The sequence below is a fragment of the Cryobacterium sp. BB307 genome (assembly GCF_012274275.1).
In the GTDB taxonomy this organism is placed as follows: domain Bacteria; phylum Actinomycetota; class Actinomycetes; order Actinomycetales; family Microbacteriaceae; genus Terrimesophilobacter.
In genome coordinates this window covers 1,015,533-1,073,203 of the sequence record NZ_JAANZA010000001.1, presented here as the reverse complement: position 1 = coordinate 1,073,203, position 57,671 = coordinate 1,015,533, and the positions used below count along the sequence as shown (strand labels likewise).

Genomic DNA, 57,671 nt, shown 5'->3' with positions numbered 1-57,671 from the left:
GATTCGATCAACCTCACCTACTCCTTGTAGCGGTGGTCCAAAAAGGTCCCCGACGTAATAGTCGGTGTAGGGACTATCGCGCACGAACACCTGGCAACCCATGGCAAGGGCCTCGAAAAGAACGGTACTCGCCGTTCCCACGACCGCTCTTGCAGTAGAGAGCGATTCGTAGACATCGGCGTTGTCATCGACATGGAGCCCGGGCTCAGCCAGCATCCGCCCATACCGAGACGACAGAACCGCGCGCTCTGAAGGATGCGGACGAAAGCGCACCACCCATTCGGGAGGCAATGCTCGACGCAACGAACGGGCGAACTCGATCGTCTCTTCAGGGAACGAAACGCTGGAAACCAAGAGCACCTCCGAGGGGCGTTCGTTCCATTGTTCAGCTTTGGCGGCCATCGATTCCAGATGAGGCTTCCCGATTGCGATCGCGCGACCGGGGTGCCGAATACCGCTGCTCCAGTATTCGCCGAAGGTCAGGACTTCGTCCGGCAGCGTGACGAGGAGTTGGGGATCGCGCATTGCAGCGCCGAAATTGTAGGCGCCGTGAGTCGGTCCGATCCAGCCATGCTGCGGCTCCACGACGAGTATTCCCCTCGCCTTAAGCATCGCAATGAGTGCCGCCCTGCCCCCGTATGAGGCGTCTTCCATAATGACTATTCGGGGTCGCACGCGATCAAGAAGCTTCGAGAACTCTGCTTCGAAGTACGGCGCGATCGAGGCAGAATAAGTCGCGCTGGCAGCTATCGCCACTAGTTGGTCGTCGGTGATCTGTCCCTCCAGCCGCGCGGCAAACTCCCGCACTAACCGTCTCACGAGCGCCGAATCCACTCTCTTGCGAGATAGTCGTGCGTAGCCGCCGGAACGCGCTGCCATGGGGTCCAGCGACCGCGTCATGGTAAAGGCCGGCGGCGGAGAACTGATCGCGTGCCACTGCACAACTGCCGATAATTCAGGGAACAGATCGAGATAGTCACCGATGAGCCAATTCCGTAGACCCGCCGACACGCTGTGGGTCGTCCCGCCGCCAACTATGTACAGGATCGGGCGCTCGGATCGGAGTTGCCGTGCGTCCCACTGTGAAGGCAGCAGGGAACGCAACAACCGTTGCCACGCACGCACTTGCGATGAAGCGGCTGGTTCTGAGGGGGCCGAGCCGTAGTCTCGGTGTTGCATGGCCGTCATGAATGCAGTACGCACATCGGGCCATAGCGGAGAAGTAGCTCCCGGAATTCGCTCGAACAGGATGTCGGGCGCCGCATCCTCAAGGTCCAGAAGCGCCTGCGTGCCTGGAGCCGTCTTGAGCTTCATGAGCGGTCCGCCAGAGATCTCAATTGAGCGGGAGCGGGGTAGGAGATGAGCACCGCGCGGTGCTTGCCGTTGAGCACGAACATGCTGCCTGCCGCGACCGCGGATGCTCCCTTGTCGAGCGCAGCCCTGAAGTCGTCGAACCCTGACGCCCCACCCAGCGCGATCACGGGCACACTAACCGCGGCCGCGACAGACTCGACGAGTGGCAGGTCGTAGCCGGTGAACGTACTCTCGCGGTCGATCGAGGACACGAGGATTTCCCCAGCTCCGAGCTCCTGCGCGCGACGAGCGGCTTCGCTCGGCGACAGGCCCGTGCGCTTCGAGCCACGGCGGACGTAGGTATCCCATCCGCCTGTCAGCTTCTTCTTGGAATCAATGCTCACCACAGTGCTGGACGAACCTAAGTCCTCTGAGATCTCAGTGACACTCTCTGGCCGCATCACAAACGCGGTGTTCAGCACAATTTTCTCGATCCCGATGCCGACGACGCGCTTCGCGTCCTCGGCCGACGTGACTCCGCCTCCATAGGCCACCGGCATAAAAGCCTCGCTGGCGATCTCCTCGATAAGCGTGAAATTCACTCCGGTGCCCTTGACAGATGCGTCAATGTCGCACACTACAAGCTCGTCAACCTGCTTTTCGTTGAAGATGCGGACAGCGTTAATGGGATCGCCAATGTACTTCCCGCCCCGGAACTTGACAGGCTTGACCAAATATCCGTCGCTGACGAGCAGCACCGGGATCACTCGAGGGAATGAGTTCATAGGTTCGCGAAGTTGCTCAGGATACGCATGCCGAAGGCATGGCTCTTCTCCGGGTGGAATTGAGCACCCATGACGTTGTTCGATCTGATCATCGACACAAACGGACCCCCGTAGCTAGTGACACCCAGCACGTCTTGATCTCTGATGGGTGAGACCCTGTATGAGTGCACAAAGTAGAACCGACTCTCGGGATCGAGTCCAGAAATTAGAGGGTCATCGCGTGCGGGCGCCATTGTGTTCCAGCCCATATGGGGCACGCGGAGTCCAGGAACTTCCGGGAATCTCGTGCTCGTGCCGGGAATCAGTCCCAGTCCCGGCGCCTCGCCCTCTTCGCTTCCATCGAGCAAGAGCTGCATGCCCAAGCAGATCCCAAGCAATGGCTTACCTGAAGCGGCGAACTCCCGTACAGCAGTGTCTAGCCCCTGGTCACTGAGGAGTTGACTCCCCGTGTCGAAAGCTCCAACCCCTGGCAGAAGCAGCCGGTCGCTCGCGGTGATCTGTTCCGGCGCGCTGACCAACCGCCACTCGGCTCCTACACGCTTGAGCATGTTGGCGACCGAGCCGAGGTTGCCTAAGCCGTAGTCGACGAGCGAGACGCTCATCGGAGGATGCGCAACTTTCTCAACACGCTTCCGAGCGCTGCAGTGAAGGCGAAGAGACGGTCAGTGGACGCTTTGGCGTTTGGGTATTGCGAGTAGTGCACTGGAGGTTGTTCGAAGATCGACTCGAGTTCAGAAGGGGTCACGCCGAGCTTCTTCGCGATGAACTCGTGATCCTGCCGCCGCAGATCGTCTGGGTAATTGGTGGTCTCCATCAGCGCGAGCGCTTCGTCTCGCGTCATCTGGTCGGACACAATGAGCGATGAGTAGTGCGCGAGACGCTTGTCGAATCCGAACTTGTGGGGCAGGTAGTAGCCCTGGAAGTATCGTGTGAACACGGACTCATAGTGCTTGCCGCCATAGTCGCGCCACGAGAGCTCGTCGGCGATTTCTTGCTTCGCATCCTTGTAGATGTACGGCATGTAGTTCAGTAGCGGGACCGTACGGATGCGCCTGACTTCGGGGTACCACAGGTTCCGCTTTGCTAGACCCATCAGTGGATACGTCTTGAGCTTTACCGTGCCGAACTGCTTCTGGATTGCCTTCACGTGTCTGGCGTCCGAGGAGTCGTAACCCCAAGCTGGCGGCAGGATCGACTCGCTCGCGAAGTTTGCGCCGGAGAGTATGTACTTGATCCCGTACTTCATCGCCTGCGAGTAGGCGACCCAGCTGAAAGCATGATCGGTAGGCGTATCCGCGTTGGCGACCGAAGCCTTAAAGAACGACAGCTGAAGGTCCTTCATCTCGCGCCAGTCGACCACGTGCGTGTATAGATCGAGGCCAAGCTTTGAAACGAGGTTGTGAATGTTGTCGACAGCGAGTTCGCTGTTCCATCCGCTGTCGAAATGTACGGCCAGCGGGCGAAGACCCAACCTCACGGCCTGGAGAGCTACGTAGGAGCTATCGACCCCACCGGAGATACCGATTATGCAGTCGTAGGGCTTTCCCTCGCCAGACTTTTTAATCTCGGCGACGAGAGCGTCGAGCTCCGAGATCCGCTCCCCCGCTTGCGCCCTTCGCAATTCCGGAGCAAACGCTGACTCGAAGCGCAGCACGTGGGACGACACGCCGCGTTCATCGAACCATATGTCGGGATCGGATGTGTCCATGATGGTGCGGGTACATCGCTGGTAAGGCCGAACCTCAGTCGACCGGGACACTGCTCTCGACTCTTTCATTACACAAAGCCTAAGCGAGACCAGCGAGCTGAGCCTGCTCTGCGAAATCTGGGAACTGCGTCACGAGCTGCTCGAATGTTCCCGCACCCGCCAACTCGCCGTGGCGCAAGAAGAATATTCGATCCGAGTGTTTGATAGTCGCGAGGCGGTGCGCAACCACGATGACGGTGACATCTCCTCCAAGGTTTGCGATCGACTCAGTGACTGCGGCCTCCGTCTTGCTGTCGAGTGCGCTCGTCGCCTCGTCCATGACAAGCACCAGCGGGTCGGTGTAGAGAGCTCTCGCAATTCCGAGCCGCTGTCGTTGACCCCCGGATAGCGCTATTCCACGTTCGCCGATCGGCGCATCGATTCCCCCATCACGATTGCCCACTACATCCCAGAGCTGCGCGCGCTCCAGTGCACTTCGCACGCGGTGACGATCAGCGTCGTCGGACCAAGTGAGCGCAACGTTCTGCGCGATGGTCGCATCGAAAAGTGCTACCTCTTGCGGGACATACGCCACTCGCTCACGCCACGCCCGACGAATATCGGAGAGCCTAACGTCGTCCACGAAGACATCACCGTGAGTCGGCTCGATGAGACCAAGCACTAGGTCCACCAACGTTGACTTGCCAGAGCCGGATTCTCCGACAAACGCGACCGTGGTGCCGAGATCTATGTCTAGCGAAAGGTTTGAGATCGCGGGCTCCGCGTCGTCGGCATAGCGGAACGTTACATCGCTGAGCCGAATGCGCGTGGCATTCTCTGGCACGGCCAGAGCCGACTCCGGTGCCGCGGTCTGAGCCGCAAGCTCCGTTTCTGCCATCTCCTCTAGCAGGCGTCGCGAGTAAGACATGTTTGCCAGCATTCCCGAGACCACGGACTGGACTCGTACCACTGATGGGGCGATCCGGAAGCCGGCTAGCCCAAACAAGGCGACGGCAGACAGTGCCAGTTCGGGACCCCGTTCTGGTCCGCCGAGAATGAAAGCCATCGCGCCGACAAGAAGGAAGCCTCCAACCAGGCCGGCCTCCAGCACATAACGCGGGATTGTTGCCAGGAAGATCATTGCAGCGCGGGCGGTCGCCGTGCCTGTTCGACTCGTCTTGACGACCCCCGCAACCTCGGATTCCTTGTTACGAAGCGCGACCTCCTTCATCGCGCCAACGATCTCAAGGACCAGTCTCCCCGTGCGAATCGCAAACTTCACATAGTTCTCGCCGACCGCCCGCGATCGTTTCCCGATCCACGCATGCAAGACAAGGCCGATCGCCAGCATATAAACCAAGGTGACAAGCGCCAGCAGCGGCTGCACCACCGCAAGCGTTGCGATAACAGCAACCAGACTCACAACCTCGCCAATGAGGGAGGCACCGGGAATGATAAAGGCGTTCACGGCCGCGTCGACTCCGCTGTCACTGAACCGGAGCATGTCCGCTGAATTGCGACGAAGGCGAGTCATCCAGGGGGCGTTTATGTAGGCACGAAATAGGCGGTCACCGATGGCAACCTCATACCGTGCAATCCGGTAGACACCCCAGCGGGTGATCACGATTGAGAAGAAACCTTTCGAGATCATCAATGCGCACATGATCACGATCGCCCCGATTACACCGGTCGTCGTCAGTTCGCCGATGACAGGCAGAGTCACGGGCTGCCCGGATGCGAGTGGTCCAATGATGACGGCGAGAAGCCCAAGCGCCGCCACGTCAAGAATCGAGAGTGACGCGAGGAGCCACGAGTAGCCGAGAACGAATCGCCGGCCGCCCGGCGGAAAGACCGCGAGAACATCCCGAAACAGGGAGTACAACTCTCTCAACCGTGACTCCATACCCTCGTTGCTCACTGAACCCAGATCAGCGAGTGTAATTTTTTCTCTTGTCGAGCCGCACACCCGACGTCGTGTCAAGCACTTGAGGACGCGACTTACTTAGCGGTGAGACGTCCAGCAGTCAGCTTCGTGATGAGTTCCTCCCAGACTGTAGCTTGCGATTCACTCGATAGTGCATCAGCGTGTGCCGCCGAAGCTGTCTTCCACTTCGCCACGGTCTCCGATGTGATCGACTCCAGAGCCCGCGCCAACGAGGACGGCTCAAAATCGTGGAGCACCAAGCCGATCCCATATTCGTCGACGAACCTCGACATCTCTGGTGACGGACCCACGATCACACCCAGCCGTGCCTGCACGAAATCAAAGAACTTATTTGGCAGGCACCACGCCAGATTGAACGTTGTCGGTGGGAAGATGCTGAGCCCAAGGTCGTACTCATTGAGAGTCGGAACGAGCTCGTCATACGGCACCGGTTCCCGGAATCGGATGCGAGCGTCGCCGGCGGCGAGCTCCTTCAACTGCCGCATGAGAGCGGAATCCCCTCCCACCAGGTAGAGGTCAAGAGTCACGTTCGCCGACGACTCGCGCACTCCGGTGATCATGAGATCAAGGCGACGCTGCACCGCGATACCGCCACTGTGCACTAAGCGCAATGGCGCGCTTACAGGCCGAGCATTCAGCTCGTAGTACGGCGTGGCATTGACTACGAGGGTTGACTCGAAACCGAATTCGCGCTCGTACTCATCCGCGATGCCCTGACTCACCGTGACAACGGCGGACGCGCGCGGGACCTTGGTGCGGCAGAGCCACCGGAAGTAGGGAGCGATCAGCAGCCGCCACAGCAACGAGTGCTCTTCCTGTCGCGGCGCGTACTCATGAAGGTCAAGGAGGACGCCGTGGCGAGGTTTAAGTCTGAGTGCCGCTTCGATGGTCTTCACGTCGTGTGCGATGACAATGTCCCAGTCGCCGCTTCCGACGAGGCGCGAGGTCACCCTGTCTAGCGCGTTGATACGAGTAAGTGGCCAGTACCAACGCAACACGAGCAGGATGGCCGCCAAGAGGCGTCCGATAAGGCCCCAGCGCTGAGGCGGGAGCGCGGGAATCTCGACGTGGGGCACCTCGGAGAAGGGAGAGGGACCGAACCCTGCCGTCGTCACATCGTGTCTGTCACGCAGGAAGCGCACTTGCTTCAACGCCCGTGGCTCCTGCGCAAACGGCGTGTATGTGAGCACGAGAATTCGGGCTCGAGCGGTCACTTGAGAAGCCCCGTTCTTCGGGCAAGTCGACCGACGGGCGCGCCGAGCCGACGCACCGCCGACCAGAATGCGGCAGAGTTCGGATACGCCGTGTAGTCGACCGGTGGGCGCACAATGAGTCCCTCAAGTTCCGCCGTCGTGATTCCGAGCTTCTTCGCAATGAACTCGTGGTCCTGCTCGCGCAACGACTCCGGGTAGTTCGACGATTCCATTTGCGAAAGCGCCTCCTCACGAGTCAGCTGACCGGAGAGGATCAGGGAGGAATAGTGCGCTAACCGTTTGTCGAATCCGAATTTGTGCGGCAGGTAGTAGCCCTGGAAGTAACGGGTGAAGACGGACTCGTAGTGCTTGCCGCCGTAGTCGCGCCAGCCGACGTTGTCAATGATGTCTTGCTTGGCATCCGTGTAAACGTAAGGCATGTAGTTGAGAGGTCGGACCGTCTCGATCCTTCGCACGAGCGGATACCAGACATGCCGCTTGAACATTCCCATCACTGGGTACGTCTTCAGGTTCACCGTCCCGAATCTCGCGTGCACCGCCTTGAGGTGACGCGCATCATCGGAGTTGTAACCCCAGGCCTCCGGGAGGATCGACTCGGTCGCATAGTTGGAACCGGAAAGGATGTACTTGATTCCGTATTTGCGCGCTTGCTGGTAGGCGACCCAACCGAAGGCGTGATCGGTTGGGACATCGCAGTTGGCTAGTGACGCTTTGAAGTAGGAGAGTTGGAGATCCTTCATCTCCCGCCAGTCGATGACATGGGTGTGGAGGTCAAGCCCGAGCGTCGTCACCAGATTATGGATGTTGCCAACCGCGAGCTCGGAATTCCAGCCGCTGTCGAAGTGCACAGCAAGCGGACGCAGCCCCAGCCGAACTGCCTGCAGCATTAGGTAGGTACTGTCCACCCCGCCGGAGACACCGATCACACAGTCGTATGGTTTGCCCTTACCGGCAGCCTTGATCGTATCGACGAGCTTCTCAAGCTCGCCGAGGAGTTCACCGCGCTGTGCCGGGACGAGGACCGGCGCGAAGTCTTCATCGAACCGGATGGCATGCGAAGAGACGCCGTGCTCGTCGAACCAGATATCCGGGTCGGTGGTGTCCATAATGGTGCGGGTGCACCGCTGGTACAGTCGCGCCTCAGCCGACATTGCCCTGCCTCCATAAGTGCTTCGGCATTCAGCCCAAATTTAGCGAGCCACCAAGGCTTGACCGGGCGGCACAGAGCGCCCGGACCGGGCACCCACCGAGCATAGTCGATCGCGAGATGGCATTCTGTGAGCGCTCACCCTATTGAATTCAAGCCGAGACGGTGGGACGTTGAGCGACGGCCGGCGGGCCCGAACGCAGCCAATAGACTTGACAATATGCGTCGCCTGCTTTCGAGAAGATCTGGTTGAGGAAACCATTGCAGCCAAAACGAATCCTCTGTGTCTCCTTCTCCCCCATCCACGCTGATTCCCGAGTGTTGCGCCAACTTGAAGTGTTGAGCCAACACGGCGAAGTGACGACGGTGGGTTACGGCCCGGCACCGGACGGCGTCGTGCAGCACATCGAAGTGCCGAATAAGGCGTCGTCCCTGCCCGAGACACCGCTGGGCGTCGCCAAATTGGCACTTCATCTGCACAATGCGGTCGAACTCACCGCGCCAGGAGAGAAGGCGGTGCGACAGCAGGCGATCGACTCCGGCCCCTACGACCTCGTCGTCGCCAACGACGCTCGAGCGCTACCCCTCGCCTTCGCCGCCGCCGGCGGGGCGCCGGTACTGGCCGACATGCACGAATGGGCCCCGGAAGAGAGGGCAACGGTTCTGGTTTGGCGCCTGCTCGTAGGTCCATACATGAAGCACCTGTGCAAGAAGTACCTGCCCAAGGTCGCCGCGGTCACCAGTGTCAGCAAGGGCCTCGCCGGCCTCTACAGCGAACGGTACGGGGTCACCACCGAGATCGTCCGTAACGCCGCTGACTTGAGGGACCTCACACCGACTCCAGTCGACCCAAATACGATCCGCCTCGTGCACAGCGGGACCGCCGACGCGGAGCGCAACATCGTGGAAGTTATTGACGCGGTGGAGCAGCTCGGTGACCGCTTCACGTTGGATCTCTACCTGCTCGAAGTGCCCGGCGGACACCTCAATGTCATCCGCAAGAAGGCCGCCTCGGCCGCAAGGGTCACCGTACATCCACCCGTGCCGCCGGAAACGCTGCCAACCGTACTCAACCAGTACGACCTTGGAGTATTCCTCTACCCGCTCAAGACACTGAGCCACCTGTATCACCTGCCGAACAAATTCTTCGACTTTGTGCAGGCTCGGCTGGGGCTCGTGTTCTCTCCCGCCCCAGAGATCGATGCCCACATCGCGGAGTATGGACTGGGCATCATCACCGCCGACACAACCACGGATGCGCTCGTTGATGCACTACGCGGCATCAGCGCAGACGACGTGACCCGCTACAAGGAGGCCGCGGATCGGTCCGCCCGGGCGCTTTCCAGCGAACCGGATCGTGCAACGCAAAGCGCGCTGGTTGGACGACTTCTCGCTGGGACGCGATGAGAGTAGTTATTGCCACTCGGATCTTCGGGCCGGAAATATCGGCAGCATCCGGGATTCTGCGCACCTGGGCGGAAGAATTCCGGGACCGCGGCTGCGAGGTCACGGTCCTGACTGCGAAACCGCCGCGAGGTGCCGTCATCGACGACCCCTCAGGCATCAAGGTGCGTCGGGCGCGGGTCAAACGCGACCGTCAGCAGTACGTTCGCGGGTACCTCAGCTACATGAGTTTCGACATCCCGCTCGCCTTCCGGCTCCTGTTCTCCCGGAAGGCCGATCTCTACGTCGTCGAGCCTCCGCCGACGACCGTCGCGGTGGTCCGCGTGATCGCGGCTCTTCGCCGCACCCCGTATGTCGTGCGCGCCGCCGACTACTGGTCGGAAGCCGCCGAGCTTGTGACGAGTTCCCGACTCATCCTGGGTATGCTGCGCCGCGTCGAGGCATGGGGGTTGAACGGCGCGAAGATGCTCTTCTCCGCACACCAGCCGCTGACGGACCGCTTCCGCACGGCCGGGATCACGACCCCGGCCGTGCCGATCGGTTTCGGAGCTGACACCAAAGACTTCCGTTACGACGGTCAGGCGCCACCGGAGCCACCGGTGTTCATCTACGCCGGCACGCACTCTGAATGGCATGGCGCAGGAATCTTCGTCGAGGCGATGCATCAGGTGCTGCAACAGCATCCCGGTGCCCGCCTCGAGTACTACGGCAACGGCGAAGACCGTGAAGAGATGCAAACCCGAGCGCGCGAGCTCGGGATTGAGAAGTCCGTAGAGTTCTACGCACCGATTCCACCGGCGGCGCTCTCGACCATCCTCGCCGCAGCCACCGCCACCGTCGCCAGCCTGGCGCCCGTACCGGCGAATGAGTATGCCCTCGCTACCAAGGTGTACTCGTCGCTGGCCGCCGGCTGCCCCGTCATATTCGCCGGACCAGGCCCAACCGTGGAGTTCCTGCGCGACGCGGGCCATCCCCGCGCCGGCGTGGCCGTCGGCTACGACATCGACGAGACCGCAGCAGCGATGAACGCGATGGCCGCTGCACCACTGCAACCGACCGCCCGCGCTGAACTGGCAAAATGGTCAGCAGGCCAGTTCTCACTGAATGCGATCGCAGAGCGAGTCGTCGACGAGAGCCTCGTCATCATCCGCACGAGGCAAGCAACCGGTGGAACTTCACCGACAACTGCGACAAAGGCTTCTGCGGAAGCAGACCGTCCAGACTAGACACCAGCCGCGTCCAGCCGCCCTACAGCTAGCAAGTGAGCTAATTGGAGGAGCGGGGTGACGGAGTGGCGCTCACGCCACTCCGAAACGTCGAGTTCTCGCTGGGGACAAATGAGAGTAGTCATTGCCACTCGGATCTTCGGGCCGGAAATCTCGGCGGCATCGGGGATTCTGCGCACTTGGGCGGAAGAATTCCGGGAGCGCGGCTGTGACGTCACAATCCTGACCGCGAAACCGCCACGGGGCGCGGTCATTGATGACCCCCGGGGCATCGAGGTGCGCAGGGCGCCCGTCAAGCGCGATCGGCAGCAGTACGTGCGCGGATATCTCAGCTACTTGAGTTTCGACATCCCGCTCGCCTTCCGGCTGCTGTTCTCCCGAAGAGCTGATCTCTACGTCGTCGAGCCTCCGCCGACGACCGTCGCGGTGGTCCGCGTGGTCGCCGCTCTTCGCCGCACCCCGTATGTCGTGCGCGCCGCCGACTACTGGTCGGAGGCGGCCGAGATGGTGACGAGTTCCCGCCTGATTCTGGGTGTGCTGCGCCGTGTCGAGGCATGGGGTCTGAGCGGCGCAATGATGCTCTTCTCCGCGCACCAACCGTTGACTGACCGCTTCCGCATCGCCGGGATCATGACACCCGCCGTGCCGATCGGTTTCGGCGCCGAGACCAAAGACTTCCGATACGACGGCCAGGCGCCGCCCGAGCCGCCGGTGTTCATCTACGCCGGGACACACTCGGAATGGCATGGCGCAGGAATCTTCGTCGAAGCGATGCACCAGGTGCTGCACCAGCACCCCGGTGCCCGCCTCGAGTACTACGGCAACGGCGAAGACCGTGAAGAGATGCAAGCCAAAGCGCGCGGGCTCGGGATTGAGAAGTCTGTGGAGTTCTACGCACCGATTCCACCGGCGGCGCTCTCGACCATCCTCGCCGCAGCCACCGCCACCGTCGCCAGCCTGGCGCCCGTCCCGAGGAACAACTATGCCCTCGCCACCAAGGTATACGCGTCGCTCGCGGCCGGATGCCCTGTCATTTTCGCCGGCCCAGGCCCAACCGTGGAGTTTCTGCGCCAAGCGGACCATCCCTACGCCGGCGTGGCCGTCGGGTACGACGTTGACGAGGCTGCGACGGCGATGAACGCTGCTGCGGCGGCACCACTGCCACCGCCTGACCGCGCGGAACTGGCAAAGTGGTCATCAGGCCAGTTCTCCCTGAGTGCGATCGCAGAGCGTGTTGTCGACGAGAGCCTCGCAATTATCCGCACGTAGCATTGAACCAGCATGCCAACCCCGTCAAACTACTCAACCCCTGGAGAGACTCTTTGAAGATCGCCGTCATCGCCCTCGGCAAGATCGGGCTTCCGCTCGCTGTCCAGTTCGCCAGCAAGGGCCATGACGTGGTCGGCGTTGACGTTTCCCAACGCACAGTTGACCTCGTCAACCAGGGCATCGAGCCGTTCCCCAACGAGGCACACCTTCAAGAAATGCTTTCCGAGCTCGTTCCAGCCGGCAAGCTCCGCGCCACCACCGACTACTCCGAGGCCGTGCCCGGAGCCGACGCCGTCGTGCTTGTCGTGCCGCTCTTTGTCGACGAGGTCACCGCTGAGCCGGACTTCGGATGGATGGATGCCGCAACCAGGTCTCTGGGCGAGGTGTTGACCCCCGGCACCCTTGTGTCCTACGAGACGACTCTCCCAGTTGGTACTACGCGCACAAGATGGAAGCCACTTCTCGAAGAAGCATCCGGACTGAAGGAGGGGGTCGACTTCGACCTCGTCTTCTCCCCGGAGCGCGTGCTCACCGGTCGGGTGTTCGAGGACCTCCGCAAGTACCCCAAGCTCGTTGGCGGACTCTCGGAGCGCGGTGCTCAGCGCGCAGTCGAGTTCTACCGCGCCGTGCTCGACTTCGATGATCGCCCCGACCTGCCCCGCGGGAACGGGGTCTGGGACCTCGGCAGTGCCGAGGCATCTGAGCTCGCGAAACTCGCGGAAACGACCTACCGTGATGTGAACATCGGGCTCGCGAACCAGTTCGCGCGGTTCGCCGCGACTGCGGGAATCGATGTCTACCAGGTGATCGAGGCGTCGAACTCACAGCCGTACAGTCACATCCATCAGCCCGGTATCGCCGTCGGCGGTCACTGCATCCCGGTGTACCCGCGGCTGTACCTGTGGACTGACCCTGAGGCCACCGTCGTATCCGCGGCCCGCGCCGCGAATGCCGGCATGCCCGAGTACACCATTGGCTTGCTGGAGGGGGCTTACGGAGACCTCACCGGTGCGAGAGTTGCTGTCCTCGGAGCCGCCTACCGCGGCGGGGTGAAAGAAACTGCATTCTCCGGGGTCTTCGGCGCCGTAGAGGCGCTGAAGGCGCGCGGCGCAGTGCCGCTCGTGCACGACCCGCTCTTTGACGATGAAGAACTCGTTCGCCTCGGATTCGCGCCATACCATTTGGGCGAGTCCGTCGACGCCGCAGTGGTTCAGGCCGACCACGACGAATATCGCGCGCTCAAAGCTGATGACCTGCCAGGCATCAAGGCATTCATCGACGGACGACGGGTTTCGTCCGCCGAGCAGTGGCCGGGTGTCGCCTACCGGGTCATCGGAAAGCTGGCCGCTTGAGGATCAGTCCCCTGAGAATTAGCCTTAGCCGGTTCCGAACTCAGGCCAACCGCAGCCAGGAACCGCGGGCCCTCTCCCCGACTTGAGAAGTGTCACAAGGGAGCAAGGATGCCTATAACGCAACCTCGCAGGTCCCAATAATGACCCCAAGAGTGGAGGCTATGCACCGACGTGGGACAGAAATTTCGGCCCTTCGCCCCTTGTTGAGAGGTCCGAAGCCGCCAGAGAAGCTGCCGTCTTCATGGCAACTATCTCCTCGGTCGACAATCTGTTGATTGCCGCCGCCAAGTCAGAAGCCTCCCAACCCGTAACGATGATGCCCAAGCCGTAGTCCCGAACGAAGCCGACCATCTCCTGACTCTCCCCGATCACGATCCCGAGACGTGCCTGAACTGCCTCGAAGAACTTGTTCGGCAACGCGTAGACGTTGTTGAGGAAGCGGGGCGGGAGGAACATCACCCCGAGGTCGCAGTCGTTCAGCGCCGACGCAACTTCTGTGACAGGCACAGGAGAACGAAATTCAACTCTGCCTGCTACAACCGCTGGATGCCGACGCAGCGGAGCAAGCGAACGCCGATTCCCGAGCACCATGAGCACGAAGACAAATCGGGGCTCGAGTTCAAGCACGGCATCGAGCATGACGTCAATGCCACGCGCGGTCGCGGCATAGCCGTGATGCACGAGCACGATCCTCTCTGGATCGACAGGGGACGGTTCAAGTTCTTGATATGGAGCCACATTCTTGATCACATCGGGCCGAGGTATGCCGTACCTGTCTCGGTAGTAATCCGCGATGCCCTCGGCGACCGTAAGTCGCTTGGTGAAAACGGGGGAAGGCACAAACGTCAAGAGCCAACTGTCGTATCGGCCGTGGAGAAATCTGAAGAGTGGGCCGGAAACGGTGCCGGAATACACTTCGTGCAGGTCGAGCGTCACCGGCCCTTTGGAAAGATCGCTGGCAACTTCCACAACCCAGGGCAGCAAATGGAGGTCGTTCACGACCATGAGATCGTATTTGTGACCCGCAAGGTCCGATATCGGCAGTCTTCGCCCCACGAGTCGATGGAAGCGAGCGCGCGGAGAAAGAAAAACGTAGATGGCAAGTCTTACGAGAAGATTCGGATAGCCGATCCGAAGAAATCGGCCCGTCGCACCAGGGGCCTCGGGGCCGCGACTGAGGACATCAACGCGGTAACCAGCAGACTCGAGCCAGCCGATCTGTTTCGTAACCCGAGCGTCGCGGGTCACTGGTGAATAGGAGACAACAAGCGCTCTTTTGACTGACGTGAATTGCGGGCGAGACACGTCGAAAGCGTAACGAGGGCACCCTTCGCTTATCCTGCGAGAAGCAACCGAGCGAAGCTTCTGGATTGCGCCGGATCGCGCATGCAGCGCTTGGTCAAGTCCAACGTGGCATAATTGAACGGCTCTTTGCCTCTTGGCCTTGGCCTGCTGGCCTTAGCAGCATGATGTCGGCTGCAAACCCCTCCTCGGAATCGGAGAAATCATACGTGTGCGGAATCTTTGGCTTTGTCGGCCCAGACAGCCTCGACTCCGGGTCGGTGAAGACACTGGTCAAGCACGCACAGCAGCGTGGTCGCGATTCGAGCGGCATGGTGGTTCGGGGCAAGGACGCCTACAACGCCTACCGTGCAGACCTCCCGATTGACCGCCTCCTGAAGCGCATCCCTTCGGTTGGGGCCCTCTTCTTCGGTCACAGCCGGCTCGTGACCAACGGCACCGCAGACAACCAGCCGGTGATGCGGGAGCAGATCGTGGTGCTGCACAACGGCATCGTTGTCAATCACACGGAAGTGTGGCCGCTGATCAGCAAGACCCCTGAGCTGGAGATCGACACCGAGGTGATTCCGGCCATCATCGCCACGCACCTTGAAGAAGGCGGAACAGTCGAAACCGCGGCTGAGCGCGTGCTCGAGCTCACCGAGGGAGTGGTCGCGTGCGCCGCCCTCATCCCCCGGCTCGGGAAGTTGCTGCTTTTCTCCAACAACGGCAGCCTCTTCCTCGGCGACAAGTCCAACGGTGTCGCCTTCTCTTCTGAGAGCTATCCGCTCGAGCAACTCGGCGCCGAGAACATCCGCCAGGTTCGCGACGCCGTCATCCTGGAAGTTCCGGCGCAAGAGGACGAGGTCGCCATCGTCGAGTGGGCGAACCGTTCGATCGACCTCGTCCCCGGGCTCGGCTACTCCGCGAAAGAGGAGAGCCTCCTCCAGTACCCCACCCACAATCTCCGCCGGTGCACGCGATGCATTCTGCCCGAGACCATGCCGTACATCGCCTTCGACGAAGACGGCGTGTGCAACTACTGCCTCAACTACAAGCCGCGCAATCACCCCCGGCCTAAGGAAGAGCTTTTCGAACTGATCGAGCCCTACCGACGCTCGCACGGCGACGAAGTGGTCGTGCCCTTCTCCGGTGGTCGCGACAGTTCGTACGGCCTGCACCTCATCATCCATGAGCTCAAACTGCGCCCCATCACGTACACGTACGACTGGGGCATGGTCACCGATCTCGGCCGCCGAAACGTCAGCCGCATGTCTGCCCAGCTGGGCGTGGAAAACATCATCGTGGCCCCCGACATCACGAAGAAGCGAGACTACATTCGGCGCAACCTCACGGCCTGGCTCAAGTCACCCCACCTCGGAATGCTCAGCGTGCTCACCGCGGGTGACAAGCACTTCTTCCGTCACGTCGAAACGATCAAGCGGCAGACCGGGATCAGCCTCAACCTGTGGGGCATAAACCCGCTCGAAGTCACCCACTTCAAGTCGGGCTTTCTCGGCGTGCCTCCCGACTTCGCTGAAGAGCGTGTCTACAGCCACGGTGCGATGAAGCAGTTGCGCTACCAGTCGCTTAGGGGTCGCGCCATGCTGAAGAGCCCCGGTTATTTCAACCGCTCACTGTGGGACACCCTCTCGGGCGAGTATTACCGCAGCTTCACGAAGAAGAGTGACTACTTCCACATCTTCGACTACTGGCGGTGGGACGAGAAGCAGATCGAAGACACACTCGACGGCGAGTACGATTGGGAGCGCGCCCCCGACACCCAGACCACGTGGCGCATCGGCGACGGAACGGCGGCGTTCTACAACTACGCGTATTACACGATCGCCGGCTTCACTGAGCATGACACTTTCCGCAGCAACCAGGTGCGCGAGGGCGACCTTACTCGCGACGAAGCCCTGCGTCTCGTGCAAGAAGAGAACACGCCGCGCTACCCGAACCTCAAGTGGTATCTCGACATCGTCGGCGTCGACTTCACGCACGCCATCAACACCATCAACCGCACACCGCGGCTGTATGAAGGCGCGACGCTGCCGACGCTCACAACGCCCAGCGATTGAACCTTCCGTGGACGAGGCTGGACTCCAGGGGTTCAGGAAGCACTGGGGTCACTCGACTCAACTGTGGCCAGAGCACGGCCAGCAACCCTGCATAAGCCAGCGAGCCAACCACCCACACTGCCGTCGGACCGACCGGGAAGCCTGCCCACCACCACTCGGCGCCTGAGTCGAGGTTCAGACCCTGCTGGTCTGCCCCGGTGACGTAGCGACGGATGTTGACCTGCAACGAGACGAGGTTCGCGAGCGCAACCGCGCCGAGGATCACGAACGTCTGCACCCTGGTGAATCGGAGGCGGGCACCCGCGGGCTCGAAGACCAGCAGGAACACGAGCAGCACGATAAGCGGGAGCAGGTAGCGAGGCTGCAGATTCGCCCCTACCTTGTCGCCCCCCGCCGTCAGCACGTGCACCGGAAGCGCAATCAGGACGAACAGCACGCCACCTGTCGCAATGGCTTTTCGCCAGGTGAGCAAGCCGATCCCTGCGAATCCGAAGACGACAAATGCTGCCGTTGCCGCCCACTGCACGATCGCCGGCAGCTGGGTGTCGAGCCAGCCCAGACTCCATGATCCCCACACTCCCGTCCAAAGGAACGGAAGCATGAGCAGGTTGTAGGCAGCGAGCCCGAAGCCAGCGAGCGGCGCCTCCACTCCGGTCTGATCCGAGGAGATGGGAATGGTCGCACCCCCTCCTCCGCTGAAACCTGCCGCGAAGACACCGGCTTGCCCGGATGTCGAGAAGAAAAGGACCGCGATGATAAAGCCAGCCAGGGGCAGAATGGCGTGCAGGGCCCACTGACGTTGCCGCGCCGCCGTAAGGATCAACACCGTGACCGTCGCTCCAGCGGCGTAGACCGCAGCATCTCCCCGCGCGCCCGCCGCCATCAGAACGCCGACAAGATAGAGGGCGCCGAGCGCCCACCGCCTTCGTCCGTGTGTCTCAAACCACCCAAGCAGGGCGAGGAACGCGGTCCCCACCCCGGTGATCGCCCATCCACTCGGATTATTGGACGGGATCAGAAACATCCCCAGTGGCACAAGGACAACCACCCAGCCCCACAGGAGAGTACGGCGACGCTGTGCTGGAAGCAGCCACGCCAGCGCCGTCGCAAGCCCCACGAACAGTGCTGCGTTGATGAGCCTCATTACCAGCGCACTGGTTTGGATGTCTCCGCCGGCAAGGATTCGCATGGATGAGTAATAGACGTGCGGATACTCCCCGACGAAGTTTCCGCGCTCGCTCAAGGCGCGCTGTTCCATCAGCGTCGACCACACTTCGTTTTGGCACCCAGCGCTGCGACTTGCGTCCTGCGCGTAGCACGCGACACCCGGAAGCGCTTGTGTAACCGTCCTGTTGTTCCACTCAGCTCCCGGCGTACACTCCGCGCTCCCGCCGTTTGCACACCAGACGCTCACCAGGTGATAGTCATCGTCGGGCCCGGCGCCGATAGGTGAAGCAAATGCCCAGGCACTGAGCGCGACAAGCGCGAGCACCGGCGCCAGGTGAATCAGGCGAATCGACCGAAGAAAGGCACCGAAGGAACGGGGACGGGGTAAAGCGTCAAGCGTCGTCATGCGGACGCCTTTCGATATCGAGGGCGAGCTTCTGAACCACCTTGCGGAGTTCGTCTCGCGTGCGGGCTAACTCGAGACTAACTTGCATGAGAAGCAGCAGCACGACAAAGAAGCCGCCGACGAAGAGCAGGTTGATCGGTTGCCCGATTCCCAGGAATCGCGCAACCGTGTCCAGGAGACCTGGCCACGCGGAGAGAATGATGGCCGAGACTGCAGCAACGAGCCATATCACTGCGTACTTCTCGGGCAGAACGTAGGACCGAAGAAGCAAGATGACCACGATGAGCAGGACGACCGCAAGCACGATCGCGACGAGTTGAGGTGTCACGCCCCCGCCTCTTGTTCTCGCAATTTCAACGCCTTTATCTGCGGAGGCACGCTTCGAATGGTCGCGAGTCCAAGGATGAAGAGAATTCGACCTGTATAGAGAGTGGCTCGAAACACTGACTGAGAAGGAACGCCCCCAGCCCGTTCGTTCATGACCACGGGGATCTCCGAAACGCTGAGCCCCTGCCGGGTCGCGAGGACGATCGACTCAACGGTGTCGCCAAGCCACTCGACCGGGTAATGTTCTGCAAACACTTGGAGCGCCCGGGGGCCGGCAATCCGGAATCCGCTCGTCGCGTCGGTGAGTCGCGTGCGAGCAAACGCCGACGTAACCCACGCGATGAATCGTTGAACGTTTCGTCTCGTGGCGGACGATTTGAACGACCCGCCATTCGCAAAGCGACTTCCGATGACGATGTCGGAGTGTTCGGCGGCCGCAATGAGCTCTGAGATTTGTTCCGCCCGATGCTGACCATCCCCGTCGAATTGGATGACCGCGTCGTAGCCGTTCAGGACCGCGTACTTGAATGCGGTTCCCATGGCCGCACCGACCCCGAGATTGATCGCGTGTGAAAGGACGTGGGCGCCCGCCGCTCGCGCAATGCGTGCGGTATTGTCACGCGATCCATCGTCGATGACGACGACATCTCTGAGCGGGTGGGCTACCGAAAGGGATGCGAGCACGTCAGCGATTACCGTCGCCTCGTTGAGCGCGGGGATCGCAACGAGAACTCTCATGGAGTCACAGTCTACTGGGCGACGAACGCACCCCGCACTTCGTCGCGGACTACCGAATCGTTGGTGCTGCGAGAGTGTCAGTCGGCTGGTCCAAATGGGCCGAAGCGGAAGCGACAGCTAAGGAGGGCCAGGCCACTGCTCTCAGAACGATCGCAAGCAAGCCCGCGTAAGCAACGGCCCCCACCACAAACACGAACATGGGCGAGGGCACACCGTCCCACCACCATTCGATCCCCAGATCGAGGTTCGAACCCGGATGGTCCATGCCCTTGATGTAACGCCGCATGTTCACATGCAACGCCACGAGGTTCGCGACGGAGAGTGTAGCCACGACAAGTATCACCTGCAGCCGGCTGAACGAAAGAGTTTCGCCCACCCGGGTCACCACCAGCAACCCCGCGAAGAGCACAATCAACGGAAGCACATAGCGAGGCTGCACAGCCACACCCACAATTTGTCCACCCTGAGTCAGTACGTACAGCGGCACCGCCCACAGGGCAAAGCCGGCTCCCGCGACGACGAAAAGCTTGCGGCCCCAAAGTCGAGATAGCGCAACGAAGCCGATCGCCATAAAACAAGCCATTGTGCTGAACGTGACAATGCTCGGCGTTGGTGTGTCGAGCCATCCGAGTCCCCATTCACCGAAGTTTCCGGCCCACAGGAATGGAATGTTTAGGAAGTTGTACGCGAATCGACCGAAGCCTTCCAACCGTTCGGCCGGATCGGCGTCCTCGGGGAGTGGTCCCCCTGATGGAGAACCAGAAGTGAAGCCAGAAACACCGGAACTGGACTGGCTGGACAGGGCGAAAAAGAGGAAGCAGACTCCTACGAGAACCACCGGAAGGATCGCGTCTCGAGCAAATTTCGACCAGTGTTCTTTGGCTCGAGGGAAGGTAAGCACGAAGACAGCGCCAATGCCCAAGATTGTGTAGATGGCCGCATCACCGCGTGACCCCGCTGCCATCAGTGTTCCTACCGCCGCTATCCCGCCGAGAACCCATCGTCGCCAACCAGTGGTTTCCAGATATCCCAGGAGGGCGAGCCACGTCGTTCCCACCCCGACGATCGCCCAACCGCTTGGATTATTGGATGCGATCAGGAACATCCCCAGTGGAACTGTCGTGATCGTCCACATCAAGATCAGCGTTTGACGCCGAGCAATCGGGAGCAACCAGAACAGTGCGCTAGTAAGGCCAACAAAGAGCAGCACGTTGACAAGCCGCATGATGACGACCGACGTACCGATGTCGTTGCCGACGAAGGCGTGCATTACCCAGTAGTAGACCGGCGGATAGGAGCCGACGAAGTTGCCGCGATCCGTGAGCTCCATATCGGTGCCCGTCAGGTCAAAGTCCTCCTGACATGCGGCACTCTGGTCGGGTTCCCCCGCAAAGCATGGTGACTCCAGAATCGTCTCTGGCACAATCCGTGTGTCCGCCGAAACCCCGGGCTCGCAATTCGTTCCATCCACGACCGCGCACCACGTGCTCACCAAGTGGAAATCATCGTCGGGTCCGGCGCCTATCGGCGAGGCAAGTGCCCAAGCGAAGAGGCTGATCACTGCGAGAAGCGGAGCCAGGTAGATCAACTTCAGCTTTCGCAACAGTCTGTGCCTTCCAATTTGGTCGCCCAAGACTCCAACACCTCTACGCATGCGAAACGGTCACCTTGCCTGAGTCAGATGCCTCCTGTGGCTCGGTGACGGGCAAGCGTCTCATTCGATGCAGCACGATGAAGATCAGCGCTGAATAGGCAATCGAACCGATAACCCAAACCGTCATGGGCGAAAGCGAAATGTCCCACCACCAGTCGATGTGGTCATCAATATTTGCACTCTGATTCGAGATTCCGGCTACATATCGCTGCATATGGATGTGCAGCGAAAGGAGTTGAGTGCTCGAAAGTGCGGTCGCAACCAGAATCCACTGAGCTGCTGTCAACCGGTTGGGCCGCCAGCCGGATGAAAGCGTCATGATGCCTGCAAACACAACCACCAGAGGCAAGAGGTAGCGCGGCTGCAGGTTGGTTCCCACGTCGGAGCCTGCCGCCGACAGCAGCACTGCCGGCATGAGGGCCAGAACCAGTGCTCCGGCTACCAAAACCAGGAATCGACGTATCGACATCCCCTTCATGCCCACAAACCCGACCCCGATGAAGCACAGCAGGCCGAGGACCCAGACGGCGGCCGGCATGGAAGTATCAAGCCACCCCAACCCCCAATCTTTACCCAGGATCCCCAACCACAGCGACGGCACATGCAGGAGGTTGTTGGCGACCGTCACAAAGAAGTTGCTCGTCGAGTCGGAGGTGACGCCGCCTGTCACACTCTCGATGGGCCTCGAGAATCGGTACATCATCACGCACATCACCGCGACCGCAAGCGGCAGGATTGCCTTCAGCAGAAAGCGTTTCGAACGCGAGAAAGCCAGAATGCCCACTGCGACAATGGCCAGAATTGAATAGAGCGCACCGTCACCGCGCGAACCCGCCGCCATGAATGCACACAGCGCAAATATGGCGCCCAGCGCGACCTTCCGTCCGAGTCCAGCCTGCTTCGCGTCAGTCTCGAAGTAGCCGAGCAACGCAATCCAGCCGAAACCGACCCCCATGATCGTCCACGAACTCGGGTTGTTGGAGGTGAGCATGAATAGACCGAGGGGCACGGTGGTGAGAACCCAACTCCATACGAGCGCTGGTCGCCGTGCAACTGGCAAGAGAAGGTAGAGAGCGGTAACGAGTGCGGTGAAAAGCACGACGTTGATGAAGCGCATGACCAGTACTGACGCCTCGACATCGGCGCCGGCAAAGAGGTTCACGAAGGCGTAGTAGACCGGGGGATAGCCGCCGACTGTGTTGGCGCGATTGGTCAACTCTGTGGTGGACAGGTCCCAGTCCTCGGACTGACATGCAGCGCTGACCTCGGGCTCGTATGCGTAGCAAGCCGAGTCGAGCAGGGACGTTGGTGCCTCGATCAAACCGCGGTCGCTGATGGGGCCACAGTATTCATTAGGCGCATCCGCGCACCAGGTGCTCGCAAGGTGGAAGTCGTCGTCCGGACTCGCACCCACCGGCGATGACATTGCCCATGCACCGAGGGTCAGGAAGACAAGAAGTGGCGCCAGCAGGATGAGCGGGAATCGGCGCAGACGTCGACCAAGCTCCCCACCTACGACCTTCACCGATTCAGGCTAGGAAGCGGCGCCTGAGAGTCTCCTGAAAATCAGGTGAATTCTCACCTCTTGGGGATCAGCCGGTTGCGCAGCTTGGTGAACGTTGTCCGGAGACCCGAGTGTCGCAGGTGGTGCCAGGCCATCCGCACGTCATGGCGCAGCCCATAGGGCTTCCGGCCGCTGCCGACGGCCGCATTGCCCAGCGTGCGCTGGCCTGTGAAATCTGCAGCGTGCCGCGGCTCGCGTGCGAAACGGACAAGCGGTTCCAGCGTCCGGTCCCAGAAATACTGCTCCCGCACGCGACGGACATTCTCCCGAGCCTCGGTCGCGAACTCGTCATCGAACAGAACCCGCGCGAGAGCATCGCGCAGTGCGCAGACATCCTGGGCGGGCACCACGACCCCGAGCCCCTCGTCCGCCACCAGCTCGGCGAAGCTGTCCCCCTCGGTGACCACCATCGGGAGGCCAGCCCACAGGTAGTCGAGGATCCTCGTGCGGAACGAGAACGTCGTCTCGACGTGCGACATGTGGGTGCTGACACCGGCATCCGCCTCGGTCAGGTAATTCTGCCGCTCGGCGTAATCGACCCAGTCCTCGTTGAAGAACACATTGCTGCCGAGCACGCCCAGCTCGCGGGCCAACTCGAATGACTCCCGCACGATACCCATTTCCTCGACGCCCGGATGCCGGGTACCGAGGAAGTACAGCTTCACCCGCGGCTCGGTCTGTGCGAGCGCCGCCACCGCGCTGATGAGGGACTTGGGGTCGAACCAGTTGTAGAGCCCACCGCCCCAGATCAGCAGCTTGTCGTCGGCGCCGATACCGGGGATGACGCCCTTGAGCACCGCACGCTCGTGCTTCGGTGGTGTCGCGTCGAGCCCGAAGGGCGCGACATCGAGCAACCCGCGCAAGTGCGGGTCGCTCTCGTACGTTGCCGGGTTGATGCGTCCGAGCGCGGCCAGTTGGCCGAGGTAGAAGAGCCGCTGGCGCTCGGAGGCACATAGGAAGAAATCGCCGAGCGCCAACTGCTCGTTGAGCACGTGGGTCGCGGTGCTGACCCGCAGCTCCCAGGTCGCGCGCGCCAGCTCCCTGCCCTGCTCGAGCATCTCCAGGTGCATCGGGTCATAGATGTCGACGACGACGACCTTCGACGTGGTCTTCAGCACCTCGAACTGGTTCATCGCGTGGCCCTGGAACACGATCATGTCCGCCCAGCGCTCGAGCTCGTTGAACTCTGCGTTCTCGCCGGGTCGGATGCGACGCAGCCCGAACGGCGCATCCACCCGCTCAAGGTTGGTGGTGGTGACCAGCGTCACTTCATTCTCGCGAGCGAGCGCGGTCGCCATGTTCCAGGATCGGATGGCCGGACCCGCCATGCGCGCGCCGATCGGGTCGCCCGTGATGATCAGGACCTTGCTCACGCCCGATCCGCCAGCAGGTCGTTCAGGTAGCTGCCGTATCCGCTCTTCACGAGCGGTTCGGCGAGCGCAGTGAGCTGGCCATCGTCGATCCAGCCGGCACGCCAGGCGACCTCCTCGATGCAGCCGATCTTGTAGCCCTGCCGATGCTCGATCACCTTCACGAATTCGGTGGCCTGAATCATCGAGTCGAACGTTCCGGTGTCCAGCCACGCGGTGCCGCGGTCGAGCACCTGCACCTGCAGCTTGCCCTGCCCGAGATAGCGCTCGTTGACCGTGGAGATCTCAAGCTCGCCGCGAGCACTCGGCGTGATCGACTTCGCGACCTCGACGACGGTGTTGTCGTAGAAGTAGAGGCCGGGAACTGCGTACCGGCTCTTCGGCCGGGCCGGCTTCTCCTCGATCGAGATGGCGGTGAAGCTGTCGTCGAACTCGACCACGCCGTATGCGGTCGGGTCGGCCACCTGGTAGGCGAAGATCAGGGCGCCGTCGATGTCGGTGTGCCCGCGCAGGCTGGAGCCGAGTCCCTCACCGTGGAAGATGTTGTCGCCGAGCACGAGCGCGACCTTTTCGTCGCCGATGAACTCCTCACCGATGATGAACGCCTGGGCAAGCCCCTCCGGCCGGGGTTGGACCGCATACTCGAGCCGGATGCCCAGTTCGCTTCCGTCGCCCAGGAGCCGCTGGAACTGTTCCTGGTCATCGGGCGTCGTGATGATCAGCACCTCGCGGATGCCTGCGCTCATCAGCGTCGACAGCGGGTAATAGATCATCGGCTTGTCGTAGATGGGCATCAACTGCTTCGAAATGCCCTTGGTGATCGGCCAGAGGCGTGTTCCTGAGCCGCCGGCGAGAATGATGCCGCGCATCTATGCCCCGCTTCCGTAGTTCAGTGATCGGTAGAAGTCGTTCGCCGCGTCCCAGGTCGGCAGCAGCCCGCGGTCGCTCGCCTCGAGGAGACCGGGCGCATCCGTGTCCTTCGGAGACAGGATCAGGTCGCCCGCCGCATCCGGGAACACCAGACCCACGTCGGGGTCGAGAGGGTTGATGCCGTGCTCGCGCTCAGGACGGTAGACGTCGCTGACGAGGTAGCTCACGGTCGCGTCGTCGGTCAGCGCCACGAACGCATGGCCGAGCCCCTCGGCGAGGTAGATCGCGCGCCGGTCGGTGTCATCGAGCAGCACCGAGTCCCACTGCCCGAAGGTCGGCGAGCCGACCCGGATGTCGACGACGAAGTCCAGGACCGCCCCGCGCAGCGCGGTGACGTACTTGGCCTGCCCGATGGGAATGTCGGCGTAGTGGATGCCGCGCACAACGCCGCGGCGGGACACCGAGGTGTTCGCCTGGCGCAGCGTCAGCGGGTGCCCGACCTGCTCGGCGAGAAGGTCGTGGCGGTACCACTCCATGAAGACGCCGCGATCGTCGCCCCGCTGCACGGGAGTGATCTCCAGGGCATGAGGAACCTTAAGCTCTCGGAACTGCACGGGCCGAGTCTACCGGCGAGCGCCTAGCGGTCCGGCTGGATGAGGTCCCGGATGAGGTCGTAGCGCGGCCTGCCGAAGCGGCTGTACCTTCCGCGGATGGCCGCGGCGATCACCGGAACGATGCGGAGAGCGCGGGCGCGTGGGAGGGCCGACCGGTGCTTCTCGTGTTCGACCTTGCGCGCGGCCGCGTCGATCGCTTTCTCCGGGGCGTCTGCTTCGGTGAGTCGATCGTGCAGCGCCTCCGCGCGCGAAAGCAGTCGCCGGTTGCGTTCGCTCCGCGGCTCCTGCAGGCGCGCCAGCTTGCCGCGGGCATCCAGCTTCTGAGCGCCGATCTGGTTGGCGCCGTGCTGCCTGTAGTCGACGAGCGCATCCGGGAGGAAGTCGACCGTGCCGAACACGGACGCGACCATCGCGAGCCACTCGTCGTGCACCCAGTCGTCGACGAAGGGCAGGGCGCGCTCGAGCAGGTCACGCCGGAACATGGTCGTCGCGCCGGTGACTACGTTGCGCTTCAGCAGGAGCTCGAATGCCCGCCCCTCGCGTTCGAGCTGCTGCTCCTGTGGGGTGAACTCGATCGCGTCGAACAGCCGCGACGCGAGCGGCTTGGCGTCGCCGTCGACGAGCCGGGCGTCAGTGTGGAGGAGGGTCAGCTCTGGCCGCCGCTCGAACTCGGCCACCATCCGCTCCAGCCGGTCGGGCACCCACAGGTCGTCCTGGTCGCTCAGCGCGATCAGGTCACCGGTGCACGCCGCGACGGCACCCTCGAAGTTGCGGACGACACCGAGCGCCGGCCTGTTCTCGATGATCGTCACGCTGATGCCGGAGTCCGGACGTTCCGCGCGGAAGCGCGCGATCACCTTGTTGACCGTCTCGACGGTGGCATCGGTCGAGTCGTCGTCCGACAAGACAAGCTGAGCTGGTGGCCGGGTCTGGTGCAGGATGCTGCGAACCTGCTCGGCGACGTACGGCATCCCGTTGTGAGTGCACAGCGCGACGGAGACGGTGAGTGGGTACGTTGCTGGCACGATCCGAGTCTAGGCAGGCGTTCAGGTGCCCGAAGTGCCCCGAACTAGGATTGTCGTCATCATGACTGAGGTGGATGGCGCGCGCACGGGCCGTGTCGGCATCGTCACAGTCAGTTACGGCTCGGAGGCGGTGCTGGGCGCGTTCCTCGAATCGTTGCCCGCCGCATCCGCTCATCCGATGACCGTGGTCATCGCCGACAACAAGCCGGAACCGGGTGGCCCGGTGCAGGAGCTGGCGGAGAAGCACGGCGCGATCTGGCTGCCGATGGACGACAACGTCGGTTACGGCGGGGGCATGAACGCCGGTGTGGAACGGCTGCCGGCCGACACCGAGTGGGTGCTCGTCAGCAATCCGGATGTCGCCCTCGCTCCCGGCAGCATCGACAGCCTGTTGGAGACCGCGGATGAGGACCCGGCGATCGGCGCCATCGGGCCGGCCGTGTACAACTCGGACGGCACGCTCTACCCGTCGGCGCGTGCGGTGCCGTCGCTGCGCACAGGGGTCGGGCACGCGATGTTCTTCAACCTGTGGCCCGGCAATCCGTGGAGCCGCAGGTACCGCAACGACTGGGACGGCGCGCAGTCAAGGCGCGACGCGGGATGGTTGTCGGGGTCGTGCCAGCTCGTGCGCAAGTCGGCCTTCGACGAGGTGGGCGGCTTCGACCCGGACTACTTCATGTATTTCGAGGATGTCGATCTCGGCTACCGACTCGGCAAGGCCGGCTACCGCAACGTGTACCAGCCGGGGGCGAGCGTCACCCACACCGGGGCTCACTCGACGACGACGGAGTCGGCACGGATGATCTCGGTGCACCACGACAGTGCGCGCACCTTCCTGAACAAGAAGTACTCGGGGCCGCTCATGTGGCCAGTGCGCGTGACCCTGACCATGGGGCTGTCGCTGCGGTCGGCGCTGATTCGCCGAAGGCTGAACAAGCAGGGAGACTGAAGACGTGAGAATCCTCGTCACCGGCGGTGCCGGCTTCATCGGCTCTAACTTCGTGCACCATCTGATCGACAACACCGACCACTCCGTAGTCGTGCTCGACAAGCTGACCTACGCCGGTAACCTGCGCTCGCTCGATGGTCTGCCCGACGATCGGTACGAGTTCGTCAAGGGCGACATCGCCGACGCGGCATTGGTCGATGAGTTGTTCGGCCGAGTCGATGCCGTTGTGCACTACGCCGCTGAGAGCCACAACGACAACTCGCTGCACGACCCGCGACCGTTCCTCGACACCAATATCGTCGGAAGCTATGTGCTGCTGGAGGCGGCGCGGAAGCACAACATCCGGTTCCACCACATCTCCACCGACGAGGTGTACGGCGATCTGGAGTTGGACGACCCGGAGCGCTTCACCGAGGAGACGCCGTACAACCCGTCGAGCCCGTACTCGTCAACCAAGGCCGGGAGCGACATGCTGGTGCGCGCCTGGGTGCGGTCGTTCGGGGTGCAGGCGACAATCTCGAACTGCTCGAACAACTATGGGCCGTACCAGCACGTGGAGAAGTTCATCCCGCGTCAGATCACCAATGTGCTGCGCGGTGAGCGCCCGAAGCTCTACGGAACCGGTGAGAACGTGCGCGACTGGATTCACGCCGACGATCACTCGTCGGCGGTGCTCACGATTCTCGAGAAGGGTCGGATCGGTGAGACCTACCTCATCGGCGCCGACGGCGAGAAGGACAACAAGTCGGTCGTCGAGCTCATCCTGACCCAGTTGGGCCAGTCGGCCGATGCCTACGACCTGGTGAACGACCGTCCGGGGCACGACCTCCGGTACGCGATCGAGTGGTCCAAGCTGCGGGAGGAACTGCGTTGGACGCCACGATACGCCGACTTCGAAGCGGGTCTAGCGGCGACCATCGAGTGGTACCGCGACCACGAGGACTGGTGGGCGCCGCAGAAGGACGCCACCGAAGCCCGCTACAAGGAGCAGGGTCAGTAGCTTCTCGGTGATCGAGCTTGTCGAGATCCGGTGGACGGTGATCGAGCTTGTCGAGATCCGAAAGTAGGGGATCGCGAAGCGCTCGTCTCAAAATCACCCGGTCAGCGGCAATCCGACTCCACCTTATTCACATTCGACGGAACCGCGATGCTAAGCAGTAATCCTTCATACACGGTGGCGACCGCCCCGTAATACAGGGGTGGTTCGCCTTCTAAACCCGCCACCCCGATTGGGTCGTAGACGAGGTCCCAGTGCTGGTACACATCCCCTCCCATGCCCCGGTCCGCTTTGAGTTCGGGAGGGGTGGAGGCGACAAGAGCGGTCGCGTCCTCGCCGACGCTGACGCCGCTCGGGGTTCGATTCGTATGCCATTGAGTTCGGGGATTTTTACCAGGACCTCGATCGACGAACCTTCCCGTTCCGAAGAAACGTACAAAGCGCGGTCGTATGCCAGAGGCGAGCACATGCCCGAGTCGAAAGACTCGTCGGCTGCGCCGAAGTGCGTCGCGAACTTCGAAAGGAACGCGGCTGTCTCGCTGTCGAAGCTGATGCTGTCCACAACTACGTCGGCCGTGTTCCTCCACTCGATGTGCGTGCCCAAAATCACCGCTGTTGTGACCACCGAGTCGACTGTTGGTTCTGGCGTCGGCTCGCTCGAGGACCGGGCCGTAGGAATCGCAGCCTCCACTTCAGCGGTGACCGCTGTGGCGCATCCATTGAGCAGGAGGAGCATGGTCAGTCCGGCTGCAAACCTCAAAGTCATCATGACACGCACGCTAGCCGGGACCGCCTCTGCCCGAGCACGGGTTCTGCTCACGATTTGACCACGTTGTGCAAGATTGCATGTCCGGGGTCGTCAGCAGTAGTCCACTGCGGGCCCAACGACGGTATGGCCGAATCCATCGACCAACATGTGAAGCACCGCCGCTCCGGCGCCGTATGGCTTCGGCTCCGGAAAGTCCTCAGCCACCGTCCCGGTCTGGTCGTACAAAAGCGTCCATCTCCCATCGAAGTCAAGGCCGCTCCATTCCGGTTTGCCGTGGGTGCTCCAATCAAACCTATGGTGGGTGGGAGTAGCTTCGAAGAGTTCGGTCGCGTCGTCGCCAACGCTGATTGCGTTCGGCGTTTGGAATTTGATGCCGTTGACCTCAGGCGCAGACACCCAGACCTCGATCAGTCCCCAATCAGTCACCGTGAGCGCTTCATCGTACGCGTAGGCCGTGCACATGGGTTGGATCGGATCGGGCTGACCGAGATGCCGTTCCAAGTTCAACCTGAAGGCCTCACTGCCAACATCGAAGCGAACTGTATCTACAACCGCGCCTGCGGTATTGCGCCACTCGATGCGATCGCCGAAGATCACGGCCGTATGGACCGTCAGATCGACGGTCGGCTCTGGCGTTGGCTCGGGCGCCGGCTGGCGGGAAGGCGCGGCCGTCGGCGTAGGCGCCACACCCTCGGTGATTGCGTCGGGAGCGCACCCACTTATCAGCAGGACCGCGACAAGTCCGGCGGCGAGCCTCGGAGCCCTCATACGGAGGAGGCTACCGAGAGCCACGAGTGCCCGACTATGGATTCTCCTCACGATTTGACTACGTTTACCCGAGGTTGATGAAGTGCGGCAGAAGGATGCCACAGAGGCCCGCCGTTGGGAGCAGGGGCGGCGTAGCCGATTACTGATCGAGCTTGTCGAGATCCCGTGGCTCGGTGATCGAGCTTGTCGAGATCCGACGGTTGAGCCGTCGTCTCGAAACCACTCAGTCAGCAGCTCGTGTGCATCGTGCCAACGCCGGCAGGTACCATGATGCGGGTCAACACTCCGTCGTCCACCCAGGCTTTTGCACCGTATTGATAAGCCAAAGGTGTATCCAGGCCCCACCAGCCCACCACGTCATATAGGAGCGACCAAGATCGACCATCGCCATCGAAGTCAGCTTTGAATTCAGGCGCGACAGAGTCGACAAGGCCGGTCCCATCCTCTCCGATACTCACTCCGCTCGGTATCTCGACGCGGATCCCGTTGACCTCTGATGCGATGACGATGAGTTCGGCGCTGTAGCTGCCGTCGGACTGGTAGGGGACGACGTATCCATCTCCGTAAGTTTTGTACGCGCACACTCCGTCGTCGTACGTTGTGTCAGGTGCGCCGAAGTGCTCCGTCATCTTTGAAAGAAATTCTGTCGGCGCACTATCGAAGCTGGCGCTGTCGATTACGCCCCCCGCTGCGTTCCGAAACTCTACGCGGGTACCGAAGACGACGGCGGTGGTCACGTTCGCATCAAAGGTCGGCTCAGGCGTTGGTTCAGGCGCCGGCTGGCTCCAGGACGGGGCCGTCGGGGTCGGAGCCGCCACTTCAGTGGCGACCTCCGGGACGCATCCAGTCAGCAGCAGGAGTGTGGCTAGTCCGGCGGCGAGTCGCAAAGCCCTCATGCGAAGGACGCTACCCAGAGCCGCGTCAGTCCGGCTATGGGCTCTCCTCACGATTTGGCTACGTTCGTCCGGAGCCAACGGTCAACGTCGTGATCGAGTTGGCGGGTCCTCCCGGGTTTCGAGACGATCGCTACGCTCCAGCAGCTCGGTGCCGCTGTGACACCCCAGCTGCGCGGCCAACCCATCACCGCCCAGCGTCTTCCGGGAGCGGTGCTCCACCTTAGCGGCGATCGCCACCCGGGACGCTTCCACCAGCCGGCCGTAGTCCTCCTCCAGTGTGCAGGCGGCAGCCACCAACGCCGCATCACCCAGGTCGCGGACCCCGGCGACAGCACCGGGAGCCAGGGGGTCGAAACGGGTCGGGTTCGTCATATTTCGATGGTGACACCACCACCCGACATTCGTGACTACATCGGGCTCACGATTCCGGTGAGATAGAACCGTTCTCAGATTCGCGGTTGCGAGCACTCCTCCGCGACGGGGTCTCCCGCATGGCAACTTGGGCCGGGAGCACCCCAGAGGCTATCCCAGAACGCGCCGAGTTCTTCGACGCGAGCCCGCCACGAGTACGTCTCGTTCCAGCCGGGGGCGACCTGGTCGAGATACGCCCGACGGTCTTGGCTGAGCGCCGTCGCCCTCCTTCGGGGAAACGTGACACGTGACGCTGAGTTGCGAGCCAATGGGCGAGAAGACGTGCGTCTCACGTGGTCTTCTGGCTCGGTCAAGTCTGCTCCTTCTCCCAGAACACAGCGAGTTCATCAGCGCGTGCGCGCCACTCGCTGTCCAGCGCGTCCTTCCGACGCTGAGCCGCAAAAGGGTGGCGGGTCGGGCGCCGGTCGACGTGGTCTTCTCGTGCGTCATGCCCTGTCTCTGCGGGAGGGCGAAACGCGGCTGGGTCATGCGGCGAATATGTTGCCCGACCATGTTGAACATCCCGTGTGGAATATCTCGGGATTTTTATGCGTTTGTATAGATAGCGCCCGCAGCAGCGGGCGAGTAATGGACCAAGGTCGATCTATTGGCCTTGGAGAAGGAGTTAGACCATGCAGTTCGAAGGCAAGAAGATCATCGTCACCGGTGGGTCGCAGGGGATCGGCGAAGCGGCCGTCCGGGAGTTCGCGGCTCGGGGAGCTTTGGTCACATCCATCGACCTCAACGAGGAAACCGGGAACGCTGTCGCGGAGTCCGCCACGGCGGAAGGGCCGGGCAAGGTCACCTTCATCCGCGGTGACGTCACTGACCGCGCAGGGATCGACAAGGCCTTCGACACCGCGGCGCAGCAGATGGGCGGGCTCGACGCGCTCATCAATATCGCGGGGATCCAGCAGTCGTCGTTCGCCGCTGAAATCACCGACGAGCTGTTCGACAAGATCTACCGCGTGAACGTCTTGGGCACGATCATCTCAAACCAGGCGGCGTACCGGTTGATGAAGCCAAACAAGTCCGGCTCAATCGTCAACGTCGGGTCGATGGCGGGCTTCGTCCCCGAGCTCACGAACGCCGCCTACGGGTCGTCCAAGGCTGCCGTTCACGCTTGGGTGCGCGGCGTCTCCCGCGAATGGGGCGGCGACAACATCCGCGTAAACGCGGTGCTCCCGTACGTGAACACTCCGATGTTCGACAAGTACCGCAGCTCCCTGAGCCCAGACGAGCTCGTGGCCTACGACAAGTCGGTAGCGGACGCCATCCCGCTCGGCCACGTCGGCAACGCACGGGAAGACCTCGCGCCGGCCATCGCGTTCCTTGCCAGCGACGACGCCCGTTTCATCACCGGGCAGCTTCTGCCCGTTGACGGCGGACTCGCCAACGTGCGGTAAGCGCGATCACCTTCTCACGGCTGAGATGAGAACGGGGCCGGGCAGCGATTGGTCTGCCCGGCCCCTGCCTTTCCTAGTCGCCTACGCGGCGTCAGCGTCCCCGCCCAAGACCGCTTCGCGGTCCCCGGCGATCACCGGGGGCTCGATCACTAGGAGGGCTCAATCACCGAGGTGGGTAAAGCTACGCGGTGCTACACTCTGCTACATGGGTGAGGTGCCAGTGCGCGAACTTCGCAACAACACCGCTTCGGTGATTGAGCGAGCGCGCCAAGGCGAAGAGATCACCATCACGGTGAACGGTGTCCCCACCGCGAAACTCACGGCTATTGAAGCTCCGCGACGCGAATTCCTCACCGTGGCCGAGCTCATGTCGCTGCGGCCGAAGCGCCCGATAGCGGAACCGCACCCCCACGACCTATGGGACGACACGACCGACGATCTGGGCCCGATCCAGTGAGAGCGAAGCTCCCGCACCGGACCGGACTCCTCGACACGAGTGTCTTTGTCGCGATCGAGCAGGGCCGCGAACTCGACTTCGGAGCGCTCCCCACTGAGCAATACGTCAGCACGATCACACGCGGTGAACTTGTCGCGGGCATCCACGCGGCAAAAGACTCCCACGTTCGTGCCGACCGTCTCGCAACGATGGAGGCACTGGCTGGTCTCACCATGCTCACCATTGACTCGGCCGCGGCTTCGCACTGGGGCCGACTAAGGCACGCCATAACGGCGGCAGGCAAACGACCCAACGTCAACGATTTGTGGATCGCATCCATCGCACTCGCCAACGACCTTCCCGTTGTCACGCAGGACCGCGACTTCGAGCTGCTGTCCGACCTCGGCGGGCCCCCCATCATCTACGTTTGAACTGATGCGATACCTCATTACCGGAGCCGGCGGCATGCTCGGCCAGGACCTCCAGGAAGTACTCGCCGGGCACGACTTCACCGCGCTGACCCGCGCCGACCTCGACGTGACCGATCCGGATGCCGTCGCCGAGGCAGTCGCGGGATACGACGTCATCCTCAACGCCGCCGCCTACACCAAGGTTGACGACGCCGAGTCCAACGAGGACGCCGCCTACGCGGTGAACGCAACCGGCGCCGGCAACCTCGCGGCCGCAGTTGCCGCCACCGGTGCGACGCTCGTGCAGCTGTCCACCGACTACGTCTTCGACGGCACCGCAACCAGCCCCTACCCCGAGGATGCCGCGGTGAATCCGGTCTCCGCCTACGGCCGCACTAAGGCCGCCGGCGAGCGCCTCGCCCTGCAGAACAACCCCACCCGCACCATCATCGTGCGCACCGCCTGGCTATACGGCGCGGGCGGCCCCAACTTCGCCAAGACCATGCTCCGACTGGCCCAAACCCACGACACCGTCAGCGTCGTCACCGACCAGCTCGGTCAGCCGACCTGGACCTTCGACCTCGCCCGAGGCATCGTCTCCCTGCTCGACGCGGGCGTCACATCCGGAGTCTTCCACGGCACCAACTCAGGAGCCGCGACCTGGTTCGACTTCGCCAAAGCGGTGTTCGAGGAGGCCGGTCTGGACCCTGATAGGGTCAAGCCGACCGACAGCGCCCAGTTCGTCCGGCCAGCCCCACGGCCCGCTTACTCGGTGCTCGGGCACGACGCGTGGCGCCGGGTCGGTCTTGAGCCCTTGCGTGACTGGAGAGAAGCCCTGGCCTCCGCAGCGGCCCGAGGAGTACTGGAGCAGTAGTTGGTTACCCTGCGAGTGATCGTCGACCAGATCGTCGCACCCGTGCCCGGTGGCATCGGCCGCTACACCGAGGAACTCACCCGCGAACTCATCAGCACCGCCCCGCGCGGTGCCGACGTCGTCGGCCTGGTGTCCGCGTCGCCGCAGGAGGACTACGACCGACTCGAGATGCTGCTGCCGGGGCTTGCCGGACTGGAGAAGTTCAAGCTGCAGCGCCGAGAGCTGCGCCGCGCCTGGGCCGCCGGGCTGGGACGCGTCCAGGGTCGCGGCATGGTGCACGCCACCAGCCTGCTCGCGCCGCTGAGCAAGCACGACCGGGTGCAGAATGTCTCGGACCAGATCGTCGTCACCATCCACGACACGATGGCGTGGTCGCATCCCGAAGTGTTCAGCAAGGAGCGCATCGCCTGGAACAAGACCATGGCCAAGCGCGCCCACAAGTATGCCGACGCGGTCGTCGTCCCCAGCTTCGCGGTCGCTTCGCAGCTGAGCGAGCTGTACGACTTCGGTGACCGCATCCGGGTGATCGGCGGTGCGGTCAGCTCGAAGCTCAAGCTGCCTGTGGACCCGGATGCGCGGGCCGCGCGCATGGGCCTTCCCGAGCGCTACATCCTCAGCGCCGGCACGCTCGAGCCGCGCAAGGGCATCGAGCCGCTCATCCGGTCGTTGGCGCATCCGGATGCCACGGATCTGCCTCTCCTCATTGCAGGGCCTTCAGGGGCAGGCGGCGTGGACATCCAGGCGATCGCCGCGGACGCAGGACTGCCGCCAGATCGAGTGCGCAGCCTTGGCTTCATCGCCGACGCCGACCTCGCGGTCGCGATCGCCAAGGCGGACGTGTTCGTGGTGCCGAGCCTCGCCGAGGGGTTCGGGCTGGCTGTGATCGAGGCGTTCAGCCTGGGCACCCCGGTGGTGCACTCGGATGCGCCGGCACTGCTCGAGGTGTCCGCGGAGGCCGGGTTGGCGGTGCCGCGCGAACCGGCCGCGCAGTACCCGGAACGACTCGCGCAGGCGGTGTCGCGGGTGCTCGCCGACGTGGAGCTCGCCCAGCAGCTGCGCTTCAGCGGCCCCGACCGCGCCCGCGCCTTCAGCTGGCGGGACTCGGCACAGCGCGTCTGGCAGCTGCACGCCGACCTCTGACGCCCTCATGTCCAGCCGGCTCGTCATCGTCTCCGACACTCATCTGCCCGGGCGGGCTCGGGACCTGCCGGCAGCACTGTGGGAGGCGATTGAGGCCGCCGACATCGTGTTCCACGCGGGCGACTGGGTGAGTGTCGATCTGCTCGACGAGCTGGAGCGCCGCGCCGCGCGAGTCGTCGGAGTGTTCGGCAACAACGACGGCGAAGAGTTGCGGGCGCGGCTGCCGGAGGTCGCGCGGGTCGAGCTGGAGGGCACCCGGTTCGCAATGGTGCACGAAACCGGACCGGCTCCCGGGCGAGAGGCGCGCTGCGCCGCGCTGTACCCGGAGGTCGACGTGCTGGTCTTCGGGCACAGCCACATTCCGTGGGACAGCGTCACGCCGGGCGGGCTCCGGCTGCTGAACCCCGGCTCGCCAACCGATCGGCGCAGGCAGCCGGTCGGAACGTACGTGACCGCGATGGCGCATGCCGGCGAGCTGCGCGAAGTGCGGTTCGTGCCGGTCGGTTAGTTCTCGGTCGTCGAGCACCCGGCGGTCGAACCTGTCGCGACCGCCGAGTTGCCCACTTCCGCCCCACTTCCAGGCCGAATTGGGGGCCGAAGTGGGCAACTCGAGGGTTCGCAGTCGGGCCGGCGACAACGAGAGTGGCTACTGCGGCGGGGGCGACGGCGGGTTCGAGGACTGCACGAACGCATCCGCCAGCGCCGCCTCGATCGCGGCATAGTCCGGCGCGGCCGGGTTGAACTCCGGCGGCACCAGCTCAAGGTCGACCAGCGGCAACTCGCGCGACTTCGACGCCAGATCAACGAACAGCCCCAGCATCACCGACGGGATATCCGACCTAACCACCTGCGTGCCCGCGGCGGCGACATCCTCGAACCGCGCGAGCACGTTCGCGGGCGTGAACTGCCGGAGCATCGCTTCCTGCACCTGCCGCTGGCGCGCCATCCGCTCGAAGTCGTTGCTGTCGAACCGGGAGCGCGCGTACCAGAGCGCGGTCGCGCCATCCATCGCCTGCTCCCCCGCCTCGATGTAGCCGAACGGCTCCGGCGCGGTGATCGGGCCGATCGGCGTGCGCGCCGGCACGTTGATGGTCACACCGCCGAGCGAATCGATCAGCTGCGAGAAGCCCTCCATATCTATGAGCGCGTAGAACTGCACATCCAGGTTAAGCACCCCGCCGACCGCGTCGCGCATTGCCTCGATGCCGGGCGAGCTGCCGTTCGCGGCGGCATCCGGATACAGCTCCGGATGCTCCTCGCCGTACGTGTATAGGTAGCTGATGAGACACTCGTCGCCGCAGTTGTAACCATCCGGGAACGGTCCCCACAGCGGCGAATCGTCGCTGAACCGGATGAACTCCATGTTGCGCGGAATGCCCACCATGACCGTCGCGCCGGTCTCGGCATCGACGCTGGCGAGCGAGATGCTGTCCGGGCGGAGGCCCTCCCGGTCGGGGCCGGCGTCACCGCCGAGCAGCATGATGTTGTAGCGGCCGTTCGAGGGCTCGACGTACGCGCCGTCGTCGAAGATCGAGGTGATCGCCGAGCGCGCCGAGCCGGCCACCGTGGCGCCGTACCCGGCGACGCCCGCGGTGGCAACGAGGCCGATGATCGCGAACAGCGCGACGAACAGGCGCGCGTTCGGCTTGGTGCGGATGAACTGCACCAGCCGGAGGGTGTCCAGCGTCAGGACCACCCAGAGCACCGCGTACCCGGCCAGCAGCACCTGCGCGACGGTGAGCGCGATCGGGTTCGAGATCAGCGAGAAGATGATGCGCGGCGCCACCCAGTAGGTGATCAGCGCGGCGATGGCGAGGAACCAGAGCAGGAACGTCATGCTCACACCGAACTTGCCGAGTCGGCGGTTGCCCGCGAGCAGTTGCGCCGAGCCCGGGATGAGCAGGTTGAGCGCCACGAGCCACCAGGCCCGCTTCGTCATGATCGGTCTGGAGGTCTGGTCCGGATACCGGATCGGGCTGATCGCGCTCACAGTGTCGACTTGAGCGCGGCGTTCTTCTGCGCCACCTGCTGCTCAAGGTCCTTCGCAAAGTCGGCGAGCTGGGCGGTGAGTTCCGGGTCGCCGGATGCAAGCATCCGGACCGCGAGGATGCCCGCGTTGCGCGCCCCGCCGATGGACACGGTCGCGACCGGGATGCCAGCCGGCATCTGCACGATCGACAGCAGCGAATCGAGGCCGTCCAGCTTCGCGAGCGGCACCGGCACGCCGATCACCGGCAGTGTCGTCACCGAGGCGAGCATGCCGGGCAGGTGGGCCGCACCTCCGGCGCCGGCGATGATGCTCCGGATGCCGCGGGCTGCAGCATCCGTGCCGAACCGGATCATCTTCTCCGGGGTACGGTGCGCCGAGACGACCTCCACCTCGTAGGGCACGCCGAACTCGTCGAGCACCTCGGCGGCGGCGCTCATCACCGACCAATCCGAGTCCGACCCCATGACCACAGCGACGAGCGGTTCAGGCATGGGGTCAATCGTACTTGCGCCCACCTTGCGGAGGCCGAGAACGGCGCGCCTACACCTCGAACTTCGACGCCATCGCCCGAGCCTCGTACGCAACCTCATCGAGGTCAGCACCGGTCGCCGTCACGTGCCCGAGCTTGCGTCCGGGCCGCGGCTCCTTGCCGTAGTTGTGCACCTTCACGGTCGGATGCTCGGCCAGCGTGAGCGGGTACCGCTCGATCATGGGCACCCCGCTCGCACCGCCGAACACGTTGATCATCACCGACCACGGCTCCCGCACCCCGGTCGCTCCAAGAGGGAGGTCGAGCACCGCCCGCAGGTGCTGCTCGAACTGGCTGGTCGTCGATCCCTCGATGCCCCAGTGCCCCGAGTTGTGGGGACGCATCGCCAGCTCGTTCACCAGCACCCGCTCATCCGTCGTCTCGAACAGCTCCACGGCGAGCACACCTGTCACGCCCAGTTTCTCGGCGATCGTGTAAGCGATGTCCGACGAGACATCCGCGACCTTCCCGAGCGCGCCGGGAGCCGGCGCGATCACCTCGGCGCACACGCCGTCGCGCTGCACGCTCTCCACCACCGGCCAGGCCAGGATCTGCCCCGACGGGCGCCGGGCAACCGACTGGGCAAGCTCGCGCTGGAAATCCACCAGCTCCTCGACCAGCAGCGCTCCGCCGTTGGCGTCCTCGGCGAGGGTCGCGAACCAGTCATCCGCCTCGTGCGCGGCCCGAACCACGCGCACGCCCTTGCCGTCATACCCGCCGCGCGCGGCTTTCACCACCGCGGTGCCGCCGTTCTCGGCCAGGAACTCCCCCAGCTCGAACGAGTTCTCCACTCGCGCCCACACCGGCACCGGCAGGCCCAGGTCGGCGAGCTTCTGCCGCATCAGCAGCTTGTCCTGCGCGTACAGCAGGGCATCCGGTCCCGGGCGCACCGCGACGCCCGCTTCCACCAGTTTGCGCAGCACCAGCTGCGGCACGTGCTCGTGGTCGAAGGTGATCACGTCCACGCCCTCGGCGAACTGGAGCACCTCATCCGGATCCCGGTAGTCGCCGACGACCGCCGCGGCCAGATCCGCAGCCATCCCCTCGTCCTCGGCGAACACGCGCAGCTCAACACCGAGGTTCACCGCCGCCGGGATCATCATTCGCGCCAGCTGCCCGCCACCGATCACGCCAACCCGCATGCTGATCCTTCCAAGGGATTCGAAAGCTGCCGCGGTTAGACTGCCAACCGCACACGTCCATTGTCGCCCATTGCCTCGGGCGTCACCCCGGGAGCCCGATGAAAGCCTTGCTGACGCAACTGATGCGCTTCGGCGTCGTCGGCGGCTTCGGCTTCATGCTCGACGTGACGATCTTCAACGTGCTGCGCATCACCGTGCTGTCCCCCGATGTTCTGTACGAGGGCCCGGTGATCGCGAAGGTGATCTCCACCTCGGTCGCGATCGTGGCGAACTGGCTCGGCAACCGGTACTGGACCTTCGGCGCCACCCGCCGCGAAAACACCTTGCGCGAGGGCATCGAGTTCGCGCTGGTCAGCGTCGGCGGGATGGCCATCGGCCTCGCCTGCTTGTGGGTGTCGCACTACCTGCTTGGCTTCACTTCACTGCTGGCGGACAACATCTCCTCGAACGTGATCGGCCTCGCGCTCGGCGCCGCGTTCCGCTTCTGGCTGTACCGCACGTGGGTGTTCAGCCCCGACCGCGGGCGGCCTGCCGAGCGCCCGGTAGTGCCAGCCGGCTTCACGCCACTGCACCGGATCCAGGCAGTTGCGCCCGTCGACGATCGCGCGGCGAGTCACGACTGAGCCGACCGCATCCGGATCCAGCCGCCGATAGTCATCCCACTCGGTGAGCACGAGCACCACGTCGGCGCCGCGGACCGCATCCGTCCAGTCCTCGACGTAGTGGAGTTCCGGATGCCGGAGGCGAGCGGTCTCGATCGCCTTCGGGTCGGTGGCGCGGACCGAGGCGCCCGCTGCCACCAGTCGTGCGGCGACATCCAGCGCCGGTGAGTCGCGCACGTCGTCGGAGTTGGGCTTGAACGCCAGGCCGAGCACCGCGGCGCGCTTGCCGGCCAGGCTGCCGCCCACCGCCTCGCGGGCCAGGTCGACCATCCGGTCGCGGCGGCGCAGGTTGATCGCGTCGACACTGCGCAGGAAGGTGAGCGCCTGGTCGACCTCGAGCTCCTCGGCGCGGGCCATGAACGCGCGGATGTCCTTGGGCAGGCAGCCTCCGCCGAAGCCGAGCCCGGCGTTCAGGAAGCGGCGACCGATGCGCGCGTCGTGGCCGATCGCATCCGCCAGCTGGGTCACGTCCGCGCCGGTGGCCTCGGCAATTTCAGCCATCGCGTTGATGAAGGAGATCTTGGTGGCGAGGAACGCGTTCGCCGAGACCTTCACGAGCTCGGCGGTTGCGTAGTCGGTGACGACCTTCGGCGTGCCCGCGGCGAGCGCCCCAGCGTACACCTCGTCGAGCTGCGCCTCGGCGAGCGCGTCGCCGGGGGCGACGCCGTAGACGATGCGATCGGGAGACACGGTGTCGCTGATCGCGAAGCCTTCGCGCAGGAACTCGGGGTTCCAGGCGAGGCGGGCGCCCGTCGGCTGGATCACGTGGCTGAGCATCGCCGCAGTGCCGACCGGCACCGTCGACTTGCCGACCACCAGCGCACCGGGCGCGAGCACCGGCACGAGGGAGTAGATGGCCGCCCGCACGTAGCTGAGGTCGGCGGCGTCGCTGCCAGCCAGCTGGGGTGTGCCGACCGCGATGAAGTGCACCTCGGCATCCGCCGCATCGGCGATGTCGGTGCTGAAGCGCAGGCGCCCGGTCGCGAGCGTCGACTCGAGCAGTTCAGCAAGCCCGGGTTCGAAGAACGGCGGGCGTGCCGCGGCGAGCGCCGCCACCTTCGCCGCGTCGACGTCGATACCGACGACGTCGTGACCGAGTTGCGCCATGCACGTCGCGTGCACTGCGCCGAGATAGCCGCATCCGATGACTGAGATCCTCATCGAGGCCCACGGTACGGTCCGGCGCTTACCGGGCGGTGGCGCGCACGTTAACCGTTGGTGCGCCGCGGGAATAGTTCTATAGTCAACGGATGTTGTCTATTTGCAACGGGGTAGCGAGTCACCTTCTTATCCCGCCCGCGCCTCTACCACTCGCGGGCCGCTCAATGAGGAGACACCATGAACCGCACAACACGCCGATTCGCGGGCATCGCGCTCGCGCTCGGCATGGCACTCGGCGTCGCTGCCTGCAGCCCGGCCGAGACATCCGCACCGATCGCTCACGGAAGCGATCACCACGCGCCGCCGGCCGCCACCGCCGACGGCATCGACCCGGTCGCCTTCAACCAGGACATGCGCAAGCTCTGGGAGGACCACATCACCTGGACGAGGCTCTACATCGTCAGCGCGATCGCCGAGCTGCCCGATCTGGAGGCCACTGCCGGTCGCCTCCTGCAGAACCAGGCCGACATCGGTGACGCCATGGCGGTGTTCTACGGTGACGAGGCGGGTGCCGCGCTGACCGAGCTGCTGCGCGAGCACATCCTCGGCGCCGCCGATCTCGTGGCCGCCGCGAAGGCCGGCGACTCAGCCGCGGTGCAGGTGCAGAGTGACCGTTGGTACAAGAACGGCGACGACATCTCGCGGTTCCTGGCCGACGCGAACCCGGCCTGGAAGTTCGGCGTGATGAAGAAGATGATGCGCGGGCATCTCGACCAGACGCTTGCCGAGGCCACCGCGCGCCTGACCGGCGACTGGGATGCCGACATCGCCGAGTACAACCGCATCCATCACCACATCCTGGCGATGGCGGATGCCCTCGCGAACGGCATCATCGAGCAGTTCCCTGACCGGTTCAGCGACTGATCCGTTGAGTCGGGAGTAGTTGCCCTTTTGGCAAGGTCCAATTGGGCATCTACTCCCGACTCGATGAAGGTGGGTCAGCGAGTGCCCCACGCGGTCGTCTCATCCGGATGCGCTTCCTCGGCCTGCCTGCGGGCGGCGATCGGGTTCATGCTCGCCTCCATCAGGTCGTGCAGCGCACCCTGCACCAGGTCGGCATTCGGCACGTCGCGCAGCACGACCGGCTGCTCCAGCCCAGTGTTGATGCGCACGTCGCCACTGCGGAACATGCTCTGCATCGCGTTCTTCCGCACCGTCACGTCGTAGCCGCGGCTGTGCAGCAGCTCCTGCCGCACGCGCACGAAGAACCCCCGGCGCATGACGATCCGGCGGGTGGTGATGATGTAACGGTGCCCGAGCCAGCTCAGCAGCGGCAACAGCCAAGCGAGCACGATGAACAGCAGACCTCCGAACAGCACGGCAAGGTTCTGCCAGGTCTCAGCGAACGACCCGTAGAAGTAGGTCATCGCGCCGACCGCCGCGACCAGGAACAGCGACGGCCAGAACAGCGCCCGCCCGTGCGGCCGGAGTCTGGCGACAACGGACTCCTGCGCCTGACCCGGGGATGACATGGTTCATTCATACCTCAGATGCGTCACGTCGCCCGCGGTGACGGTCTGCGACGCGCCATCCGGATCCGCGTTCAATTCGAGGTGGCCGAAGCGGTCCAGCGCGGTTGCCTTGCCGTGCAGGTCGCTCCCGTCGGGCAGGTTGACGCGCACGGAGCGGCCGATGGTGCTGCAGGCTTCGGTGACTTCCCTCCGGATGCCGCTGATGTCGGCATCCCCCCGCGCGTTGATCAGCCGATCCCAGAGGCGCTGCAGTTCGCGCAGGTATACCGCGAGTGCCTGGTCGGCGAGCTCGATCGCCTCGCCGGTCGCACCACCGATGCGCAGCGACGTGGCGGTGGGGACGGGGAGCTTGTCCTCGTCGATCGTGAGGTTGAGGCCTGCGCCGACGACGATGGTGGAACCGGGCAGCAGCTGGGCGAGGACGCCGCAGACCTTGCGTCCGTCGATGTGGACGTCGTTCGGCCACTTGAGCGCAACGCGGCGCTCGGGCAGCAGCGACTGCACCGCGCGGGTCATGGCGAGCCCGGCGCACAGGGTGATCCAGCCCAGGCTGTCGGTCGGCAGACGGTCGAACGGGCGCAACAGCACTGACACCGCGAGCGCTTCACCGGGGGGAGTCACCCAGCTGCGTCCGAGCCGACCGTGGCCCGCGGTCTGGTCGAGCGTGACCACCGTGGAGAAGTGCGGCCGGCCCGCGACGCTGCTCGCGAGGATGTCGTTTGTGGAGGTCGCCTGCGCGAGCGACTCCAGCTCGGGTACCAATGGCCGGCTGCGCGGGAAGTCCATCGCTCAAGGCTACGCGCGGCACGTGGACTGGCGTTAACCTGCGCGGTACCCTGTGAGCCATCGGCCGCCATAAGGCACGCCCACACCTGACCGCCTCAAGGAGGCAACCACAGTGAGCACGTCCACCGATTCACCCAAGAGCAAAGCCCTCGAGATTGAGACCAACGGCCTCAACCCCATCGACGAAAGCGAACGCAAGGGCCGACCAGCAAACCTGTTCTGGCCCTGGTTCGCCGCCAACGTCTCCATCTTCGGCATCAGCTACGGCGCGTTCCTGCTGGACTTCGGGATCTCGTTCTGGCAGGCGACGATCGTGGCGATCATCGGCATCGTCGTCTCCTTCCTGCTGTGCGGCTTCGTCTCGCTCGCCGGCAAGCGCGGGTCGGCGCCGACGCTGACCCTCAGCCGCGCGCCATTCGGCATCGACGGCAACCGACTGCCATCCGCCATCGCGTGGATCATCACCGTCGGCTGGGAGACCGTGCTCGCGTCTCTCGCGGTGCTCGCCACCTCGACGGTGATCTCCGCGCTCGGGGTGGAGCGCAGCCCGGTCATCGATGTGATCGCGCTCATCATTGTGGTCGGGCTGATTCTCGCCGGCGGTATATACGGCTTCGACATGATCATGCGCATGCAGCTGGTCATCACGATCGTGACCGCTGTCCTGACCGTGGTCTACATCGTGCTCGTGCTGCCACAGATCGACTTCCAGTCCGTGCTCGGGATTCCGGATGGCAGCCTGCCGCAGGTCATCGGCGGTCTGGTCTTCATGATGACCGGGTTCGGCCTCGGCTGGGTGCAGGCGGCCGCGGACTACTCGCGCTACCTGCCGCGCAGCTCGTCCTCCCCCGGCGTCGTCGGCTGGACCACTGGTGGCGCGGCGCTGGCGCCGATCATCCTGGTCATCTTCGGTCTGCTGCTCGCCGGTTCCTCGGAGGACCTGCGCGGCGCCATCGGCGCCGACCCGATCGGTGCGCTCTCGACAATCCTGCCGGTCTGGTTCCTGATCCCGTTCGCGATCGTTGCGGTGCTCGGCCTGATCGGCGGCGCCATCCTGGACATCTACTCGTCCGGTCTGGCGCTGCTCAGCACCGGCCTGCGGGTGCCGCGCTGGGTCGCTGCGGCGATCGACGGTGTGCTGATGATCATCGGCACGATCTACATCGTCTTCATCGCGACCGACTTCATCGGGCCGTTCCAGGCGTTCCTGATCACCCTCGGTGTCCCGATCGCGGCCTGGTGCGGCATCTTCCTCGGGGACCTAACCCTGCGCAAGGCGCCGTACTCGGACCGTGACCTGTTCGACCGTCGTGGCCGCTACGGTTCGGTCAATTGGCTGTCGATCGGAACGCTGATTGTGGCGACCTTCCTCGGCTGGGGACTGGTCTACAACGCTTTCGGTCCTGAGTGGGTGCAGTGGCAGGGCTACCTGCTCGATGTGTTCGGCCTCGGCGGACGCGAGGGCGTCTGGGGCGGCGCCAACCTCGGCGTGCTCGTCGCGCTGGTCATCGGCTACCTGGTCGTCGTCCTCTTCGGTCGCGGCGCCGTCCGCCGCCAGGAGGAGGCACCGATCCTGGAGTCCGAGCGGGTATGACCTCGAACGCGGAGCGGTCCACTGAGCCCTGGCTCGTGGTCATCGACATGCAACCCATCTTCGGTGACCCGTCCAGCCAGTGGGCCGCCCCGCGGTACGACGAGATCGTGCCGAACGTGCGCCGCCTGGTCGACCAGTTCGGCGAGCGCGTCGTGTTCACCCGGTACCTCGCGCCCGAGCATCCGGATGGCGCATGGGTGCCCTACTTCGAGTTGTGGCCGTTCGCGCTGGATCCGGCCAACGCGCACCTATACGAACTGTCGGATGGTCTCGGCTACGCCGGCCAGACGGTCATCGACCGGGAACGGTTCGGCAAGTGGGACGACGGCCTCGCGGAGGCGATCAACAACGCCGCCGATGTGGTGATGGTCGGCGTCTCCACCGACTGCTGCGTGCTGTCGACCGCGCTGCCGATGTCCGACAGCGGCGTGCACGTGCGGATCGCGACGGATGCGTGCGCTGGCGCGAGCGACACCGACCACCAGCGCGCGCTCGACGCGATGGCGCTGTACGCCCCGCTGGTTGAACTGACAACGACCGACGCGGTGCTCGCAGCGGAGACCGCCGGCCGGTGACCGAGTCCACACGCGATCGGGCGGTGGCGGCGCTGTACGGCCTGGCCATCGGCGACGCGCTCGGGATGCCGACGCAAATGCTGTCTCCGGATGAGATCGCCGCGCGGTTCGGTCGGCTGGACGGATTCCGCGCCGCCGACCCCGCGCATCCGATCGCGGCCGGCATGCCCGCCGGAGCGGTAACCGACGACACCGAGCAGGCGCTGCTGCTCGCCGATGCCCTCATCGACGGCGACGGCCATGTGGACGCCGAGCGGTTCGCGCGCAGCCTCATCGCGTGGGAAGAGGACATGCGCTCCCGCGGCTCGCTCGACCTGCTCGGCCCGTCCACGAAGGCCGCGGTCGAGGCGATCCTGGCAGGCACCCCGGTCGATCAGGCCGGTCGCGAGGGCGCAACCAACGGCGCAGCAATGCGGGTGACGCCGGTGGGGATCGTGGTGCCGTCGGATGACCTGGGCGAGCTGGTCGACCGGGTGGCCCAGGCGAGCGCCGTGACCCACAACACGACGATCGCCATCGCCGGCGCGGCTGCGGTCGCCGGGGCGGTCAGCGCTGGCATCGACGGGGCGGGCGTCTCCCTCGCCGTCCGCACCGGCATCGCCGCGGCCGACCTGGGCGGCGAACGCGGCCATTGGGCCGCCGGTGGTGAGGTCGCGCGGCGGATCGAGTGGGCGATCTCCCTCGGAGAGCCGGGTGACCCAGAGGACTCGGTGCGCCGCATCCGGTCGCTCATCGGCACGAGCCTCGCCACGCAGGAGTCGGTCCCCGCGGCCTTCGGCATCATCGCGACGTTCCCGGATGACCCGTGGTCGGCGTGCCTTGCCGCCGCCGGTCTCGGCGGCGACAGCGACACAATCGGCGCGATGGTGGGCGCGATCCTGGGCGCGTGTCTGGGGACCGAAGGATTTCCCGCGGAAGCGCTCGCAATCATCCGAGACGTCAACGGCCTCGAGCTGGAGACGATCGCCGACCGACTGCTGAGCCTGCGCCGATGACCGCCAAACTCGTGTGCGTCGGCGACGTCGTGATCGACATCGCCGCGAAGCTGGACGCGCTGCCGGCCGCGGGCGGCGACGTGCTCACCGAGTCGGGCGGGCTCTTCGTCGGAGGCGCCGGCTACAACGTCATGGTCGCCGCCAGCCGCCAGGGGCTGCCCGCCGTCTACGGGGGCGCGCACGGCACCGGCCCGTTCGGCGACCTCGCGAGGGCCGCGTTGCGGGAAGCCGGCATCTCGGTCGCCGCCGATCCGATCCCGGATGCCGATACCGGCTGGGACGTCGCCCTCACCGACGCCAGCGGCGAGCGCACCTTCATCACGACCGTCGGAGCGGAGGCGAGATTGAGCAGGGAGCAGCTCGATCCGCTGGCGGTCGAACCCGGCGACTTCGTCTTCGTCTCCGGGTATGGGCTGCTGCAGGAGCCCGGCCGATCGGCGATCACCGGCTGGCTGAGCACGCTGCCGAGCGGGGTGACCGTGGTGACTGATCCCGGTCCCCTCGTGCTCGACATCCCGGCCGACACGCTGGCCGCGGTTCAGGATGCCACCACGTGGTGGAGCTGCAACCTCACCGAAGCGCTCGCCGACACGGGCGCGGCGAGCGCCGAGGCGGCCGCACGGCTGATCGCGGACACCGGATGCGGCGCCGTGGTGCGCACCGGCGCGGACGGCTGCGTCGTGGCCGAGCCGGGCGGCGAGCCGCGCGCAGTGCCCGGGTTCGCGGTGGCCGCGGTCGACACCAACGGCGCCGGGGACGCCCATGTCGGCGCGTTCGCGGCGGCGCTCGCATCCGGTCTCCCACCGCTTGACGCCGCCCGCCGCGCCAACGCGAGCGCCGCCATCGCGGTCACCCGCATCGGCCCGGCCACCGGGCCAACCCTCGACGAGGTCGACGCCTTCCTCGCCTCACACGGGTCGGCAATGCGATGACCTACCGAATCCGGCGGCCGACACTGGCGGCATGGGGCAAGAGCCGTTTCCGACACCGCCGGTAAAGTGAACGCGTGACTGAGACGACCCAACCCGACTTGAACACGACCGCGGGACGGCTCGCCGACCTCAAGGCGCGCTACCACGAAGCCGTCACGGCGAGCGGCGAAGCAGCAATCGCCAAGCAGCACGCCAAGGGCAAGAAGACCGCGCGCGAGCGGATCGAACAGCTGCTCGACCACGGCACCTTCGTCGAGCTCGACGAGTTCGTGCGCCACCGCACCCACGCGTTCGGGATGGAGAAGAACCGCCCCTACGGTGATGCAGTCGTCACCGGCACTGGCACCATCCACGGCCGGCAGGTCGCCGTCTATGCGCAGGACTTCACCATCTTCGGCGGATCGCTCGGCGAGGTCGCCGGCGAGAAGATCATCAAGGTCATGGAACTGGCCATGAAGATCGGCGTGCCGGTGATCGGCATCCTCGACTCCGGTGGCGCACGCATCCAGGAGGGTGTGGTCGCGCTCGGCAAGTACGGCGAGATCTTCCGGCGCAACACCCAGGCATCCGGAGTCATCCCGCAGATTTCCATCGTGATGGGTCCAGCAGCAGGCGGTGCGGTCTACTCCCCCGCCCTCACCGACTTCGTGGTGATGGTCGACAAGACCAGCCAGATGTTCGTCACCGGCCCGGATGTCATCAAGACCGTCACCGGCGAGGACGTCGGCATGGAGGAGCTCGGCGGCGCGCTCACCCACAACAAGACATCCGGAGTCGCCCACTACCTGGCCAGCGACGAGGACGACGCGCTGGACTACGTGCGCACGCTGTTGTCGTTCCTGCCCGACAACAACCTCGCCGACCTGCCGGTGTACGAGAACGAGGCAGAGCTCGAGATCACCGACGAGGACCGTCGGCTGAACACCATCATCCCGGACTCGCCGAACCAGCCGTACGACGTCAAGACGATCATCGAGCACATCGTCGATCACGGCGACTTCCTGGAGACCCAGCCGCTGTTCGCGCCGAACATCGTCGTCGGCTTCGGCCGCGTCGAGGGCCGCCCGATCGGCATCATCGCCAACCAGCCGAACGCCATGGCGGGCACGCTGAACATCGACGCGGGCGAGAAGGCCGCGCGGTTCGTGCGATTCTGCGATGCGTTCTCGATCCCGATCCTCACGCTGGTCGACGTGCCCGGATACCTGCCGGGCACCGACCAGGAGTGGACCGGCGTCATCCGCCGCGGCGCGAAGCTGCTGTACGCGTACGCGGAGGCGACGGTGCCGCTGGTGACCGTGATCACCCGCAAGGCTTACGGTGGCGCCTACATCGTCATGGGCTCCAAGCAGCTCGGCGCCGACCTGAACTACGCGTGGCCGACCGCCGAGATCGCGGTCATGGGCGGCCAGGGCGCGGTCAACATCCTGTACCGCGGTGAGCTGCGGGCGGCGGAGGCGGCCGGTGAGGACGTCAACGAGGTGCGCACCCGGCTCGCCAACGAGTACACCTACAACGTCGCCAGCCCGTTCCTGGCCGCAGAGCGTGGCGAGCTGGACGGCATCATCGAACCGGCCGCAACCCGCGTGACGGTCGTCAAGGCGCTGCGGGCGCTGCGCACCAAGCGCGCGAGCACCCCGCCGAAGAAGCACGGGAACATCCCGCTGTGACGGATGCGACGGAAGGTCCGGACATCCGGCTGGTGCGGGGCAACCCCACTCCGGAGGAGCTGGCTGCCGTCACGGCGGTGCTGACGGCGATCGCCGGTGAGCTGGAGGGGCGGCAGGCGCCTCCGGTCAAGCGCAGTCCGTGGGAGAACTCGCAGCGCCCGATCCGCACGCCAATTGTGCGGGGCATCACCTCCTGGCGCACCTTCGGCTGAGGTCGGCAACACCGTTTGGGGCGTGCTTTTGGGGGTATCCCCTGATCTGGGGGGAGGTCGATCAAAACCATGAGATGTACCCCGTTTTTGCGGCGCCTTCGCCGCGACAGCCGCGATATACCGACGATCGTGACCAAATTGGGGCACAAAAGTGTCCCCCGGAAGTCCCCCAAAATGACGACTGTGCGGTACTCTGGCTACACCTCAAACTAGTAGTGCGGATGTTGCTCCTCGTAGAGAAACACCGCCACTCATTAGCCGACTAGGGTAAGCGGGCTAATGACTTGGGGGCGGGTCAGGGCGATATTCGGGTTATCGCCCTGACTCGAAGCTTGAAGGGCCGGGACTTATGTCCCGGCCCTTCTCTTCTTGGTCGACACGCTCGGGCGCCGAAGGGGTTTCGAGACGATCGCTGCGCGATCCCGGGGCCAGCGAATGCGGGTCAGTCGCGCTCGTCGTCGAGGTCCTGGATGTCGTCCGCGTCCGTTGGGATCGCCGACGCCGGCCCAGACGCATCCGGCAACGGAGGCGTGATGACCGAGAGAGTGTCGGTCTCGGTGGAGTAGGTGAGGAACGCGAGGTGAGCCTCGTAACGGTCGAGCACGTCGTCGATCACCTGCTGCTTCGTGAGCCCCATCAGGTCGTAGCCGCCGGAGCCGGTCTGGGTGAACACCTCGAGCCGGTAGTAGACGTCGGTTTCGCGCGACATCCGGCCGGTGAACATCGGCACCGGCGCCTCGACGATGGCGACCTGGTAGTGGAACGGGCGGAACGAGTCCATCGACACCCGCAGCACCGGCTCGTCGATACCGGCAGCTCCGGCCATGGAGCCCAGCTCCCCCTGGTAGCCCTGGTTCCGGAACTCGACGGCGACGTCCTCCAGAGCCGGGCGCACCGTGCGGTCGAGGAACTGCGCGACCTGACGCTTCGACGGGAATGCGCGCATCCGCTCGAGCCGCTGCACCCACGATCGCTCCGGCACGTGCCCGCCGGTGGGCGCCATCGACCGCCTCAGCAGCACCTGACCCTCCCGCTCTGCGCGCTCCATCCGCAAAACCTTCGAGAAGGAGATCATCACGAGGTAGGCGATGATGGTCACCGGCAGCGCGAAGATGAGCGTCGCGTACTCCATCGTCGTCACACCGCCAGCGATAAGCATCGCCACCGTGAGCAGCGCGGTGAGCAGCGCCCAAAAGATGCGCAGTCGCTTGGGGCCGTCCTGCGCCGGATCCGGGATCGAGGACGAGAAGTTCGACATCACCATCGCGCCGGAGTTCGCGCTCGTGAGGTAGAACAGCAGCCCGGAGAGCGTCGCCAAGCCGATCAGGAACATCGCGCCCGGGAACATCTCCAAGAGGGCGTACCAGCCCTGCTCCGGGCTCGCCACCGCGAGGTCTGCGAACTCGGTGTTGCCCTGCAACACCTCGAACAGGGCAGAGTTGCCGAACAGCGAGACGATGATGAAGTCGCACAGCACCGGCGCGGTGATCGCCGCGATGACGAACTCGCGCAACGTGCGGCCACGCGAGATCCGGGCGAGGAAGACACCGACGAACGGCCCCCACGCCAGCCAGAACGCCCAGAAGAAGAGTGTCCATCCGCCCATCCACTCCGCGCCGTCTGGCTCGTACGCGAAGGTCTGCAGCGTGCGCTCCGGCAGGGTGACGAAGAAGCGGCCGATGTTCTCCACGAGCGCGTTCAGCAGGAACGCCGTCTCGCCGGTGACGAGGATGTAGACCATCATCGCCGCCGCACTCCACAGGTTCAGCTCGGAGATCCACCGGATGCCGCGGTCGACCCCCGAGGTGGTAGCCGCGACGGTGAGCACCACCGCGACGATGACCAGCGCGATCTGCAGGGCAAGACCCTGCTCCAGGCCGAACAGCAGCGAGAAGCCGACATTCAGCAGCACGACGCCGATCCCCATCGACGTGGCGACGCCGAACACCGTGCCGACGAGAGCGATGATGCTGATGCCATCGCCCAGCGGGCCGCGCACGCGCTTGCCGAGCAGCGGGTAGAGGGCGGCGCGGATCGACAGCGGCATGCCCCAGCGGTAGGCGAAGTACCCCATCGCCATGCCCAGCAGCGCGTACATCGACCAGCCTGCGATGCCGTAGTGGAACATCGTCCAGACGACCGCCTCCTGTCTCGCGAATGCGGTGCCGCCCTCACCGGATGGCGGGTCCAGATACTGCACGACAGGGCCGGTGACCGAGTAGAACAGCATGTCGATGCCGACGCCCGCGGCGAAGAGCATCGCGACCCAGGTGAAGAGCTTGTACTGGGGCCGCGAGTGGTCGGGGCCGAGGCGCACCTTGCCCTCCTTGGAGAACGCGACCCAAAGCACGAACCCGATAACGAGGGTGACGGTGAGCACGTAGTACCAGCCGAGATTCGTCGCTATCCAGTTGACGACCGAAAGCATCGTCGCGCGGGCGGAGTCTGGCACGAGCATCACCCACACCGAGAAGACCAGGATCACCACAGAGGAGACCACCAGCACGCGCCAGTTGATGCGGGCGGTGCGGTGCTCGAGAAGCTCTGTCGGTCCCTTGCTGAGGTCGCTGCGCGACACCGGTGCCTCGGCCTCGACAGGGCGCTCGTGCCGGCGTTCGGTGCCTCCGAATTTGCTGCGCTCAAGCGGCGGCACCGGCTTCGGCACCGGCGTGCTCTCGGAAGCGGGTTCGCGGCGCTCGTCGTCGGACTGCTCAGTTGACATCTGCACAACCCCTTCCTGGCGGGGCGGCTGCGCGCCTCTGGGTCGTCACGTCGGGACGCAGGACGAGGGAGTGGATTGGCGCTGCTGAGGCACCCCGGTACGCGATCGGCGGAAGCCGTCCAGCTTGTCGGCTAAGACCCCCCATTGTAGGCACGCGCACTTAGCAGATGGGTGTCGCGACTAGCTGGTCCACCGATACGCGTCAGCCAGCGGTACGTGGGATCTCCAACCACAGGTCGACCTGGTCCTCGTCGTCTTCCTCTGGGTGCCCGAGTGCGCTCGCGCTGCCGCCATCACCCGAGCTCAGCCCGACCACTGTCACCGCGACATCCGACCCCTCCGGCACCGTTCGCACGATCAACCGGTCGGCCGTGGTGGAACGGATGGCGTCGGCCAGGTCAGCCAGGACGCGGTCGAGTTCGTACTCCGGCAGGTCGTCCAGACCGCCCTCATCGAGCAGCGTCACGATCGTGCCCTTGCGGCGGGCGGACATCACGTGCTCGCGCACCGCTGCGTTCAGCAGCTTGCGGCCGCGGATCTCGTCCCGGATGGCGCCCTCCAGGTTCAGGCACTCCCGCCGCTGCTCTTCGGTCAGGTCACCGCCGCTCGCGACGATGCGGCGCAGCATGGGCAGCGCCATCCGGCTCGTCTGACGCAACCGGAACTGCCGCTCGAACAGGTGCGCTTCCTGCGCCGCCTGCCACGCGGCCGCCTGACGCTCCGCGACCACGTACTCCTCGGCATCCGCGCTGGCCTTGGCGAGCGAGACCGACAATGCGTGGGACACGCCGACCCAGACCACGCTGCCCAGCACGCCGATGGTCGGCAGCGCCGCGGGGCCGGCCCAGACGATGGTGTGCACCACGAGGGCGGCGACACCCGCCCACGCGAACACGTGCCGCTTACGCGTCGACGTGATCACCATGAGCGTGCCGATCGCCGCGACATACCAGGTCGAATAGTCGTTGCCGATCGGCTGGTTCGCGGGCAGCTGGGTGGTCACCAGCACCGGGATGATGATCGCCACGGCGACGTTGCAGGCGGCCAGCCACGCGGGCATCCGGCTCGACCCGGTCGCCCACAGGCTCGCGGCCGTCGCCAGCGCGTACAGCGCCATCGCGGCGATGTACGGCCCCTTGTCGATCGGAGCGTTGAGCGAGTAGGTCGCGAGCAGCAGGTGGTAGCCGGAGAACACAGCGGCGAGCGCGACGATCAGATAGCGCGGAACGGTGATGATCACGCTTCCACCTCCGGCCAGGTGATGGTGATGACTGTGCCCTCGCCCGGGCTGGAGTCGACGTCGACCGCTCCCCCGATGTTGGCGACACGCTCGATGATCGACACCCGCAGGCCGAGTCGCTCGGTCGGCACCGCCACGAAGTCGAACCCGACGCCCGTGTCGCCGACCTCGATGTGGATGCCATCCTCGCCGATGCCGCGGATGGTGACCCAGCGCAGCACCTTGGGATCATCCCCGGCGTGCTGCAGGCTGTTCACCATCGCCTGCATCGCCGCCGAGTACAGCGCCTCGGCGGTCTGCACCGGCACGCTCCCGGACCCGATGGCCCGGATGCGCACCTCGATGGGTGCCGACAGGGTCTTCGCGGCGTCACTGATGCGCGCGGCAAGCTTGTGCAGGTCGATGGTGGACTCGTCGTCGGGGCTCGCGACCTGAGCCTCTTGCAGGTGACCGATCGCGTTGGCGGCCATCCGGGACGACAGCTCCATCGCATCCGGAGTGTGGGCGCGCGCCGCCTCGAGCAGGGTCGTCAGCACGCTGTCGTGCACGATCGAGTCGACCTGCACCCGCTCGACCTCGGTCGCGTGCTGCCGCACCGCGTGCGAGTAGCGCGACACCGCAGTGCTCTGCGCGGCGTCGACACCTGCTGCGGCCTGGCGCAGCAGCGTGATGAGCACAAGCACCGCTCCGCCGAGGATGACCGCGTAGAGCGTGTCGATAGCAGCCAGGTCCCACTTGGCGCCGCCACCGGACGGGAACAGCCGGATGACGCCGTACACAGTCGGCGCGATGATCAAGTACGCGGTCGCCATCCACACCGGCAGCGCAACCGCGGCCGCTGCCGTCGCGACGGTGCACAGGAACCACAGCCACGGCCGGTCCCCGGCGACCATCGAGGGGTCGTTCACGGCGAGCGGCCAGCTGCTCAACGCCGCCAGGTAGGCGAACGCGACTATGAGGTTGGCGGTGCGCACCCAGCGCTTCAGCACCGACGCGACCACGCTGAACAGCAGGCTGCCGAAGATGACGATGTTCATCGTCCATGCCCACACCGGCGGCAGCTCGTCGAGCTGGCCGAGCATCACCGGGAAGGTCTGTGCGCCGAACAACAGTCCGAAAATCGCGACCGACCGTGAGACGACGGTCTCGATCTGCTGCTTGCTGATCGGGCGACGTCGGGGCGTCGCCTGAACGGTCGCCTCAGTCACCGTCCGGCTCTTCGACCGGGAGCCCTGGCAGAATGCCGTCCTCGACGGCGCGGCGCAGCAGGTCGACCTTGGTCGGGGCGGGTCGGCCGACTTCGACGTACTTCACGCGGATGCGGTCCAGGTACTCCCGCGCGGTCGCGTAGCCGATTCCGAGTTGCTCGGCGGCGGCCTTCAGCGGCAGACCCGAGGCGTACAGGTGCAGGATCTCCCGCTCGCGCCGCCCCAGCTGCGCCTTGGCGAAGTCGCGGTCGGCGTCGATCGCGGTGGCCCACTCCAGGTTGTTCAACACGTTGCCGCGCGCGACGGTCGAGATCGCCGACATGACGGTCTTCGTCGCGGAAGCCTTGGGGATGACGCCCGCTGCTCCGGCGGCGAGCGCTTCCCGCACCAACGCGACCCGGTCGGCGATGCTGTGGATCAGCACCGCGCATCCGAGTGCCTGGATGCTCTTCACATTCTCGGTCACGCTCGATCCGTTGCCGAGCGACAGGTCGAGCACGACGACATCGCACTCGCGCCCGTCCAGCTGCGCGACGAACTCCTCGACGGAGGCCGCGGCCAACACGAACTCGTAACCCGCGTCGAGGCACGCGGCCTTCAAGCCCAGTCGGACCGACTCGTGGTCGTCAACAACGCCCACCCGAGCCGGCTTGCTTCCAGCCGCCTGCTCCGACTCATCCGTCGCCGTCTGCACCATTTCGTTGAACACACTCCTGAGGTTTGTCCCCCATGTTAGTGGCGAGTCAGTCTCGCACCAGTGCCGCAACCGCCTCCACATGGTGGGTGTGCGGGAACAGGTCGAAGGCCCGGATGCGTTGCAGCCGGTAGCCGCGATCGGCGAACAGTGCGACGTCGCGGGCCAGGGCGACCGGGTCGCAGGCGACGTAGACCAGCTGCGCCGGGCCGAGGTCGGCGAGCCGGTCGACGACCGGTCTGCCCGCGCCGGAGCGGGGCGGGTCCAGCACGACAGTGGCATCGCGCATCCGGGCGCCCTCCTTGACCAGCTGGGACAGGTAGCGGTCGACGCGAGCGGTGATCGCCCGCGCGCCGACCCACTCGACCAGGTTGCCGGATGCGTGGTCGGTGGCGGTCGGATCGCTCTCGACCGTGGTGATCCGGGTCGCTGGGCCGAACCGGTCGCCGACCGCAGCGGCGAGGAGGCCGACGCCGCCGTACAGGTCCAGGTTGGTGGCGCGCGCGTCGAAGCGCTCGGGGTCGATCGCCCACTGCACAGCCTCGGTGAGGGTTTGGGCGGCGTTCCGGTGCACCTGCCAGAAGCCGCGAACGTCGAGCCGGAAGTCGCGGTCGCCGACCCGCTCGGTGATGGTGGTGCGCTTGCCCGCGCCGGAGAGCACCCATGGGTTGCCCACGGACGGCGCGATCACGTCAACGGAGGTCGCACCCGGGAAACGCTCGTCGAGCGGCGCGATGGCCTGCACCTGTTCGGTGGCGAGCGGCACGTCGTCGACCGGGATGACGCGGTGCGAACGCGCGGCGTACGGGCCAACCGTGCCGTCGTCGGCGACGTGCAGGTGGAGGCGGGTGCGCCATCCGGTGCCCGGCGCTTCGGTCGTCGGCTCACCCTCGATGCTCTCGACCGTGACATCGGTCTCGACCCGTCCCATGCGCTTCAGCGAGTCGGTCAGCACGTGGCGCTTGAGCTCGCGCTGGTGCTCGAGATCGATGTGCCCGAACTCGGCACCGCCGGCGCGGTCGGCTGGGGCACGATCGATCGACGCCGCCGACCAGACGTGGGGGCGGCGATGCTCGCTGGATTCCAGCACCTGGACGGTGTCGGCGCGCCAGAACTTCGCCTTCGAGTCATCCGTGATCTCGGCTAGGACGCGCTCGCCCGGGATGGCATCGGCGACGAACACGACCCTGCCCTCGTGACGCGCGACCATCACGCCACCGTGGGCTACGTTTGAGACTTCAAGTTCGATGCGGCTGCCCAGATTTTCGCCCATCATCCAAGACTGACACAGGAGCGCCAGTGCGGCTGTACCTCGCCTCCACCTCACCCGCCCGCCTGGCGACACTTCGCGCAGCCGGCGTCGAACCGGTCGTGTTGCCGTCCGAGGTGGACGAAGATGCGGCGGTGGCGGCGGCCGGACCGCTCAGCGCACCGGACATGGTGCAGCTGCTGGCCCGGTTGAAGGCCGAGGCGGTTGCGGGGCCGGAGGTCGACGGGTTCATTCTCGGTGGCGACTCGGCGTTCGAGCTGGACGGCGCCGTGTTCGGCAAGCCGCACACCATGGAGGTGGCGCGGGAGCGCTGGCAGCTGCAGCGCGGGCGGAGCGGGCTGCTGCACTCCGGGCACTGGCTGATCGACCATCGCGGCGGACAAGCATCCGGTGCTGCCGGCGCGGTATCGACCGCCGGCGTGACCTTCGCGTCGGACATCACCGACGACGAGGTCGAGGCGTACATCGCCACCGGCGAGCCGCTGAAGGTTGCGGGCGCGTTCACTATCGACTCGCTCGGCGCTCCGTTCATCACGTCGGTGGCCGGCGACCCGCACGCGGTGGTCGGGCTCTCCCTGTCGACCGTGCGGGGGCTCCTGCGCGGGTTCGGCGTGAGCTGGCACGAGCTCTGGGTGTAGGCGCCGCTCACCCTGTGCCGTCACGGGGCGACCCGCCGTTGTAGGGGTGCGCCGAGTCTGACCTGCACTTTTTGTGGAGAGAGTCCAAATGGACCGGTCTGCTCGCCAATAAACTCAATGATCATGCCCCAGATTTCGAAGGTCCTCGTTGCCAACCGTGGAGAGATCGCCGTTCGCGTGATCCGGGCAGCGAAGGACAGCGGACTGGGTTCGGTGGCGATCTACGCAGACCAAGACCGAGACGCGCGCCACGTCAAGCTCGCCGATGAGGCGTACGCGCTCGAGGGGTCGACCAGCGCAGAGACGTACCTGGTGATCGACAAGATCCTTGCCATCGCACGCCGGTCAGGGGCGGATGCGATCCACCCCGGCTACGGCTTCCTCGCCGAGAACGCGGACTTCGCCGAAGCGGTCATCGCCGCCGGCCTGACCTGGATCGGTCCGCCGCCGCACGCCATCCGTCAGCTGGGCGACAAGGTGTCGGCGCGTCACATCGCCGAGAAGGTCGGCGCGCCGCTCGCACCGGGGACGCTGAACCCGGTCGCCGACGCATCCGAAGTGCTCGAATTCGTGGACCAGCACGGGCTGCCGGTCGCCATCAAGGCCGCGTTCGGCGGTGGCGGGCGCGGGCTGAAGGTCGCGCGGAACCGCGACGAGGTGGCCGAGCTGTTCGAGTCGGCGACGCGCGAGGCGGTCGCTGCGTT

General features: G+C 64.8%; 54 protein-coding genes and 1 pseudogene (2 of these 55 cut by a window edge). 24 read left to right on the top strand and 31 right to left on the bottom strand.

Annotated elements, in window-relative coordinates; all coding sequences use genetic code 11:
- From HGK58_RS05295 to HGK58_RS05265, 7 genes are all read right to left on the bottom strand, one after another.
- A protein-coding gene (locus HGK58_RS05295) for a hypothetical protein (RefSeq protein ID WP_168626447.1) crosses the window boundary here: on the bottom strand, positions 1 to 1,314 show its 5' portion. Its footprint begins 114 nt before the window's first position; the window shows 1,314 of its 1,428 coding nt (coding positions 1–1,314); the start codon lies at positions 1,312 to 1,314; its stop codon lies beyond the left edge, outside the window.
- Complete coding sequence (locus tag HGK58_RS05290) at positions 1,311 to 2,078, bottom strand: AglZ/HisF2 family acetamidino modification protein (protein WP_168626446.1); 768 nt, start codon at positions 2,076 to 2,078, stop codon at positions 1,311 to 1,313. The genes HGK58_RS05295 and HGK58_RS05290 overlap by 4 nt, the downstream gene beginning before the upstream one ends.
- The gene (gene hisH / locus HGK58_RS05285) at positions 2,075 to 2,680 is read right to left on the bottom strand and encodes an imidazole glycerol phosphate synthase subunit HisH (RefSeq protein ID WP_168626445.1); all 606 of its coding nucleotides are present in this window, start codon (positions 2,678 to 2,680) and stop codon (positions 2,075 to 2,077) included. Before hisH ends, HGK58_RS05290 begins: the two co-directional genes overlap by 4 nt.
- Positions 2,677 to 3,855, bottom strand: a complete 1,179-nt coding sequence (locus HGK58_RS05280; protein WP_168626444.1) for an N-acetyl sugar amidotransferase — start codon at positions 3,853 to 3,855, stop codon at positions 2,677 to 2,679. The genes hisH and HGK58_RS05280 overlap by 4 nt, the downstream gene beginning before the upstream one ends.
- A gap of 10 nt (positions 3,856 to 3,865) precedes the next feature.
- Positions 3,866 to 5,656 (bottom strand): ABC transporter ATP-binding protein, encoded by a 1,791-nt coding sequence (locus tag HGK58_RS05275; protein ID WP_168626443.1) that lies wholly within the window; start codon positions 5,654 to 5,656, stop codon positions 3,866 to 3,868.
- A gap of 107 nt (positions 5,657 to 5,763) precedes the next feature.
- Positions 5,764 to 6,852, bottom strand: coding sequence for a glycosyltransferase (locus tag HGK58_RS05270; protein WP_349236164.1), 1,089 nt, complete (start codon positions 6,850 to 6,852; stop codon positions 5,764 to 5,766).
- Positions 6,853 to 6,920: 68 nt separating this feature from the next.
- Positions 6,921 to 8,075 carry an N-acetyl sugar amidotransferase gene (locus tag HGK58_RS05265; RefSeq protein ID WP_168626441.1) on the bottom strand — a complete coding sequence of 385 codons (1,155 nt, stop codon included), beginning with the start codon at positions 8,073 to 8,075 and terminating at the stop codon, positions 6,921 to 6,923.
- A gap of 245 nt (positions 8,076 to 8,320) precedes the next feature.
- Here HGK58_RS05265 and HGK58_RS05260 point away from each other — a divergent pair, with 245 nt between their 5' ends.
- From HGK58_RS05260 to HGK58_RS05245, 4 genes are all read left to right on the top strand, one after another.
- Entirely contained in the window at positions 8,321 to 9,478 is a 1,158-nt protein-coding gene (locus HGK58_RS05260; protein WP_227412157.1) for a hypothetical protein, read from the top strand.
- Entirely contained in the window at positions 9,475 to 10,701 is a 1,227-nt protein-coding gene (locus HGK58_RS05255; protein ID WP_168626440.1) for a glycosyltransferase, read from the top strand. Before HGK58_RS05260 ends, HGK58_RS05255 begins: the two co-directional genes overlap by 4 nt.
- Before the next feature lie 111 nt (positions 10,702 to 10,812).
- Entirely contained in the window at positions 10,813 to 11,970 is a 1,158-nt protein-coding gene (locus tag HGK58_RS05250; protein ID WP_168626439.1) for a glycosyltransferase, read from the top strand.
- Between the two features lie 53 nt (positions 11,971 to 12,023).
- Positions 12,024 to 13,322, top strand: coding sequence for a nucleotide sugar dehydrogenase (locus HGK58_RS05245; RefSeq protein ID WP_168626438.1), 1,299 nt, complete (start codon positions 12,024 to 12,026; stop codon positions 13,320 to 13,322).
- A 159-nt stretch (positions 13,323 to 13,481) separates the two neighbouring features.
- Here HGK58_RS05245 and HGK58_RS05240 read toward each other — a convergent pair whose 3' ends face one another.
- Positions 13,482 to 14,570 carry a glycosyltransferase gene (locus HGK58_RS05240; protein WP_168626437.1) on the bottom strand — a complete coding sequence of 363 codons (1,089 nt, stop codon included), beginning with the start codon at positions 14,568 to 14,570 and terminating at the stop codon, positions 13,482 to 13,484.
- A gap of 263 nt (positions 14,571 to 14,833) precedes the next feature.
- On the opposite strand from HGK58_RS05240, the gene HGK58_RS05235 reads away from it, so the two are divergent.
- Positions 14,834 to 16,684, top strand: coding sequence for a glucosamine 6-phosphate synthetase (locus HGK58_RS05235; RefSeq protein ID WP_168626436.1), 1,851 nt, complete (start codon positions 14,834 to 14,836; stop codon positions 16,682 to 16,684).
- On the opposite strand, the gene HGK58_RS05230 is transcribed toward HGK58_RS05235, so the two are convergent.
- Genes HGK58_RS05230 through HGK58_RS05190 form a run of 9 tightly spaced genes read right to left on the bottom strand, consistent with a single transcriptional unit; the run spans position 16,665 to position 26,419 of the window.
- Positions 16,665 to 18,257, bottom strand: a complete 1,593-nt coding sequence (locus HGK58_RS05230; RefSeq protein ID WP_168626435.1) for a DUF2142 domain-containing protein — start codon at positions 18,255 to 18,257, stop codon at positions 16,665 to 16,667. The genes HGK58_RS05235 and HGK58_RS05230 overlap by 20 nt on opposite strands.
- Complete coding sequence (locus HGK58_RS05225) at positions 18,244 to 18,585, bottom strand: DUF2304 domain-containing protein (protein ID WP_168626434.1); 342 nt, start codon at positions 18,583 to 18,585, stop codon at positions 18,244 to 18,246. The genes HGK58_RS05230 and HGK58_RS05225 overlap by 14 nt, the downstream gene beginning before the upstream one ends.
- Entirely contained in the window at positions 18,582 to 19,322 is a 741-nt protein-coding gene (locus tag HGK58_RS05220; RefSeq protein ID WP_168626433.1) for a glycosyltransferase family 2 protein, read from the bottom strand. The genes HGK58_RS05225 and HGK58_RS05220 overlap by 4 nt, the downstream gene beginning before the upstream one ends.
- Positions 19,323 to 19,371: 49 nt before the next feature.
- Positions 19,372 to 20,925: a DUF2142 domain-containing protein gene (locus HGK58_RS05215; protein WP_210422610.1), complete on the bottom strand. Its 1,554-nt coding sequence runs from the start codon at positions 20,923 to 20,925 to the stop codon at positions 19,372 to 19,374.
- A 43-nt stretch (positions 20,926 to 20,968) separates the two neighbouring features.
- Positions 20,969 to 22,501 (bottom strand): DUF2142 domain-containing protein, encoded by a 1,533-nt coding sequence (locus HGK58_RS05210; protein WP_168626431.1) that lies wholly within the window; start codon positions 22,499 to 22,501, stop codon positions 20,969 to 20,971.
- A gap of 53 nt (positions 22,502 to 22,554) precedes the next feature.
- Positions 22,555 to 23,913 (bottom strand): glycosyltransferase family 4 protein, encoded by a 1,359-nt coding sequence (locus HGK58_RS05205; protein WP_349236136.1) that lies wholly within the window; start codon positions 23,911 to 23,913, stop codon positions 22,555 to 22,557.
- Positions 23,910 to 24,779: a glucose-1-phosphate thymidylyltransferase RfbA gene (gene rfbA, locus HGK58_RS05200; RefSeq protein ID WP_168626430.1), complete on the bottom strand. Its 870-nt coding sequence runs from the start codon at positions 24,777 to 24,779 to the stop codon at positions 23,910 to 23,912. The genes HGK58_RS05205 and rfbA overlap by 4 nt, the downstream gene beginning before the upstream one ends.
- Positions 24,780 to 25,394, bottom strand: a complete 615-nt coding sequence (locus HGK58_RS05195; RefSeq protein WP_168626429.1) for a dTDP-4-dehydrorhamnose 3,5-epimerase family protein — start codon at positions 25,392 to 25,394, stop codon at positions 24,780 to 24,782.
- A gap of 23 nt (positions 25,395 to 25,417) precedes the next feature.
- Positions 25,418 to 26,419 (bottom strand): glycosyltransferase family 2 protein, encoded by a 1,002-nt coding sequence (locus HGK58_RS05190; RefSeq protein WP_349236135.1) that lies wholly within the window; start codon positions 26,417 to 26,419, stop codon positions 25,418 to 25,420.
- 61 nt (positions 26,420 to 26,480) lie between these two features.
- Here HGK58_RS05190 and HGK58_RS05185 point away from each other — a divergent pair, with 61 nt between their 5' ends.
- The 3 genes from HGK58_RS05185 (at position 26,481) to HGK58_RS05175 (ending at position 29,192) form a co-directional block, all read left to right on the top strand.
- Complete coding sequence (locus HGK58_RS05185) at positions 26,481 to 27,368, top strand: glycosyltransferase family 2 protein (protein ID WP_210422609.1); 888 nt, start codon at positions 26,481 to 26,483, stop codon at positions 27,366 to 27,368.
- Between the two features lie 4 nt (positions 27,369 to 27,372).
- Complete coding sequence (gene rfbB / locus HGK58_RS05180; protein WP_168626428.1) at positions 27,373 to 28,368, top strand: dTDP-glucose 4,6-dehydratase; 996 nt, start codon at positions 27,373 to 27,375, stop codon at positions 28,366 to 28,368.
- Positions 28,369 to 28,619: 251 nt separating this feature from the next.
- Complete coding sequence (locus HGK58_RS05175; protein ID WP_168626427.1) at positions 28,620 to 29,192, top strand: hypothetical protein; 573 nt, start codon at positions 28,620 to 28,622, stop codon at positions 29,190 to 29,192.
- Between the two features lie 32 nt (positions 29,193 to 29,224).
- Here the strand turns inward: HGK58_RS05175 and HGK58_RS05170 are convergent, their stop codons facing one another.
- From HGK58_RS05170 to HGK58_RS05160, 3 genes are all read right to left on the bottom strand, one after another.
- On the bottom strand, positions 29,225 to 29,902 hold the full coding sequence (locus HGK58_RS05170) for a hypothetical protein (RefSeq protein ID WP_168626426.1): 678 nt from the start codon (positions 29,900 to 29,902) through the stop codon (positions 29,225 to 29,227).
- 227 nt (positions 29,903 to 30,129) lie between these two features.
- Complete coding sequence (locus tag HGK58_RS05165) at positions 30,130 to 30,639, bottom strand: hypothetical protein (protein ID WP_168626425.1); 510 nt, start codon at positions 30,637 to 30,639, stop codon at positions 30,130 to 30,132.
- A gap of 240 nt (positions 30,640 to 30,879) precedes the next feature.
- Positions 30,880 to 31,170, bottom strand: coding sequence for a hypothetical protein (locus tag HGK58_RS05160; protein WP_168626424.1), 291 nt, complete (start codon positions 31,168 to 31,170; stop codon positions 30,880 to 30,882).
- Between the two features lie 671 nt (positions 31,171 to 31,841).
- Here HGK58_RS05160 and HGK58_RS05155 point away from each other — a divergent pair.
- From HGK58_RS05155 to HGK58_RS05130, 6 genes are all read left to right on the top strand, one after another.
- Positions 31,842 to 32,615 carry an SDR family oxidoreductase gene (locus HGK58_RS05155; protein ID WP_168626423.1) on the top strand — a complete coding sequence of 258 codons (774 nt, stop codon included), beginning with the start codon at positions 31,842 to 31,844 and terminating at the stop codon, positions 32,613 to 32,615.
- A 205-nt stretch (positions 32,616 to 32,820) separates the two neighbouring features.
- Positions 32,821 to 33,072 (top strand): type II toxin-antitoxin system prevent-host-death family antitoxin, encoded by a 252-nt coding sequence (locus HGK58_RS05150; protein WP_168626422.1) that lies wholly within the window; start codon positions 32,821 to 32,823, stop codon positions 33,070 to 33,072.
- A complete protein-coding gene (locus tag HGK58_RS05145) occupies positions 33,069 to 33,482 on the top strand; it encodes a type II toxin-antitoxin system VapC family toxin (RefSeq protein WP_349236134.1) in 414 nt (137 codons plus the stop codon). Before HGK58_RS05150 ends, HGK58_RS05145 begins: the two co-directional genes overlap by 4 nt.
- A 1-nt stretch (position 33,483) precedes the next feature.
- Positions 33,484 to 34,335 (top strand): dTDP-4-dehydrorhamnose reductase, encoded by an 852-nt coding sequence (rfbD, locus tag HGK58_RS05140; RefSeq protein WP_168626901.1) that lies wholly within the window; start codon positions 33,484 to 33,486, stop codon positions 34,333 to 34,335.
- A complete protein-coding gene (locus tag HGK58_RS05135; protein ID WP_168626420.1) occupies positions 34,336 to 35,475 on the top strand; it encodes a glycosyltransferase family 1 protein in 1,140 nt (379 codons plus the stop codon). It abuts the gene before it with no gap.
- 7 nt (positions 35,476 to 35,482) lie between these two features.
- Positions 35,483 to 35,983, top strand: coding sequence for a metallophosphoesterase (locus HGK58_RS05130; protein WP_168626419.1), 501 nt, complete (start codon positions 35,483 to 35,485; stop codon positions 35,981 to 35,983).
- A 138-nt stretch (positions 35,984 to 36,121) separates the two neighbouring features.
- Here HGK58_RS05130 and HGK58_RS05125 read toward each other — a convergent pair whose 3' ends face one another.
- The 3 genes from HGK58_RS05125 to HGK58_RS05115 are packed head-to-tail and all read right to left on the bottom strand — an operon-like array spanning position 36,122 to position 39,142.
- Positions 36,122 to 37,465, bottom strand: coding sequence for an LCP family protein (locus HGK58_RS05125; RefSeq protein WP_168626418.1), 1,344 nt, complete (start codon positions 37,463 to 37,465; stop codon positions 36,122 to 36,124).
- Positions 37,462 to 37,956, bottom strand: a complete 495-nt coding sequence (purE, locus tag HGK58_RS05120) for a 5-(carboxyamino)imidazole ribonucleotide mutase (protein ID WP_168626417.1) — start codon at positions 37,954 to 37,956, stop codon at positions 37,462 to 37,464. The genes HGK58_RS05125 and purE overlap by 4 nt, the downstream gene beginning before the upstream one ends.
- Before the next feature lie 49 nt (positions 37,957 to 38,005).
- Positions 38,006 to 39,142 (bottom strand): 5-(carboxyamino)imidazole ribonucleotide synthase, encoded by a 1,137-nt coding sequence (locus HGK58_RS05115; protein ID WP_349236163.1) that lies wholly within the window; start codon positions 39,140 to 39,142, stop codon positions 38,006 to 38,008.
- A 92-nt stretch (positions 39,143 to 39,234) separates the two neighbouring features.
- Here HGK58_RS05115 and HGK58_RS05110 point away from each other — a divergent pair.
- Positions 39,235 to 39,585: pseudogene (locus tag HGK58_RS05110) on the top strand (GtrA family protein); the annotation flags it as partial.
- Here the strand turns inward: HGK58_RS05110 and HGK58_RS05105 are convergent.
- Complete coding sequence (locus tag HGK58_RS05105) at positions 39,556 to 40,959, bottom strand: UDP-glucose/GDP-mannose dehydrogenase family protein (protein ID WP_168626416.1); 1,404 nt, start codon at positions 40,957 to 40,959, stop codon at positions 39,556 to 39,558. The pseudogene HGK58_RS05110 and the gene HGK58_RS05105 overlap by 30 nt on opposite strands.
- Positions 40,960 to 41,136: 177 nt before the next feature.
- Here HGK58_RS05105 and HGK58_RS05100 point away from each other — a divergent pair, with 177 nt between their 5' ends.
- The gene (locus tag HGK58_RS05100; protein WP_210422608.1) at positions 41,137 to 41,823 is read left to right on the top strand and encodes a hypothetical protein; all 687 of its coding nucleotides are present in this window, start codon (positions 41,137 to 41,139) and stop codon (positions 41,821 to 41,823) included.
- A 74-nt stretch (positions 41,824 to 41,897) separates the two neighbouring features.
- Here HGK58_RS05100 and HGK58_RS05095 read toward each other — a convergent pair whose 3' ends face one another.
- Both HGK58_RS05095 and HGK58_RS05090 read right to left on the bottom strand, forming a co-directional pair.
- A complete protein-coding gene (locus tag HGK58_RS05095; RefSeq protein WP_168626415.1) occupies positions 41,898 to 42,431 on the bottom strand; it encodes a PH domain-containing protein in 534 nt (177 codons plus the stop codon).
- Positions 42,432 to 42,434: 3 nt separating this feature from the next.
- Positions 42,435 to 43,217 carry a biotin--[acetyl-CoA-carboxylase] ligase gene (locus tag HGK58_RS05090; protein ID WP_168626414.1) on the bottom strand — a complete coding sequence of 261 codons (783 nt, stop codon included), beginning with the start codon at positions 43,215 to 43,217 and terminating at the stop codon, positions 42,435 to 42,437.
- Between the two features lie 112 nt (positions 43,218 to 43,329).
- On the opposite strand from HGK58_RS05090, the gene HGK58_RS05085 reads away from it, so the two are divergent.
- The 6 genes from HGK58_RS05085 (at position 43,330) to HGK58_RS05060 (ending at position 49,195) form a co-directional block, all read left to right on the top strand.
- Positions 43,330 to 44,811, top strand: a complete 1,482-nt coding sequence (locus HGK58_RS05085; RefSeq protein ID WP_168626413.1) for a cytosine permease — start codon at positions 43,330 to 43,332, stop codon at positions 44,809 to 44,811.
- Positions 44,808 to 45,386, top strand: a complete 579-nt coding sequence (locus tag HGK58_RS05080) for a cysteine hydrolase (RefSeq protein ID WP_168626412.1) — start codon at positions 44,808 to 44,810, stop codon at positions 45,384 to 45,386. The genes HGK58_RS05085 and HGK58_RS05080 overlap by 4 nt, the downstream gene beginning before the upstream one ends.
- Entirely contained in the window at positions 45,383 to 46,381 is a 999-nt protein-coding gene (locus HGK58_RS05075) for an ADP-ribosylglycohydrolase family protein (RefSeq protein WP_168626411.1), read from the top strand. The genes HGK58_RS05080 and HGK58_RS05075 overlap by 4 nt, the downstream gene beginning before the upstream one ends.
- The gene (locus HGK58_RS05070; protein WP_168626410.1) at positions 46,378 to 47,313 is read left to right on the top strand and encodes a PfkB family carbohydrate kinase; all 936 of its coding nucleotides are present in this window, start codon (positions 46,378 to 46,380) and stop codon (positions 47,311 to 47,313) included. Before HGK58_RS05075 ends, HGK58_RS05070 begins: the two co-directional genes overlap by 4 nt.
- A gap of 74 nt (positions 47,314 to 47,387) precedes the next feature.
- Entirely contained in the window at positions 47,388 to 48,983 is a 1,596-nt protein-coding gene (locus HGK58_RS05065) for an acyl-CoA carboxylase subunit beta (RefSeq protein ID WP_168626409.1), read from the top strand.
- Positions 48,980 to 49,195, top strand: coding sequence for an acyl-CoA carboxylase subunit epsilon (locus HGK58_RS05060; RefSeq protein WP_168626408.1), 216 nt, complete (start codon positions 48,980 to 48,982; stop codon positions 49,193 to 49,195). The genes HGK58_RS05065 and HGK58_RS05060 overlap by 4 nt, the downstream gene beginning before the upstream one ends.
- Before the next feature lie 442 nt (positions 49,196 to 49,637).
- On the opposite strand, the gene betT is transcribed toward HGK58_RS05060, so the two are convergent.
- The 5 genes from betT to HGK58_RS05035 all read right to left on the bottom strand — a co-directional run bounded on the left by betT (position 49,638) and on the right by HGK58_RS05035 (position 56,332).
- Complete coding sequence (gene betT / locus HGK58_RS05055; RefSeq protein ID WP_168626407.1) at positions 49,638 to 51,917, bottom strand: choline BCCT transporter BetT; 2,280 nt, start codon at positions 51,915 to 51,917, stop codon at positions 49,638 to 49,640.
- Between the two features lie 202 nt (positions 51,918 to 52,119).
- On the bottom strand, positions 52,120 to 53,157 hold the full coding sequence (locus HGK58_RS05050) for a hypothetical protein (RefSeq protein ID WP_349236133.1): 1,038 nt from the start codon (positions 53,155 to 53,157) through the stop codon (positions 52,120 to 52,122).
- Positions 53,154 to 54,365 carry an ATP-binding protein gene (locus tag HGK58_RS05045; protein WP_168626406.1) on the bottom strand — a complete coding sequence of 404 codons (1,212 nt, stop codon included), beginning with the start codon at positions 54,363 to 54,365 and terminating at the stop codon, positions 53,154 to 53,156. The genes HGK58_RS05050 and HGK58_RS05045 overlap by 4 nt, the downstream gene beginning before the upstream one ends.
- Positions 54,358 to 55,062: a response regulator transcription factor gene (locus HGK58_RS05040; RefSeq protein ID WP_168626897.1), complete on the bottom strand. Its 705-nt coding sequence runs from the start codon at positions 55,060 to 55,062 to the stop codon at positions 54,358 to 54,360. Before HGK58_RS05040 ends, HGK58_RS05045 begins: the two co-directional genes overlap by 8 nt.
- Positions 55,063 to 55,108: 46 nt before the next feature.
- Positions 55,109 to 56,332, bottom strand: coding sequence for a class I SAM-dependent RNA methyltransferase (locus HGK58_RS05035; RefSeq protein WP_168626405.1), 1,224 nt, complete (start codon positions 56,330 to 56,332; stop codon positions 55,109 to 55,111).
- Between the two features lie 26 nt (positions 56,333 to 56,358).
- Here HGK58_RS05035 and HGK58_RS05030 point away from each other — a divergent pair, with 26 nt between their 5' ends.
- Both HGK58_RS05030 and HGK58_RS05025 read left to right on the top strand, forming a co-directional pair.
- Positions 56,359 to 56,967 carry a Maf family protein gene (locus HGK58_RS05030; protein WP_168626404.1) on the top strand — a complete coding sequence of 203 codons (609 nt, stop codon included), beginning with the start codon at positions 56,359 to 56,361 and terminating at the stop codon, positions 56,965 to 56,967.
- Positions 56,968 to 57,090: 123 nt separating this feature from the next.
- Positions 57,091 to 57,671, top strand: the 5' end (the start) of a protein-coding gene (locus HGK58_RS05025) for a biotin carboxylase N-terminal domain-containing protein (RefSeq protein WP_168626403.1). 1,153 nt of this gene lie beyond the right edge of the window; only the first 581 of its 1,734 coding nucleotides appear in the window; the start codon lies at positions 57,091 to 57,093; its stop codon lies off the right edge, out of view.

Coding starts and splice junctions, on each gene's coding strand:
- HGK58_RS05290 (WP_168626446.1), bottom strand. CDS start 2,078: ATGAACTCATTCCCTCGAGTGATCCCGGTGCTGCTCGTCAGCGACGGA.
- hisH (WP_168626445.1), bottom strand. CDS start 2,680: ATGAGCGTCTCGCTCGTCGACTACGGCTTAGGCAACCTCGGCTCGGTC.
- HGK58_RS05280 (WP_168626444.1), bottom strand. CDS start 3,855: ATGAAAGAGTCGAGAGCAGTGTCCCGGTCGACTGAGGTTCGGCCTTAC.
- HGK58_RS05265 (WP_168626441.1), bottom strand. CDS start 8,075: ATGTCGGCTGAGGCGCGACTGTACCAGCGGTGCACCCGCACCATTATG.
- HGK58_RS05255 (WP_168626440.1), top strand. CDS start 9,475: ATGAGAGTAGTTATTGCCACTCGGATCTTCGGGCCGGAAATATCGGCA.
- HGK58_RS05250 (WP_168626439.1), top strand. CDS start 10,813: ATGAGAGTAGTCATTGCCACTCGGATCTTCGGGCCGGAAATCTCGGCG.
- HGK58_RS05230 (WP_168626435.1), bottom strand. CDS start 18,257: ATGACGACGCTTGACGCTTTACCCCGTCCCCGTTCCTTCGGTGCCTTT.
- HGK58_RS05220 (WP_168626433.1), bottom strand. CDS start 19,322: ATGAGAGTTCTCGTTGCGATCCCCGCGCTCAACGAGGCGACGGTAATC.
- rfbA (WP_168626430.1), bottom strand. CDS start 24,779: ATGCGCGGCATCATTCTCGCCGGCGGCTCAGGAACACGCCTCTGGCCG.
- HGK58_RS05185 (WP_210422609.1), top strand. CDS start 26,481: ATGACTGAGGTGGATGGCGCGCGCACGGGCCGTGTCGGCATCGTCACA.
- HGK58_RS05170 (WP_168626426.1), bottom strand. CDS start 29,902: ATGAGGGCTCCGAGGCTCGCCGCCGGACTTGTCGCGGTCCTGCTGATA.
- HGK58_RS05160 (WP_168626424.1), bottom strand. CDS start 31,170: ATGACGAACCCGACCCGTTTCGACCCCCTGGCTCCCGGTGCTGTCGCC.
- HGK58_RS05155 (WP_168626423.1), top strand. CDS start 31,842: ATGCAGTTCGAAGGCAAGAAGATCATCGTCACCGGTGGGTCGCAGGGG.
- HGK58_RS05150 (WP_168626422.1), top strand. CDS start 32,821: ATGGGTGAGGTGCCAGTGCGCGAACTTCGCAACAACACCGCTTCGGTG.
- HGK58_RS05130 (WP_168626419.1), top strand. CDS start 35,483: ATGTCCAGCCGGCTCGTCATCGTCTCCGACACTCATCTGCCCGGGCGG.
- purE (WP_168626417.1), bottom strand. CDS start 37,956: ATGCCTGAACCGCTCGTCGCTGTGGTCATGGGGTCGGACTCGGATTGG.
- HGK58_RS05105 (WP_168626416.1), bottom strand. CDS start 40,959: ATGAGGATCTCAGTCATCGGATGCGGCTATCTCGGCGCAGTGCACGCG.
- HGK58_RS05100 (WP_210422608.1), top strand. CDS start 41,137: ATGAACCGCACAACACGCCGATTCGCGGGCATCGCGCTCGCGCTCGGC.
- HGK58_RS05095 (WP_168626415.1), bottom strand. CDS start 42,431: ATGTCATCCCCGGGTCAGGCGCAGGAGTCCGTTGTCGCCAGACTCCGG.
- HGK58_RS05090 (WP_168626414.1), bottom strand. CDS start 43,217: ATGGACTTCCCGCGCAGCCGGCCATTGGTACCCGAGCTGGAGTCGCTC.
- HGK58_RS05080 (WP_168626412.1), top strand. CDS start 44,808: ATGACCTCGAACGCGGAGCGGTCCACTGAGCCCTGGCTCGTGGTCATC.
- HGK58_RS05070 (WP_168626410.1), top strand. CDS start 46,378: ATGACCGCCAAACTCGTGTGCGTCGGCGACGTCGTGATCGACATCGCC.
- betT (WP_168626407.1), bottom strand. CDS start 51,917: ATGTCAACTGAGCAGTCCGACGACGAGCGCCGCGAACCCGCTTCCGAG.
- HGK58_RS05040 (WP_168626897.1), bottom strand. CDS start 55,062: ATGGTGCAGACGGCGACGGATGAGTCGGAGCAGGCGGCTGGAAGCAAG.
- HGK58_RS05035 (WP_168626405.1), bottom strand. CDS start 56,332: ATGGGCGAAAATCTGGGCAGCCGCATCGAACTTGAAGTCTCAAACGTA.